Below are 57,671 nucleotides of genomic sequence, written 5' to 3'. Positions count from 1 at the left end.
CCTGCTCGACGGCGAGCGGCAGGTCACCGACCGCGGTGGCCACCTGGGCGGCGTCGTCGTCGCTGAGTCCCGGGGCGCGGCGCTGGAGGTGCTCGATGGACTCCTCGCGGAGGAAGACGTCGACGGGCAGCGCGTCGCCGTGCTGGGACCAGGTCTGGTTCCGGGAGGTCACCAGGATGTGGCCGGAGCCGCCCTGCGGGAAGTAGCGGCGGAGCTGTTCGGGGTCGTCGGCGTTGTCGAAGACCAGCAGCCAGCGGTCCGAGGGCACTCCGCGCCGCAGCAGGTCGACGGCCTCCTGCGAGGCCGCGGCCATGTCCTCGCCGCCCTGGGCACCGAGCCGGACGGCGAGTTCGGCCAGTGAGGCGACCACGTCGTCGGGCTGCTCGGACGATATCCACCAGACCAGGTCGTAGTCGGCCATGAAGCGGTGCACATACTCCAGCGCCACCTGGGTCTTGCCGACGCCGCCGAGTCCGTACAGGGTCTGCGGCTGCGGCAGGACCACCGCCATGCCGCCGCCGAGCTGGTCGCGCATCCGTTCCAGGACGAGGGAGCGGCCGGTGAATCCGGGGTTGCGCGGCGGGGCGTTCCAGATCCTCGGTACGGTGCCGGGGAAGCGGGGCCCCGGTGACGTCCCGTCGACCAGCTGCACCGGCCGGTCCAGTGCGCGCATCAGGGCCGTGGTCGCGTGCACCTCGTCGAGCCGGAAGAGGTCGACGGGGTTGCGGTCGATGTAGGGGGCGCTGAGGCGTACGTCCCCGACCCTGAACGGCAGCAGCTGGCGCCGGCCGCCGCCGGGGTCCTCGGAGACCGCGCGGTCCCACAGGCCCACCGCGCGCTGCGACTTGAGGTAGGCGCTGGAGAGCAGGACGACGGTCCTGGCCGCGTTCTCGGCGGTGACGTCCGCCGGTTCGGGGCGCTCGCTCCGTTCGGCTGAGACATCGCGCGGGACGACCCGGAAGCCGGCCCGGGTGAGGACGGACTCGATCCAGTCGGCCCACATCCGGTTCTCCGCCACATAGCTGAGGAAGAGGTCGGCGGGCAGCGCGGGCCTGCGGCGGGTGAAGGCGTCCCGGATGCGCAGGCGCACCTCTTCGCCCACCGGCGGCATGGCGGTGATCTGCCGGTCGGTGAGGACCGCGGTGAGCCGTTCGAAGGCGGAGAGCAGCGAGTTGGTGAGCCCGGCCTCGTCCCCGAAGGTGGCGAGCGTCTCCTCGTACGCGTAGTAGGGGCGGTACGGAATCTCCACCGCGCCCCAGTAGGCGGTCAGTTCGTCGCCCGAGAGATCGCGCGGCAGCCGGTCGAACTTGAGCCGGGCCAGCGCCCGTCCGGCGTCGGCCTTCTCCTTCTCGCCCTCGTCGATACGCATCGGGACGGGGAAGATCGCGATGGGACGGCCGGTGTAGCGCTCGGCGATCTGCCGGGCGACGGAGGCGGCGCCGTCGATGGACTGGTCGCTGAGGGTGAAGCAGTCGACGAGCACGTCGGGGAGGTGGACGGTGCAGATGTCGGCGATGTCGCTGAGGCCGGTACGGCTGTCGATGAGGACGTAGTCGTAGTTGGCCTTCATGTCCTCGCGCAGGGCGTCGAAGAAGTGGCCGCCGCCGAGCCGGTCGTAGAAGTTGTCCCAGTCGAAGGTGGAGACGGTCGCGGAGTATTCGCGGTTCTGCCGGCCGGCCGAGACGAAGTCGAGGGTGCCGCCCTGCGGGAACTCCCAGCCGAGCGCCTCGGGGGTGAGGGAGACCGCGTGCGGCTGGATACGGGCGTACTCGCGGTGCCAGTCGTCCGCGCGCTGGGCGGGGCTGGTGGCTGCCCAGGCGTACTCGGTGATCAGGTCGATCACGCCGGTGGTGGCACCGAGGGTGGAGGGGTCGAGGAAGGGATGGAAGAACCGGTGCAGACCGGGTGCCTCCAGGTCCCAGTCGACGGCCAGGACCCGCTTGCCGTTGGCGGCGAGGATCCAGGCCGTGTTGGCCAGGGCCATCGTGCGGCCCGTACCGCCCTTGTACGAGTAGAAAGTGACGATGCGCCCGTCACGACCGGCTGTCATACGTCCTCCGCTTGCGTCGCAGGGTCGTTCGGGTCGGGTAGGAAGCTGGTGTTGCCCATGGGTCCCATCAGCCGCGTCCGTTCGCTGTGTCCTCCGCCGGTGGCCGGTGGGTACGCCGTCGCGTGGCGCAGATACTGCTGGGCGGCCACCTCGACCACCTGGGGCAGGATCTGCCCGAAGGCGTCCATGGTCGGCACTCCTTTGGCCGCCGCGCGGCAGAAGGCCCGCCCCTGCCGCATCTTGGCCGGCATGGTCTGTTCGAGTTTCTCGGTGAGTTCGGCCTCGGCCGCCCGGCTCTGGTGGTCGTCGCGGTTCCACGGCACGACCATGGTCACCCAGGGGCGGTTCTCGGCGTCGAAGGCGGCGAGCCGGCGCCGCCGCTCCTCGTCCTGGAGGGCCCAGCGGTCGACGAGGAGTATCTCGGGGGTGCTGGGCGACTGTTTGCCCTCGGGCTGCCCGGACTCCTCGTCGAACGAGGATATGACGGCCTGGTAGTTGAGCGAGCGCACCAGTTCCTCGGCCACATAGGCCAGCGGTCTCGCGGCGGCCGGATGATAGGGGTTCCAGTCCTGCGGGTTGTCGCCGTAGTAGTCGCTGTTGCGCCCCTCGGGCAGGTCGTGGCGGGTGGGCGCGCAGATGGTGATCCGCATCGGCCGGGGGGCGCCCACGCCGCTGCTGCGCGAGCCGAAGGCGCTGGGCGCGAGCCGGTAGTCGACCGGCCGGCCGGTGTCGATCCGCACCGTGTCGGCGACACTGACGATCCGCTTGGCCAGTTCGTAGACGGCCCGTTCGTAGTCCTGGGCGAACAGCCTGAGCTTGATCAGCCCATAGAGTCCGTCGCTGACGTACCGGTCCCCGAAGTCCCGGTGGTTGAACTGCAACCGCTCCGCCGAACCCGGCAGTTGGCTGGGAGGTACCGGGACCCAGAGCGCGGGGACGATCGCTTCGGCCGGCTGGTTCGAGCGCGCCCGGTGGTGGATGGCGCGCTGTTCGAACGCGTACCACTCCTTGCCGCACATCTCGCTGGCGAAGTAGCGCGGTGAGAACAGCGGGACGAAGACCCGGCAGGTGGCGAGCACTCCGCCGAGCCGTTCCGACCAGCCCTCACCGGAGCGTATCTCCCGGTCCATGAACCCCGCGGGTGCGCCCGCGGGCAGATCGGTCATGGCCATCACATGGCCGCACAGATCTTGGAATAACCGTTCGACCCACATATCGGGGTCCGTTCCACCGCCGTACCCCGGTGTATGCGCGTAACTCAGAAAGAAGTACGGCCGATGGTCCGCCGCTCGCTGCTGCGTCGATGCGTGCACACGACCCCCGTCCTGTGTGAGCACTCGCATCCGAGGAGTAGGAAAAGAATGCGAGCGAATTCATCATTCCGGAGCAGACTGCGCTCCACCCCCCTGGCGTTCGGTCATTGAACGCCGCTTTTCGGTCAACCGTTCCCGGTTTCGGTCCCGGGTGTTATTGATCAAGAACAGCGTCGCGGCCCTTTCCCCCAGTTGTCCCGTGTGTACCGCTGATCTCTTTCCGTACTACGGCCAGAAGACGCTTTCCGTCGACGGTCGGTTCTGCCGCCTTTTCGATCATGTCGAGCGCTTCCGGTACGCCCTTGAGGAACCGTGGCGCGAAGAGACCGAGTCCTGCCCGTTCATAGGTCTCCGTCAGCAGCCGGGAGAACGATACGGATTCTTCCCGCCAGGGCAACCGATGATCCCAGGATCCGTCCGACGCGTACAGATCCGTGACTTCGGCAAGCGCCCGCAGTTTCGCCCGCCGGAAACCGCCCAGCAGTGCGAGCGCCAGCTCCCGGGCGTCCCCGCCCGCGCCGATCGCGAGCGCGCCGTAGCCGTGCCGCCCCACGACGGCCCCGCCGCCGGCCGACGGGGCCAGCGGGGTCAGGGTGGTGAGCGTCCCGGCCGCCTCGGCCGCCAGTTCCGGTACGGCGTCCTCCAGCAGCGCCCAGGCCGCCGCGAGGCGTGCGCCCCAGGCCTCGGCCCCCTCCCGGCCGAGCCGCGGCGCCACGGGGGTGCCGAAGCAGTCGCGGTAGGGATCGAGGTCGTCGAGGAGGAACCCGGGTGCCCCGGGCGCCGCCACCCGGCGCACCGGCCGCCAGTGGGGGCCGTCCGTGTCGCTGAGCGCGATGTGCCGCTCCGGGTCGCCGCCGTCGCCTTCGCGGCGGACCGTGAACCCCTCGCCGGTGCCGCGGACCAGGGCCGCGCCCCGGTCCCCCGGTCCGCCGATCCGCACCGTGCCCAGGGTGGGCAGGTGGAACCGCCCGTCCCGGCAGGTCACCCGGACGGGCAGATCGAGTCCGGCACGCACGGCGGCGGCGGCCACGGACGCGGCCAGCCGCTCCGCCGCCCGGCCGTCGTCGGGCCGCCCGGCACGCACCCCCTCCAGCGCGCCGAGCAGCCAGCCCCGGGTGAACGGGTGGCCCAGCACGGCGTCCAGTCCGGCGGCACCGGCCGCCGTACCCTCGGCCCGCACCGCCAGCCGCCACGCCCGGTCCCAGCTCTCCCCGCCCCGCCCGTCGAGCTCTTCGTTGAGCGCGGCGAGCAGGGTGCGCGTCAGGTCCTGCTGCTCCGCGGCCAGTTCGTACGGCTCCGTGAGCGCGGGCGATCCGAGGGACGCCCCGGCGCGTTCCTCGATGCCTTGGACGAGCGCCTTCAGATCGGCGCAGTACACCGAGGGATTGTCGAACCCACCGGGCGAGCGGTAGCGGTGGGTGTAGAGACCACCGCCGCAGGAACGTACGACCGGGCAGCTGCGACAGGTCTCGCTGACCCCGGCGAGGCCGAGCTGCCGCGCCCGGACACCGGGGTGGGCGGCGACCTCGTCGAAGGAGTTCGTGAACACGTCGAAGCCGGTGGCCGCCGCGCCCTCGTAGGCGCTCTTGAGGGAATCCACCTGTTCCAGTTGCCCGTCGGTCTCGACGACGACCAGATCGGTGGGGGCGAGCCCGAGGGACTCGGTGAGGCTGGGGCCGCCGCTCAGGCTGGAGAGGACCGAGGCGAAGAGCCGTACCGGGACCGGCCTGCCCTGCTCCGTCCAGCGGTCGAAGACCGCGAGGAGCCAGTCGGCGTAGGCGGTGGGGGAACCGTCCGGGCGCGGCGGGGGCTCGTCCCAGGTGGCGTGCGGGAGGAGGAAGTCGACGAGCGGCGGTTCGAGCTCGGCGAGTGCCTCGTACACCGCGATCGGATCGTTGCGGATGTCGACGGTGCACAGCAGGCCGAGGTCGAGGTGGCGGTAGCGCTCCTGCCGGAGCAGGTCGACGGCGTCCAGGACCAGCGGGTGGCTGGTGCGTCCGTTCGCGAAGCGGCGGTGCCGGTCGTTCGCCGTACGGTCGCCGTCGAGCGAGATCCCGACCCTGACGCCGAACTCGTCGAAGAGGTCGAGGTATCGGGGGCTGAGCTGGACACCGTTGGTGTGGATCCTGAGGTCCAGCTCAGCGATACCGTGCAGTGCCGAGCCGAGCTCCTCGCAGACGCGGCGCAGCCGCGCGGGCCCTGCCAGGAGCGGCTCTCCCCCGTGCAGGATCACTGAAAGGGAAGAGAGCCCATGTGTCGCCGCGTGTTCGGCCAGGCGTCGGGCGGTCCAGGAAATAGCGTCGTCAGAGATTGTTTTGGGGCGGGTACGCCAACTCTGATCCGCATGTTCATAGACATAGCAATGGTCGCAGGCGAGATCGCACCGGCTGTGCACCTTGAGCACGATTTCGCGAAAGGGGACCAGGGGTCCTGTCATTCCCCCAGTCTAGCCATCCGACGGACCGGTTCAGAGCGCCGAACTGAAGGTCGAAGTCCGCGTGGGACGGCCGGCGGTGGCGCCGAAAACCCTGCTGAGCTTCCGGGTGGCATCGGCACTGCGGGCGTCGATCTCGACGAGCGGCGCACGACTCTTCGCGTTGGCGAAGGCGGGGGAGGATTCGTTGGTCTTCACGGCCGTCCTTGAGGGGTTGTTTCCGGACACTTGAATGTCACCGGTATCTGCATAATTGCAGCGTCCGGCGGCATGACTTTACTCCCATCCGAGCCCTCGCACACGTTGACCGGCATGCCCTTGACGCCCCGTTTCCCCGGGGGAAACACCGTGCGCGCCCGGCCGGTCGGGTGAGCGGAGAAACCCCAGGCTGCGGGGGTGGGGGCCGGCGGAACCGGCGGCTCACGCGGCATTCCCCGGCGAGGGCGCCCCCGGAGCGGCACGGGACCCACGCACAGGCGGCGGGGGCACGCAACTTCCGGATTGCCGGGTGACCTGATTTCACGGGCCGCGGGACACCTCCGCGCACCGCGGTTCCGGGTGTGTCCCGCCGGCCCGGCAGACACTCCGTCATGGGGGTTCCACCCGCGAACACACACGCGAACGCGCACGCGAGCACGGCCGTGAACGTGGCCGTGAGCCCGACCGCGAACGCGCCCCCGCGGGGCGGCCGTCAGTCGAGCGGGGCGTTGTAGCCCACCCGCGAGCCCCTCATGCAGTCCAGGACCCGCTCATGGCTGTCGCCCACGACGTCGGTCACCCTGACGCGCACATACAGCGCGTCGACCTGCTCGACGAATCTCCGAGAGAAGGCGCCGACCAGGACCGATTCATATCCTCCGGTGCCCACCAGGGGGAATCCCGGGCCGAAGGCGATCAGCTGGAAGTCCTCCTTGACGAGCAGTCCGGCCGCCGTCAGGTCGTCCAGGACGTCGGAGACATCGGCCCACGGCGCGTCGGCGGCATCGGGTTCACCCCGGCGGACCAGCCGGCAGTCCCAGCTCTCGATGACGGCGATGTGCTGCCCGCCGTTGAGTATGCCCACGCGCCAGGCGTCCGCGTCCCCCTTCAGGAGCCCCTTGGCCCAGGCGCCCCGCCAGCCGAGGTACGGCCGCACCGTACGGGCGTACTGCGCCCTGGCCAGGACCGCCCCGGCGGCCACGGCCAGCAGGCTGCCCAGCGCCTCCATGTCGAGCAGTTGCAGGCGCCAGGGCCACTCGGTCCGCGCCTCGCCCGTCATATTGGCGCGGACGGCCTCCCAGATCAGTACGAGGGTCAGCAGCACCAGCAGCGCCAGGGGCGCGGTGAACAGAAGAGGGCTGCGGCGCACCCTGCGCTGGGTGTCGGACAGCGGCACGCCGCCGTCCTCGTCGCTCCGGTCCGGCTCGATCACGCACTCCCCCCCCGCCGAGAGCCGATCGCCAAGTGGCCGATCTGCAACTCACCTTTGTGCACCGCACGTTGAAATACTTTCTCATAGCACGCCGGTTCGCACGAGAGTGGCCGCAGCCTCGCCGGGGAATACGGTCCGCACCGACGGCGCCGTTGCCGTCCCCGGCGGCCACCCCTACTCTCGTGGACCCGGCAGGGACGTGGACCCGTCGCACGGCGGACCCGTCGCGGCATGGCCCCGGGCCGGCGGCGCGACCGGTTCAGGCATGCCCATAACTGCAGACGGGGTGAACATGACGGCGCTTCCCGGACCCCTCCGGTCCATGGTCTTCAGGAACGAGGACCTCCCGGCGCTCTTCCACCACACGGACGCCATCGCCATCGCACGTCAGCGCGAGGCGGTGAACACCACGCGCGGGCAGCTGGTCCTGCTGGTCCTCGGAACGGTGCCCGCGGCGCTCCCCTGGCACGTCAGGACCGGCCCCGTCGAACTGCTCGACGCCATAGGCGTGCTGGCCTACACGGGGGTCCTGGTCACGACCTTCCTCGCCTCGCGCCGCAAAGCGAAGTCGCATTGGCAGCTCAACCGCTCCGCGGCCGAGTTCATCAAGTCCATCTGCTGGCGGTACGCCGTCCACGGCTCCCCCTTCGACACCGCCGTACCGCATCCGGAGGCGGTGTTCGCCAGTCGGCTCGAAGAGGGCCTCCAGGAGCTCCGGAAGGTCGGCTGGGCCGACCCCCGCGACGAACTGGACGGTTCCGGGGACGGCCTCATCACCGAGTCCATGCGCGAGTTACGGGACAAGGCGTTCACCGTACGCAAGGAGACGTACATCCGGGACCGGCTGATCGAGCAGCGGCGCTGGTACCGCAGGCGTCTGCAGGTGTCGCGGCGGGGTGCGTTCGTCTGGTCGAGCACCATCGCCGCGCTCACCGCGCCCGCCCTGGTGCTGGGCGTGTTCCAGACGTTCGGGGCCGGGCGGTCCTTCGCGCTGACCGGGACGCTCTCCGCCGCCGCGGCCGCCTGTCTCGCCTGGAACGAGATGCGCCGTCATCATCCGCTGATCTCCGCGCACTCGCTGGTGGAGACGGACCTGGAGTCGATGCAGGCCGCGATGGAGACCACGCTGACCGAGCGTCAGTGGCCCGTCGCGGTCTTCGAGACCGAGCGGATCGTCTCCCCCGAGCACACCGACTGGCTCGCCAGGCACCGCATGTGACGATCCATCGGCATCCAAGGAGGGCCGGGGCGGCGTCAGGCGCGCTCCACGCCGTCGCGCCAGATGACGGTGACCGGACGGCCCAGGGTCCGGGCGTACGTCACGATGTCGCCCGTACCGCCCAGGCCCCTCGCCGGGCGGCCGTCCCAGACGGCCAGCAGCCGGTCGCAGTGGTCGGCGATATAGGTGCCCGCCGCGTAGTACGCCTCGTCGGTGGAGTGCGGGAAGTCCAGCCGGACCTCGCGCGTCGCACGGGACTTGAGCAGCCGGTAGTGGGCGAGTTCGGCGTCGCCGTCGAAACAGTCCTCGTAGTCGCCGCTGGGGATCACCGCCGTCAGCCTCGCCCCGCAGGAGAGCGCGAGTTCGGCGAAGATCTGGTCGGCGCCGACCGCCAGACTGGACAGCGCCTCCAGACAACCGCCCGCCTCGCACAGTGCCGCCTTCAGTCCCGCCAGCACATCCGCCCGTGCCTCCACGGGGATCGAACGGTGACCGGTCACTCCGATGCGATTCACGGACCTGGAACCCCCTGCGTGTCTGCACCCGACCGTCCTGACATCCTCTCAAAAGCCGCGGGGCGAGCGGGAGCCCCCGTCCGGATTTCCGGACGAGGGCTCCCAATTCCGGACAGGTCCGGGCTTGGGTCAGTAGACGCTGACGCTGTACGCGCTGAGCGCCTCGGTGACCGGCTGGAAGAACGTCGTCCCGCCCGAGCTGCAGTTGCCGCTGCCGCCGGAGGTGAGACCGATCGCCTTGGTGCCGGAGTAGAGCGGGCCGCCCGAGTCGCCGGGCTCGGCGCACACATTGGTGCGGATCATGCCGTAGACGATGTCCCCGCCGCCGTAGTTGACGGTGGCGTTGAGTCCGGTGACCGATCCGCCGTGGGTGCCGGTGGTGGAACCGCGGCGGGTGACGGACATCCCGACCGTGGCCTCGGCCGCGCTGGTGATGTCCTGACTGCCTACGGTGCCGTCCTTGGCGATGGTGGTGTTGGTGTACCGCACGATGCCGTAGTCGTTGGTCGGGAAGCTGGATCCCTCGGTGGTGCCGAGCACGGTGGTGTGCGAGGAGTCCGCCCACCAGGTGCCCGCACCGTCGGTGCAGTGGCCGGCGGTCAGGAAGTAGTAGGTGTTGCCGCTGCGGACGTTGAACCCGAGGGAACAGCGCCAGCTGTCGGCGTAGATCGCGTCTCCGCCGGAGATCAGCTTGCTGAACCGGCCGGGCGTGCGTTCGATGCGCAGGGCGCCCGCGTCGGCTCCCGCGGACTCCTTGATCTTCTTGATCTCCGCCTGCGAGACCGTGCTGTCCACGGTCACCAGGAGTCGGTCGGTCTTCGGGTCGATGTTCCAGGCGGTGCCCGCGACATCGGCGCCGAGTACGGCGTCGGCCGCCGCGGCCAGCCGGCTCGCGCTGTAGGTTTCGGTGGAGTCGGCGCTGGCGGTGGGGGCGGCGAGGGCGGCTACGGCGACGAGGCCCGCGAAGACGGCGGTGGCCCTGTTGCGTCTCGCGGTGCCCTTACGGGGGGTGTTGCGCTTGATCCTCACTTGTCGTTCCTCCCGAGGGGAATCGGGGGTCCTGCCTGTGGGGTGGCCGGACCCGTGAGGCGCAGTCGAGGAGTACGTCCGGATTCCGAGCGCCGTGCTCCTGACAAGCGCTGCTCGGGAGTATCAGGGGGCGTCAACCGGCCGCGCAAGGGCACCTTTTCGGCCGAACCCGCGCCGCACACGGGTCGGCCCCGGCAGCTCCGCGGCTGCCGGGGCGATTTCCGGGATCAGGGATTCCGGGTGGACCGGATCCGGGGACCGGTCAGGCGTCGATACGGTTCCGCTCCCCGGCCGGTACGGCGATCGTGAGGGTGTTGCCGGGCGGCGGGAACGGGCAGATGAAGTGATCGGCGAAGGCGCAGGGCGGCAGCAGCGCACGGTTGAAGTCGACGCTCACGCTGCCGTCCTCGGCCGGTGGGGCGGGCCGCAGGAAGCGGAAGCGGTAGCTGCTGTTCCCGCTGGTGGCGTCGGCGAATACGGCCCACAGCGAACCGTCGGGCTCGACCGCGACCTGAAGGGTGTGCGCGGTGCCGTCCACCTCGAAGGCGATCTCACCGGCCAGCCCGAGACCCCGCTCGACCCCGTCGGCGTTCTCCACCCGGACGGTGCGGTCGGCGGCGTAGGGCCGGAAGGTGCCGGGCAGCGTCCAGCTCCCGTCGTAGCCGGTCGCCTCGATGGTCCGGAAGGCGTGCCGGGCCGGGGAGTGCGGATCGAAGTCCCGTACCGCCCAGAGCCCTTCGCGGCGCAGGACGAACAGCCGCCGTTCGCCCCGCCCCACCCGGGCCGCGTCGATCGGTCCGCGGTCGGGTCCCAGCCGGACCTCGCCGATCAGCGGCTTGCCGTCGACATCGAGACCGTCCTCGGCCGTGGCGGTGAGCACCAGCTCGTCACCGTCCTCGCGCCAGTGCCCCGGGACGGCCGGAATTCGCCCTTCCGGGTAGTCGGAGAGCCAGTGCGTACCGGTCAGGGAGAGTGGACCGTACGGTGCCGCGACCGCGACGATCCGCTCCTCGTGCCACCTCTGCCAGTCCTGCTCGTTGTGCTGTGCGTCCGTGCTCATGCGGTCAACCCTTCCATACCGGATCCGCCAGGCCGAGGTGCGACCGCAGTGTGGAGCCGGTGTATTCGGAGCGGAACGCTCCGCTCTCCTGGAGCAGCGGGACGACCCGGTCGACGAAGTCGTCGAGGCCGCCCGGGGTGAGATGGGGTACGAGGATGAACCCGTCGGCCGCGTCCGCCTCGGTGAACGCGGTCAGCTGCGCGGCGACGGTCCGGGGGGAGCCGATGAACGACTGGCGCCCGGTCGTCTCGATGACCGTCTGCCGGATGGACAGCCCCTTGGCCTCGGACACGGCACGCCAGCGGGCGGCCACGGCGAGGGGGTCGCCGTGCCGGACACGGCCCTGGACCAGGTCGGAGTCCGGGACGGGGTCGCTCGCGGGGAGCGGTCCGTCGGGGTCGTACCCGGAGAGGTCACGGCCCCAGACCTGTTCCAGGGCCAGGAGGGCGTTCTGCGGGGAGATCTGCTGGTGCCGGATCTCCGCGGCGTTCTCCTGCGCCTCCTCGTCCGTGTCCCCCAGGACGAAGGTGACCCCGGGCATGATCTTGAGGTCCGCGGGCCGCCTGCCGTACTTGGCCAGCCGTGCCTTGACGTCGGCGTAGAACTCCCGGCCCGCCTCCAGGGTGCCGTGCCGGGTGAAGATGATGTCGGCGGATCCGGCGGCGAACTCCCGGCCCTCGTCGGAGTCCCCGGCCTGGATGACGACCGGGTGCCCCTGCGGGGAGCGCGGGACGGTGAACTCCCCGGAGACGGCGAAGTGCCGCCCGTGGTGCGCGAAGGGCCGGGACTCCCCCTCGGGGGTCCAGGAGTCCCAGAGTTCCCGGGCCGTGGCGACGAACTCCGCGGCCCGGGTGTAGCGGTCGGCGCGGTCGAGGTAGCCGCCGCGCCGGAAGTTCTCCCCGGTGAACGCGTCGGAGGAGGTCACCACGTTCCAGGCGGCGCGGCCGTCGCTGAGGTGGTCGAGCGTGGCGAGGCGGCGGGCCAGTTCGTACGGTTCGTTGAACGTGGCGTTGACGGTCGCGGCGAGCCCGAGCCGGTCGGTGACGGCGGCCAGCGCGTTCAGCACGGTCAGGGACTCGGGCCGGCCGACCACGTCCAGGTCGTGGATGCGGCCGTTGTGCTCGCGCAGCCGCAGCCCCTCCGCGAGGAAGAAGAAGTCGAACTTCCCGCGCTCCGCCGTTCTGGCCAGGTGCTCGAAGGAGGAGAAGTCGATCTGGCTCTCCGACCGGGCATCGGCCCACACCGTGGTGTTGTTGACGCCCGGGAAGTGGGCGGCGAGGTGCATCGGGCGCGGCGTGCTCATGCTCCCTCCCCGGCGGTCCGGGCGAGGGCGTACCGGGAGGCGGGGCGGGTGAGGCCCAGATGTTCGCGCAGGGTGCCGCCGGGATAGAAGGTGCGGAAGAGGCTGCGGTGCTGGAGGAGTGCCACGGTGCCGTTGACGATCCTTTCGAGGTCGCGTGCCGGGGTGATGGGGGTGAGGTGGAAGCCGTCCACGGCCCCGGAGCGGTGCCACCGGGTGATGAGTTCGGCGAGGTCGACCGGGCCGCCCCGGAAGTAGGAGTCCCGCCCGGCGAACCGCGGTCCGCTCTCCAGGCCGGGTTCCGGCGTCGTCTCGGCGTCCCCCAGGTCGACGGTGAGCGCGGCCAGGAACCGCAGGGCCGCGGGGTCACGGCCGTGCGCGGCGGCCCGGCGGCGTACGTCGTCGCGCACGGCGGCGGCCTGCTCGGGGGTGGTGGCCCGGATGTGGACGACATCGGCGTGCCGGGCGGCCGGTTCACGGGCCGGGGCCCCGGTGCCGTCGATGACGGTGACGGGCCTGCCCTGCGGCGGGCGCGGCACGATGGCGGGTCCCCGGACCGAGAAGGTGCTGCCCTCGAAGTCGACGTAGTGCAGCCGGTCCCGGTCGATGAACCGTCCGGTGGCGGTGTCCCTGATCTCGGCGTCGTCCTCCCAGCTGTCCCAGAGCCGGGCCGCCACGTCGGCGGTCTCCCCCGCCTCCTGCCAGAGGGCGGCGGCCGGTGCGGCGGAGCGTCTGCCGAACAGCCGGGCCTCGGCCTCGGTGGTGGAGACCTCCGCGCTCCAGCCTGCCCGGCCGCGGCTCACCCAGTCGAGGGTGGCGACGGCGGACGAGACGTGGAAGGGCTCGGTGTGGGTGGTGGTGACGGTCGGTACGAGGCCGACGCGGTCGGTGGCGGGGGCGATGCGGGAGAGCACGGCGAGGGCGTCGGGTCCCGGGCGGGCGAAGGAGTCGCCGAGGGTGACGAAGTCGAGGGTGCCGCGCTCGGCGAGCCGGGCGAGGGACAGGTAGTGCCCGGCGTCGTAGTGGGGCGGGCCGCCGATCTCGGCGGCCAGGTGAAGGGGCCTGTTGGCAGTCATGAGGGACCTCTCGGGGTCAGTTCTCGGTCCTGGGGAGTCCGGGCGGGTTGATCTCCGACTTCTCGACGGCCTCGTCGGTCAGTCCCCAGCGCTTCAGCACCTCGCCGTACGAGCCGTTCCGCACGATGTGGTCGATCGCGGCGGCGTAGGCCTCGACCAGGCCGCTGTCCTTCTTCGTGGTGGCGGCGATCTTCCCCTGGAGCCCGTCCCCGGCGCCGGACAGGGTGCCGATGATCTCGGACTGTCCGGCCGAGGCGACGTGGTAGCTGACGGAGGGGCTCGGGCCCAGATAGGCGTCGATCCGGCCGGACTGGAGGGCGAGGTAGTAGTCGGTGTCCTTCTGGAAGTACTTGATCTCCACCGGTTCGCGGCCGGCCTCGGCGTTCTCCGCGCTCCAGTCGACGAGGATCTTCTCCTGGTTGGTGCCGGAGGCGACCGCGATCGTCTTCCCGGCGATGTCGGGGGCCGCCCGCACCTTCCAGCCGGAGCCCTTCTTGGCCTCGAAGGCGATGTTGTCGAGCCGGTAGGTCGCGAAGTCGTACTTCTCCTTGCGCTCCTCGGTGACGGTGACGTTGGACAGGACGGCGTCGAACTTGGAGCTGTCGAGGCCGACGAAGAGGTTCTCCCAGGACACCTCGTCGAACCGGGGCTCCAGTCCGAGGGTGTCGGCGATCAGGGTCGCGAGGTCGATCTCGGAGCCGATGCGGGTCCGGTCGTCGGTCGCGTAGAAGCCGAGGGGCGGCGAGGCGTCGGCGCCCGAGCCGATCCGGAGGGTGCCGCGCTCGCGGACGGCCCGCGGTACCCGGGCGGCGATGGCGGCCACCTTCTCGCCCCTGATCCGCTTCTGGTCCGGGCCGATGTTGACCCCGGTGTCCTTCTGCCCCTTCGCCCCGATCACCTCGGTGGTGGCGTCGCTGGTACCGCAGGCGGTGAGCAGCCCCGCGGCCGTGAGGGCGGTGAGGGCGACGGCGAGGGTGCGGCGGACTGGCACGTGAGGGCTCCTCGGTGAGAACACGGGCGGGATCACAGGACTTTGGAGAGGAAGGCGCGGGTGCGTTCCTGGGCGGGGCGGTCGAGCACGTCGGCGGGCGGGCCCTGCTCGACGATGCGGCCCTCGTCCATGAAGACGACGGTGTCGGCGACCTCGCGGGCGAAGCCGATCTCATGGGTGACGATGATCATCGTGGTGCCCCGGTGGGCCAGGTCCTTGATGACGTCGAGGACCTCACCGACCAGTTCCGGGTCGAGCGCGGAGGTCGGTTCGTCGAAGAGCAGCAGTTTCGGTTCGAGGGCGAGCGCCCGTGCGATGGCGACGCGCTGCTGCTGGCCGCCGGAGAGCTGCCGGGGGTAGGCCTGCGCCTTGTCGGCGAGCCCGACCCGGGCCAGGAGTTCCCCGGCCGCTTCGACGGCGTCCTTGCGGGGGCGGCGCAGGGCGGACACGGGCGCCTCGATGATGTTCTCCAGGACGGTGAGGTGTCCGAAGAGGTTGAAGTTCTGGAAGACGAAGCCGATTTTGGTGCGCTGGCGCAGGACCTCGCGTTCGCGCAGCTCGTACAGCTTGTCGCCCTCCCTGCGGTAGCCGACCAGGGAGCCGTCGACGCTGATCCAGCCCGCCTGGACCTTCTCCAGGTGGTTGATGGTGCGCAGCAGGGTGGACTTGCCGGAGCCGGAGGGGCCGAGGATGACGGTGACCTCTCCGGTGCGGACGGTCAGGTCGATGCCGCGCAGCACATCGAGGGAGCCGAAGCTCTTGTGCACGGAGCGGATCTCGACCATGGCATCGCTGGGTGCGCTCATCGCACGGCCCCCTTGGCGTAGTGACGTTCGACGTAGTACTGGAGGACGGAGAGCACGGTGGTCAGCAGGATGTACCAGACGGTGGCGACCATCAGCAGGGGGACGACCCTGCCGTTGCGGCCGTAGACGACCTGGACCTGGTAGAAGAGTTCACCGATCGCCATGACGGAGACGATCGAGGTGCCCTTGAAGAGGGAGATGATCTCGTTGGCCGCGTTCGGCAGGATGGAGCGCATCGCCTGCGGCAGCACGATCCGGCGCAGCTGTCGCAGCCGCGGGATGCCGAGGGCGGCCGCGGCCTCCAGCTGCCCCGCTTCCACGGCCAGTACGCCGCCCCGGACGATCTCCGCCGCATAGGCCGCCTGGTGCAGCGCGAGCCCGAGCACCGCCGCGCTCATCGCGCCGACGAGGTTCATCGTGTCGAAGGTGAAGAAGCCCGGCCCGAACGGGATGCCGAACTGCAGCTCCTTGTAGAGGTAGGCGAGGTTGAACCAGAACAGCAGCTGCACGATGAGCGGGATCGAGCGGAACGCCCAGATGTACGCGTACGCCACCGCCCTGAGGAAGGGGCTGGACGACAGGCGCATGAAGGCGAGGACGATGCCGAGCGCGAAGCCCAGCACCGTGCCGTAGAGGGTCAGCTGGAGGGTGACCCAGACGGCCCCGAGGATGGCCTCGGTGGTGAAGAACCGCGCGAAGACGTCCCATTCCCAGCCGGGGTTGGTGACCAGCCCGTGCAGGAACTGGGCGAGCAGCACGGCGGTCGCGGCGACGGCCACCCACCGCCAGGGATGGCGCACCGGGACGACGGTCAGCCGGTCGTGGTCGGTGACGGGATCCTGCACGGTCTCTTTGTCGATGGGTGGATCGCTGGTGAGCGACATGAGGGTTCCTTAAGCGACATGTATATGTACGGACGGAGGGGCCGCGGTCAGGCGCTGAGGCGGCCGTGACAGGAGAGGTCGCGCAGGAACATCAGCGCGGTGCGTGCGGTGGCGTCGTTCTGGCGGAAGGCCGGACCGCCGGTGCGGGGCCGGGTGAAGGCACCGCTGCTGCGGGCGGTGGTGTACGGGCCGAGCGCGAAGCGCCGCGGGTGCGCGAGGCCGTCGCGGTCCAGGATCCGGCCGTCGGCCGGGTCGACGGAGAGCAGGCCCGTGCCGGTGGTGGCGGCGCCGTCCTCGTACAGGCCGCGGAGCAGCGGGCTGCTGGTGTGCCGGAGCGAGGGGTCCGGGAGGCGGGCCTCGACCAGCGCCCGCGCCGCGACCCGTTCGCCGGGGACGGTGGCGCTGCCGGCCCGGAAGAGCCCCGCCTCCTCGTCGGCCTCCACGGTGACACCCGCGCCGAGGAAGCGGACGACTCCGGCCCGGGAGAGGGCCAGGAGCTGCTCCAGCCGGGGGCCGGGCGGGCCGGAGGCCAGGTAGCTGAAGAAGCCGTGCCACCAGTCGCCGATGTCGCCGAGCCTGATCAGCTGCCCGTACGCGGAGAGCAGCCCGAGGAAGACCGCGAGATCGGGGCTGTGGGCCGGGTCGTGACGGCGTGCCAGGTCCGCGGTGATGTAGCCGCGCAGGCCGGCCTGGAGCGCGTCGTAGGAGGGGTGGCGCACCCCGTCCAGCGGGTGGTCGAGCGCCGCCAGGTCGAGCCGGTCGGCGGGGTCGGGCACGGCTGCGGCGACGAGGTCGTCCAGTTCGGGGCTGCCCGGCCCGGCGGCGGCGTACTTGTCCTCGAAGACGTCCCGGTCGACGGTGGTGCGCTCGGGGTGGGCGGTGAACAGCCGGTGGTAATGGGCGTGGCCGAGCTCCTTGGCGACATGCGGCCACACATCGCGCCGGAAGTCGAGCGGTCCGGGTCCGTCCAGCAGTTCCGCGGTGAGACCGGGGCCGAGGAAGCGCGGCAGCGGCGGCCGTTCGCCCTCCCAGCCGTAACCGATCTTGGAGTGGTACGGGACTCCTCGCCGCGATCCGACGTGCAGCACGGGCTCCCGGCCCGAGGGCAGGTACTCCCCGTTCTCGTACCGGCCGCCGCGGCCCTCGGTGAGCAGGACCATCAGGTCGATGAAGGCGAGCCCGAAGCCGCGGACGATGACGGGTTCGCCCGCGCGCAGCGCGCTCAGGTCGCTGTCGGCGGTGAAGTCGGGCGGCAGGTGGGTGAGCCCGTGCCGTGCGGCGAACGCGCTCAGCTCCCGCTGTCCGGCGTCGGGTTCGGCATCGAGGTGGCCGACGGTGAGGACGACGAGGTCGGCGAGGAGGGGTTCGCCGCGGCCCTGGAGCCGGACGCGCTGCCGGCCGCCGCGCGGTCCGCCGATCCGCAGGGCCCGGGTCCGGTGCTCGTGCACGGTGATGCCGGGCGGGAGCGCGGCCAGCGCCTGTTCGTACACCCACCGCAGGTAGGCGCTCTGGAGCCGGCGGCTGGGGAAGTCCTGCCCCGTGAGCTGCTGTATCTCCGCCAGTACGGCGGGCGCGGCGTCGACGGTGATCCGCCCGGCGCGGACGTCGTCCGCCCAGGCGTCCAGGGCGGGGCCGGGCACCACGGGGCCGTCCTGCTGCACCGTGTCGTCGGTGAACATCGTGACGTCCTCGGCCATGGAGTTCATCCAGAGCAGGGGCGACTGGTCCTGTCGCCATATCCGGCCGCCGCCCGGCGGGTGCGGGTCGACGAGGTGGATGTCCAGCCGGAGGCCGGGCGCCAGGCCGGCCGCGTTGGCGGCGATGCGCTCGATGACACCGGTGCCGCGCGGTCCGGCGCCGATGACGACGAGGGCGGGGGTGGTTCCGGGAGCGGGAGCGCCGGTCATCGGGTGCCCGCCGTGCCGCGTGCGTAGTGCCGTTCGACGTAGTGCTGTCCGATGCTGAGGAGCGAGGTGACGGCCACGTACCAGAGGGTGGCGACGAGCAGCAGCGGGATGACCTGGTAGGTGCGGTGGTAGACGAGCTGCACGGAGTAGAGCAGGTCCTGCACGGCGATGATGCTGACGATCGAGGTGCCCTTGAGCGTGCCGATCAGCATGTTCCCGGCGGGCGGCACGATGGAGCGCATGGCCTGCGGGAGCACGATCCGGCGGAGCCTGCGCCAGGGGCCCAGCCCCAGCGACTGGGCGGCCTCCACCTGGCCGCGCTCGACGGAGAGGATGCCGCCGCGCACGACCTCGGCGGCGTACGCGGCCTCGTGCAGGGTGAGTCCGATGACGGCGACGGTGACGGGTCCGAGGAGGTTGACCGTGCTGACGCCGAGGATCTGCGGGTACAGGGCGCCGATGTTGAACCAGAACAGCAGCTGGACCAGGATCGGGGTGGACCGGAACAGCCAGACGTACCCCCAGCTGACCGCCTGGAGCACGCGGTTGCCGGAGAGCCTGAGGATGGCGAGCAGGGTGCCGAGCGCGAAGCCGAGCACCATGACGAGCGCCGTGAGCCAGAGGGTGAGGCCGAGGCCGCGCAGGACGGAGGCGGTGGTGAGGTAGTCGCCGACGACGTCCCACTGGAAGGCGTCGTTGCGGATGACGGACCCCAGCGCCAGCGCGAGAAGCACCAGAACGGCAACGGCCGCCGCCCACTGGCCTGTTCGGCGGACCGGGACGATGCGCGGCACGGCGGCGGCGTCGGTCCTGGCGGGCGGTACGGGAAGAGGGGAGGGAGGCAGGACATCTGTCTGCGCGGACATGCGAAGGCTCCGTGGATGCAGAGATCGAACACGGGGCGTGCCTTCACACCAAACACAACGTGGACCGGGCCCCTCAGCGCCGGTCCGCTTCCGAGATAAGCGGTGCGCGAGGCCTGTTGTCAAGGCTGTCCACACTATGAGCCGTACGTCTCATGTCAGTTGACGCGCAACGGGATGACTGTTCCACTTGGGCCATGCATTCGCAGCAGTGGCTGGTCACCCGCTCCCACATCGACTTCGGTCGCGTGTGGTCCTCTTCCTGTTGAGCTGACTCCCTGCGTCTCGTTCTCATCCGCTCGCGCCCCTGTCCGCGTTCGAGCACCCCTTCCCGCGTGCCCTCACGTACACAACGCCGCGTCACCCTCCCCTCGCACCGCTGATCTCCCGCCCCGACCCCGTGCTGTTTCCGGCACCGGGGTCCGGCCGGCGTACCCGCACCCGGTCCGCCGTACCCGTCGCATCCGATGAATCCGGAGAAGCCCCGCCATGCCCCGAACCCGCCATACCGCCGCCTTCGCCCTGATCACCGTCGCCGCGCTCACGCTCACCGCGTGCGGATCGGACGGTCCGGCGGCCACGCCGGGCGGTGGTGCGGGGGCGGCGGGCTCCGGCCGGGGGAAGATCCCGACGACCGACGTGGTGTCGGCGGTGCGGAAGAACGAGGCCGCGGCGGCACTGCTGCCCGCGGACGTCCGCTCCTCCGGCACGCTCAGGATCGCCTCCAGCATCGGCGCTCCGCCCGGGGCCTTCTACCTGGAGGACGGCAGGACCGCCGCCGGGGCGGACATCGACTTCGCGGACGCCGCGGCCAGGGCGCTCGGGCTGAGGCTGAAGCGCGAGGTCGCCTCCTTCGAGGCGATCCTGCCGGCGCTGGGCAGCGGGAAGTACGACCTGGGCACGGGGAACTTCGGGGTCACCGACGAGCGGCGCAGGACCATCGACTTCGTGACGTACATCAATGACGGCCAGGGCTTCGCGGTCCGCGACGACAGCGAGCTGAAGAAGGTCACCGACCTCACCCAGCTCTGCGGCCTGACCGTGGGCACCGGGGCGGGCACCACGTTCGAGGTGACGCTGGAGGAGAACAGGCACCTGTGCGAGAAGGCGGGCAGGAAGCCCTACGAGGTGAAGACGTACAACGACCAGGCCGCCATCTGGATCTCCCTCCAGCAGGGCCGCAGCGATGTGGTGATGTCCACCATCAACGGGCTCCGCTACGCGGTGACCCAGCAGGAGGGGCTGCGCTTCCTCAACGAGTACAAGCGGCTGGACGTCGGCTTCGCCTTCAGGAAGGGCACCCCGCTGGCACCGGCCTTCCAGGCCGCCGTCAACAGCCTCCGGGCGGACGGCACGTACGACCGCATCCTGAAGAAGTGGGGCACCACCGAGTCGGCGATCACCACCTCGCGGATCTCCCCGCCCGAGCTGAGGTGACCCGGTGCCGCACGGCCTCGGTCACCGGCCGTCCCGGCCTCCGCGCCCCCTCACCGGTTTCAGCAGTCGCACCCGCAGTCGCAGTCGCAGCAGCAGCCGTCGCCGCAGGAACTGCAGCAGTTGCAGGCGTCGCAGCAGCCTCCGCAGTCGCACTGGCGACAGAGTCCTTCGCGTTCCTGCCGGGACCAGGGGTCCGAGAAGGACCCGCAGCACATCTGGCAGGTGCAGGCGAGCCCGGCCCACACCAGGCACCCCGCGATCAGCCCGCGCCGGTCGCGCGGCGGCTCGGGCGGAGGCTGCGGCGGGGAGGCCGGGCCTCCGGGCGCCGGTGCGTACGGATGCCCCGGCGGCGGTCCGAACGCGCCCTGGTGCGAGCAGGACGAGGAGCCGAACGCCCGGTCCACCGAGCGCCGCAGCTCGTGCGCGAGCAGCACATGGACGAGCCTGCCGTCGGTGAACTCCGCGTCGCGCAGCGCCAGCCGTACGCCGTGCAGCGCGTCGTCGCAGAGCCGGCGGGCCTCGCCGAGCGGAGTGCCGGTGGCGGTGAGCGGGTTCCAGGCTCCCGACGCCGCGTCAGCTTCCCGGTCCTCCACGGCATCCAGCAGATGCGCGAGCCGTCCGAAGAGCCGGCCGGCCTCCGCGAGCGGTGCGGCGTTCCGGGGCTTTCCCGCGAGTACGGCGGTGTGCGCGAAGGCCGCGGCGGTGGCCGTCTCGGTGGGTTCGGTGATGGTCAGCAGCGGGGTGCCCGGCCCGGCGAGCGCCTCGATCCCGGTCTGCCGGTCCACCGCGTCGACCAGCAGCGAGGTGTCGAACCCGAGTGCGGCGCCGGTGCGCGCCCCGGCCCGGTCCCAGCTCGCGGCGACCCGGCGGGCGGCGGCGGCGACCGGCCGCCGGGCCAACAGGCCGTCCCGGTCGGCGACGTGGTCGCGGACCTTCGCCGAGGCCAGGACGAGCGAGACGGCCGCGGCGAGCCTGGCTCCCTCGCCCCGGGCGACCGGGGCGGTCCGCAGGGAACGCAGCGGACAGGGGCCCGCGGTGCGCCGTCCCGCCGGAGTGCGCACGGACTGAGCCTCCGTCAGGACCGAGACGATCAGGCCGTCATAGTTCGTAACGATACGGGCGAACTGTCCGTGGTCGGCGCGCAGAGCGAGGCAGAGCCCGCACAGATGCGCCATCCACTCCACCCTGAGTACCTCGGAGAGCCGATGGGTACAGGGCCTGACGATTCCGAACACGACGATCCCCCGAGAGCCGTTCAGCGGGCGCGCGCCACTCGTGCACCCGCGCGTCGTGCATCGTATCGAGTGCTCCGTTCACCCGTACGTCCCCCATGTCACCCGTACGGACCGGTGCATCATATTTTCCTTCCGCAACCGTCCGTATGCAGGAGGAACCTTGACGAACCGCCACATGTTCTGCACCAGTACCGTCACGAATCCCCTGCGCGCCGACTATCCACTTGGCGCGGTATCCGCATCATGGACGACCATAGGGATACGAAAGAGATGCGGAACGCCAAGGAACCGCGGTGAGAGGAGGCGTCCATGGGATCGGTGCGCAAGGCGAGTGCCTGGCTGGGCCTCGTAGAGGACAACGACGATCGGTACTACGACGACGAGTACGCCGGGGGTGCGGAGACCGGGACGAACGGCCAGGCCTGGGTGACCGACCCGCGGGTGCAGGTGGCCGCCGAGACGGCCGAGGAGCAGGACCGCCGGATCGCGACCGTGACCCCGGACAGCTTCCGGGACGCGCGGGCCATCGGCGAGCTGTTCCGGGACGGCGTCCCGGTGATCGTGAACCTCACGGCCATGGACCCCGCCGACGCCAAGCGCGTCGTGGACTTCGCCGCGGGACTGATCTTCGGTCTGCGCGGCTCGATCGACCGGGTGGCCACCCGGGTCTTCCTGCTGACCCCGGCCGACACCCAGGTACTCAACGGCGAAGCCGCCGGCCGGAAGGCCGACGGCTTCTTCAACCAGAGCTGAGCAGGGCGCTCGCCGGACAGGTCCGGCGGCGTCCCGTTTACCGGAACGCGTCCAGACCGGTGAGCGCCTTGCCCAGCACCAGCTGGTGCATCTCCACGGTGCCCTCGTAGGTGAGCACCGACTCCAGATTCGTCGCATGACGCATCACCGGGTACTCCAGAGAGATCCCGTTGGCGCCGAGAATCGTGCGCGAGGTGCGGCAGATCCCGATCGCCTCCCGCACATTGTTGAGCTTTCCGAAACTGACCTGTTCCGGGCGGAGCCTGCCCGCGTCCATCCTGCGGCCCAGATGGTGGGCGAGCAGAATGCCCTTGTGCAGTTCGACGGCCATGTCCGCGAGCTTGGCCTGAGTGAGCTGGAAGCCACCGATCGGCCTGCCGAACTGTTCCCGTGTCCTCGCGTAGTCCAGGGCCGCCTCGAAGCTGGCGCGCGCCGCGCCCATCGCCCCCCAGACGATTCCGTAACGGGCGTGGCTGAGGCAGCTGAGCGGGCCGCGCAGACCCGCGGCCCCCGGGAGCACCGCGTCGGCGGGCAGCCGTACGCCGTCCAGGACCAGCTCGCTGGTGACCGAGGCGCGCAGCGACCACTTGTGCCGGATCTCCGGCGCGGTGAATCCGGGGCTGCCGGCCGGTACGACGAAACCGCGGATGCCGCTGCCACCGTCGTCGTCGCCCGTCTGCGCCCAGACGATCGCGACCCCGGCGACCGAGCCGTTGGTGATCCACATCTTGCGTCCGGTGAGGATCCAGTCGTCACCGTCGCGCTTGGCGTACGTACGCATCCCGGCGGGGTCGGAACCGTGGTCCGGCTCGGTCAGGCCGAAGCAGCCGATGATCTCACCGGCCGCCATACCGGGCAGCCAGCGCCGCTTCTGCTCCTCGGATCCGAAGCGGTGGATCGCGTACATGGCGAGGGATCCCTGGACGGAGACCAGGGACCGGATCCCGGAGTCCGCCGCTTCCAGCTCCAGACAGGCCAGCCCGTACTGGACGGCGGTGGCGCCCGCGCAGCCGTATCCGTCCAGGGACATGCCCAGCGCGCCGAGCGAGCCCAGCTCGCGGGCCAGCTCGCGGATGGTGGGCAGCTCGCCGTTCTCGTACCACTCGGCGATGTGCGGAAGGACCCGGTCGGTGGCCCAGGCGCGGACGGCGTCCCGGATCGCGAGGTCCTCGGGGTCCAGGAGATCGTCGATGCCGAGGGGATCGCCCGCGTCGAAGGGCGGAAGCTTCGACGGCTTCTCCCGCTTCGGCGGGTTCGCTGACTCGGTGGTGGACATCAGGATGCCTCCGGCGGCTCGCACGGTGCTCGAAGGGCCCTCGGGACGCCCGCGGACCCTCCGGAAACTAGCAGTGATAGTCAGGGCGTCGTGCGCTGACGTTACGTCTCAGTGTGCCGCGCGTCCAGAGCCGGTGGCCTCGGCCGGTTCGCGCCGCGCGGGCAGCGCGATCCGGCGTCCCGGACGGTCCTGGGCGCTCGCCGCGGCGGGCGCGGGAACCCGGGGCTCCTCCGTGGGGCAGGCCTCCCGCACGGTGCAGTCCATCACCCTGGGCAGCCGCAGCGCGGCCAGCGCCCCGAGGAGCAGCAGCCCCGCGCTGACGAACAGCGTGATGTGCAGCCCGTCGATGAAGGCGTGCCGGGCGGTGGACCGCAGCAGGTCGCCGAGCGGGCCGCCCAGCTGCGCCGACACCTGGTAGGCCTCCCCCAGGGAGTTCGCCGCCGCCGCGCCCGCCTTCTCGGGTACGCCCTTGTCGTGCAGCGTGGCCAGGCCGGGGGCGTACGCGGCGTTCATGACGCTGCCGAGCAGGGCGATCCCCATGCCCGCGCCCAGCTGGTAGGACGTCTCGCCGATGGCCGCCGCGCCTCCCGCCCGGTCGGCGGGCGCCTCGCTGAGCATCGATTCGTACGCCCCGAAGAGCGTGGACTGGAGCCCGAAGCCGAGCAGGACGAACCCGGCCGTCAGCAGGGCGGGCCGGTCGTGCTGCCCCATCAGGGTCAGCAGCGAAACGGCGGCCGCGGTGAGGACGAAGCCCCAGCCCACCATCCGGCGGGGCCCGACGCGGCGCAGGGTGTACGAGCCGGTGACGCCCGCGGCCATCGCGGCGAAGGTCAGCGGCAGCAGCCGCAGTCCGGTCTCCAGGGGGCTGAGGTCCAGTACCAGCTGGAGGTACTGGACGGCTATCAGCTCCAGGCCGACCAGGGCCAGCATGGCGAGCACGATGCAGCCGACGGCCGTGCTGAAGGCGGGCCGGGCGAACATCCCGACATCGATCAGCGGATGCGTACGGCGCTTCTGCCGGCGCACGAACACGGCCAGGAGCGCGGCGCCGGCCGTGAGCGGGACGAGGGTGGCCGGGCCGAGGAGGCCCTCGCCGCCGCCGACGCGCTTGACCCCGAGGACCACGCCGAGCACACCGGCCGCCGCCATCAGCGCGCCGAGCACGTCCCACGGGCCGTCGTCGCCGCCGCGGGACTCCGGAAGCAGCCAGCGGCCGATCGGCAGGATCAGCGCCATCAGCGGGATGTTGATCAGGAAGACCGAGCCCCACCAGAAGTGCTCGACGAGGAAACCGCCGATGACCGGTCCGGTGGCGGCCCCCACGGCGGCCACCGCGGTCCAGACCCCGATGGCCGTGGCGCGCTCCCGGCGGTCGGGGAAGACCTGGCGGAGTATCGACAGCGTCGCGGGCATGATCATCGCGCCGCCGACACCGAGCAGGGCGCGCGCCGCTATCAGCACGGCGGGGGTGTCGGCCATCGCGGCCATCGCGGAGGCGACGCCGAAGAGCGCGTACCCGAAGAGCAGGACCCGCCGTCTGCCGATCCGGTCACCGAGAGTGCCGAAGAGGATCAGCAGCGAGGCACAGACCAGCGGATAGGCGTCCACGATCCACAGCAGGCCGACGGCGCTGGGCCGCAGGTCCTCGGTGACCGCCGGGACCGCGACATGGAGCACCGTCGCGTCCAGCGCGACCAGCAGCAGACTGAGACAGAGAACGACGAGGACGACCCAGCGGTTGGCGCCGTCGGCAGCTGCACGCGGCCGGACCCCGGCCGTGGTCGTCGCGGACATCTACGTACCTCCCAGAGAGTCCCTCGCGCTCGGCAGACCAACCGGGGACCCGGTGCACGGTGTCCCGCAGGCCCGGCATCGACGGGCGAGTGAGCCGTCAGCGTACGCGAGTTCGCCGTGGTCACACGTGGTCCACCTCATACGCAGGTGCGCCACCGAGTGTGGCGTACGCCACCCCCGCGCCCTGCGGCGCCCCCTCCGCGAGCCCGCCCCCGGCCCCTTCCGGGGCGGTGCGCGACGGCCGCGGCCGGGCGGCCGGCGGACGAACCGCGCTTCCCGCGGCCGGCCGGCGCAATTCCCGGAAAACCTCCGAAGCGGAATTGCCCGGCCGTTCAAACACCCTGGCGAAGCGGGCGCGCGGGCAATTGATCACAAGATCACGGATATTCTCCGCCGCACCGCGATTATCCGCCGCGCCGAGACATGGTCCACATCACATCGTCATCACAAAGCGGCCGGATCGGCCTGGTCACCTACTCACTCGCTGTAACGTCGATTGGGTGCGTACCGACATCTTTGCCCGGCTGGACCGGGAGCCGGAACCGCCGAAGATAGAGGCACCGCGGATGAGCCGTCACCGCATCGCCCTCTTCGGCGGGACGTTGGCGTTCTATGTCGCCATCGTCGTCGCGGTGCTGGTCTCGTCCTGGCTGGTGGCCCTCGACTGGAAGGTCATGCTGTTCCGGCCCTATCAGCAGTGGCCCGAACTCCACGCCTTCCTCGACTACTACGTCGTGCTGGGCCAGCGCGGCCCCACGGCCGTGATGATCGCCAGCTGGCTGGGCTGGCGCTCCTGGCGGCAGCACACGATCCGGCCGCTGCTCACCCTCGGCTGTTCGCTGCTGCTGCTCAATGTGACGGTGGGCGCGGTCAAGCTGGGCCTCGGGCGGCTCGGACCGCACTACGCCACCCAGATCGGCTCCGCGGAGATGTTCGCGGGCGGCGATATATTTCCTTCCGGACACACCGCCAACGCCGTGGTGACCTGGGGAATCCTCGCCTATCTGGCCACCACGCCGCGGGCCAGGCGCTATCTGTCCGCCCTGTCGGCGACGGTCTCCCTGGGCGTCGGCCTCACCACGGTCTACATCGGCACGCACTGGCTCAGCGACGTCCTGCTGGGCTGGGCGGCGGGACTGCTGATCCTGCTGGCCCTGCCATGGTTCGAGCCGCTGATCACCCGTGCCGAGGCCTGGATCTTCTCGGTGCGCGAGCAGTGGCGGCAGCGCCGTGCCGCCGCGCCGGCACCCGCGCCCGTCGCGGCCGGCGCCCCGCAGACGGTGCCGCTCCCCCAGCCGATCGGCTCCGAGAGCGTCGCCGCGGGGAGCGGGAGCGCCGCGGCGGCCTCGGCGGCCGGAGCTGTTCCCGCGGCCGGGCAGAGCGACGCACAGGGCGCCGGGCAGAACCCTGCGCACCCCGGGGCGGGGACACGGGCGCGGGCGCACGCCGCGCACCCGGCGCATCCGGCCCGTTCGGAGCGCACCCCGATCACCCCGGCGGGCCCCCGTCGCCCGCCGCACGCCGACCGCACGCCGCGCGGCAGCACGAGCCCGGCCCGCCCGATGACGGGCGGCTGAGCCGCCCCCGGACCGCGGGGACGGTACGCACAAGCCTCTCCCCGCACGAGCGAGGGCCCCGACACCTGTGTCGGGGCCCTCGCTCGTGTCCGCCCCGGCCCGCTCCCCCCGGCTCCCGGGAGGCGCCTGCTCCGGGGCGCGCACCGGCCCTCAGCCCACCCAGCAACGCGTCACGGTCGAGTCCTCGACCTGGAAGTTGATGCGTCCGCCACGGAACTCCATGGTGAGGAACGTGCCCGGCGGCACGGCCCTGACCGAGGTCCAGCCACGGGATCTGGCCCGCCGCTCGGCGGCCTCGGCACCGAGGCCGACATACGACTCGGGGACGTCGTCCGGCTGTACGGGAGGGGTCGGTATGGATGCCATGCCTCTCACCGTAGGCGGCCTCGGACCGTGACGGAAGGCGGGGTCGCGACGGCGCGTATCCCATCCCCGCGTGCCGCGCCGGTCACGCTTGTGTCACAGGATCCCCACACTCGTTTACTTCGAACTATTCATCCGAACGGGCAGCCTGAACGGGTGATCGTTCCTTTCCGTACACCGGGGAAAAGGGTCCGGGAACCGGGAGCGCGGAAATCCCTAGCGGGATCATGAACATGATCCGCCTTTCCGCTCGGCACCCGAAACAATTCACCCGAATGCCCATAACCCCAGGAATTCATACGCCCTTATGCAGGTCTTATATTCCCCACACGCTTCCCACACTCCGCCCCACCGGTGTGCACTATCGGAATCTCGCCATCCGAGAAGCGGCGGCGGCGGACCACGACACGGTCGGCCGGCGGCCCGGCGGACGGGCGGCCCGGCCGGGGAGCGCGGCGGTGCCGCTCAGGCGGACCGCCCCCTGCGAATCGTGTCCGCGGCCTTGTAGCGCAGGGCGTACGCCCCGTCCAGCACGGTGCCCCTGGTGCGGTGCGCCGCGGTACGCAGGACGCTCTGTGTGCGCCCCCGGCTCCCGTGCGCGGCGAGCTCGGTGTACAGGCTCTCGTGGCGTTCGGCGATCCGGGCCGGGTCGAATCGCTCCGACGCGGCCAGCGCCGCGGCGCCCATCCGGTGCCGCAGCCCGTCGTCCTCGATCAGTTCCAGCAGCGCGGCGGTGACCGCCGCGCGGTCGCCCACCGGCACCAGGCGTCCGTCGGCCCCGTCCTCGATGATCTCGGCCGGACCGTGCGGGCAGTCGGTGGCCACGACCGGCAGACCGCAGCGCATCGCCTCGACGATCGTCATGCCGAACGACTCCCGGTCCGAGGTGACGGCGGCGATGGACCCCTTGGGCCACTCGGCCTCCATCGGGTGGACGGAGCCCATCAGGACGGCCCGGTCGCCCAGACCGAGTTCGCCGATGAGGGTGCGCAGCGTCTGCTGTTCATTGCCGGTGGCGTCACCGCCGCCGTAGATCCGCAGCCGCCAGTCGGGGCGCACCGCGCTCACCTCGGCGAAGGCCCGTAACAGCAGGTCGTACCGCTTGACCTTGTGCAGCCGGCCCGCCGCGACAACCCACTTCAGGTCGCCCCGCGCGGGCGCGCGCACCGGAGCGGGCACACTGTTGGGGATCGCCTCGATCCGTACGCCGTCCAGCCGGAGCCGGCTGCGGTAGTCCGCGGCGTCGGCCCGGGTGACGGTGGTGACCGCGTCGAGCAGCTCGTAGCGGTGGGCGATCTCGCGGCGCAGCCGGTAGCTGTGGCTGTCCAGCGTGAGGTGCTCCTGGGCGACGCGCACCGGACCCCGGCGGGCCTGCCTGCTGATGTGCACGTTGAGGCCGGGCCGGGTGCCGACGACCACGTCCGCCGCCAGGGAGCGCAGATGGGCCGCGATCCTGGTGTCGGTGAGCCTGCTGTACTGCTTGTGCCTGGTGTCGCCGCGCGGGAACACCGCCGCGGGCCTGGCGCATTCGGCCGCGTCGCCGTCGTAGGCCGCGCTCTTCTTCCGCAGGTCGACGAGGTGACGCACGGTCACCCCCGCGGGCGCGCCCAGCGCGGGTGCGTCGCGGTGCCGGAAGACCGACACGATCTCGATGTCGTGCTGCTCGGCGAGCGCCCCCGCGAGATTGAAGGTCGTACGGATCGTTCCCCCGATGCCGTACGCGTTGTGAAGCAGGAATGAAATGTGCATGTCGTCGTCGTATCCCCCTGATCGACTCGGTCTGCTGGGGACTGTACTGTCCGCCCACCGCTCGCACAGAATCCGAACAGCGCCCCCGGGCGGGTCGGGCGGGCCGAGGTCGGGCCGCCCCAAATCCCTTACATGGCCTGCGTGTTCACGGAATGGCCCGGTCCGGATAGCCCCCCGCCCGGCCGCCGGCGAACTGCTCCGGCCGGTCGGCGCGCCGTCGCGGCGGCCGGTCTCCCGTATCCGCGCGCCCTGGCGCGTGACCCCGGCCGCAGATCCCGCGTTGTCTCTTTCATGAGCCGGGAACCGCCCGGCTCACGCACCGAGTCCGAGGAGCCACCCGTGCCGCGCATGCTCGACGTCAGCGAGGACGTACGCGCCGAGATCGGCGACGCCGAAGCCGACCGGCTGCTCGTCGGCGACAACGCCCCAGGCAGTTACGACTGCACCTCCTGCCGCACCCCCGGCGACTCCGACCAGGAACGCACCAGCACGGTGCTGTTCATCGGCGACGAGACCGCCGTGCTCGCGTTCGCCCACGCGACCTGCATTCCTTCACAGGTCGTCCAGGTCGCGGAGGACCAGCTCCAGGGAGCGGTGCGAAGCATCACCGGAAGCGAACCACAGAACCCGGAGGGTCTCATGCCCGAACAGGCCGTCCTCGGCATCACCAGCGGCCTCGTCCTGATCGAGGACGATCTCCGCCCCGCCCTGGTCGTGGAACCGACCGGCCCGGTCGCCCGGCCGGGCACCGACGGCAGCGGGGGCGACGCCTTCCTCCAGCTGCTGCTGGAGCAGGGCTTCCGCTCGGCCCCCGACATGAACCGGCTGCCGGAGATCCTGCCCGGCTGGTCGGTCCTGCTCGCCATGGGCCAGCTGCACGCCGTGCTGCAGCCGGGCTCCGGCAGCGGCGCCCCGGTCGCCTGGTGGCAGGCCCATCAGCCGCTCCAGGTCACCGAGGGGTGGCGGGCCGCGGTCAACAAGTCGCAGACCGTCCTCGTCTTCGCCGCGCCGGCGGGTTCGATCGGCCAGCAGCCGCGCGAGGACCTGCTCCGCGACGCCCTGGAGAAGGCCGCGGTCAATGGCCTCCTGGTGGCCGCGGCCATGCCGCTGGCCGGGACCTGATCATGTCCGTCCCTCCCGGGCACCCCCGCCGAACAGCGTTTTCTCCGCCGGGACCGCATCCGACGGGCGGTGAGGTCGTTGGCACCTACGTGCACTCATACGACTCCTCCCGCCAGCACCAGCGTCAGATCCCTGCCATGCGCCCCGCGCAGGATCCATCGGAGGGCAAGTCCCCCACCCCGATCTACGACGCGCTGTACTCCGAGTACCGGCGCTCGTTCCGGGCGCTGCCGGGCGATCGGAGCGGTGAGGAGAATCTCGGCTTCGCCGCCTTCGGCGCCGGTCTCTTCGGCAGCCGTTCCCCCCTCGGCGGCCATTCCGCCGCAGGCGGGCACAGCAGCCACAGTGGTCAGAGCGCGCACGGCGGCAGCGGCCAGGGCGGGCACGGCGGCACGCCCGGCGGGAGCCTCGGCTCCTGGCAGCGGGTCGGACGGCACGCCGGACGGGCCCAGCCCGCGGCGCTGCCACCGGGCTCGGGGTCCCGGGAGTACTGACCGGCGTACCGCGTACGACGGACGAAGCCCCGGACCGCTCGCTCGGGCGAGCGGTCCGGGGCTTCTCCCTGCCCGTGGCGGCCCGCTGCCGCCATGGCCGGCTACTTGTTGCGGCCGCGCTTCTCGCGGACCCGGACCGAGATGTGGATCGGGGTGCCCTCGAAGCCGAACTCCTCGCGCAGCCGGCGCTCGACGAAGCGGCGGTAGCCGTGCTCCAGGAAGCCGGAGGCGAACAGGACGAAGCGCGGCGGCTTGGTGCCCGCCTGCGTGCCGAACAGGATCCGGGGCTGCTTGCCGCCGCGGATCGGGTGCGGGTGGGAGGCGACGATCTCGCCGAGGAAGGCGTTCAGCCTGCCGGTGGGAACACGGGTCTCCCAGCCCTCGATCGCGGTCTCGATCGCCGGGACGAGCTTCTCCATGTGGCGGCCCGTGACGGCCGAGACATTGACCCTCGGGGCCCAGGCGACCTGCGCCAGCTCCGTCTCGATCTCGCGCTCCAGGTAGTACCGGCGCTCCTCGTCGAGGGTGTCCCACTTGTTGAACGCGACGACCAGGGCGCGCCCGGCCTCCACCGCCATGGTGATGATGCGCTGGTCCTGGACGCTGATGGACTCGCTGGAGTCGATCAGGACGACGGCGACCTCGGCCTTCTCGACGGCGGCGGCGGTACGCAGGGAGGCGTAGTAGTCCGCGCCTTCCTGGAGGTGCACGCGGCGGCGGATACCGGCGGTGTCGATGAACTTCCAGGTGGTGCCGCCGAGCTGGATCAGCTCGTCGACCGGGTCGCGGGTGGTGCCCGCCAGCTCGTTGACGACGACCCGGTCCTCGCCCGCCACCTTGTTCAGGAGGGAGGACTTGCCGACGTTCGGGCGGCCGATCAGGGCGATCCGGCGAGGACCGCCGAGGGTGCCGTCGCCGAAGCGCTGGGCCGGGGCCTCGGGCAGGGCTTCGAGGACGGCGTCCAGCATGTCGCCGGTGCCGCGGCCGTGCAGGGAGGAGACCGGGTAGGGCTCGCCGAGGCCCAGCGACCACAGGGCGGTGGCGTCCGCCTCGCCGCTCTGGCCGTCGACCTTGTTGGCGCAGAGCACGACGGGCTTGCCGGCCCGGCGCAGCAGCTTGACCACGGCCTCGTCGGTGTCGGTCGCGCCGACGGTCGAGTCGACGACGAAGACGACCGCGTCGGCCGTCTCGATGGCGTACTCGGCCTGGGCGGCGACGGAGGCGTCGAGGCCCAGCACGTCCTGCTCCCAGCCGCCGGTGTCGACGACCTTGAAGCGGCGTCCGGCCCATTCGGCCTCGTAGCTGACGCGGTCGCGGGTGACGCCGGGCTTGTCCTGGACCACTGCCTCACGGCGGCCGATGATCCGGTTCACCAGGGTCGACTTGCCGACATTGGGGCGGCCGACGACGGCGAGCACGGGAAGCGGGCCGTGACCGGCCTCACCGAGGGCGCCCTCGACCTCTTCGAGGTCGAAGCCCTCCTGCGCGGCGAGCTCCATGAACTCCGCGAACTCGGCATCGCCAAGTGCTCCGTGCTCGTGGTCCGAGCCGTCGGAGTGAATCTGGTCGTTCATGAAGTCCGTTCCTCTTTGCATCATCATCGATGGACCGCGGTCAGCGCGGTCCACTACTCAAGTCTCGCCTAACGCCCGGTGAGGCGCCTGGCACTTTCCAGGTGGGCGGTCAGCTTCCCCTGGATCCGCAGGGTCGCCTCGTCCAGCGCCTTGCGCGTCCGCCGCCCGCTGCCGTCGCTCGCGTCGAAGGCGTCGCCGAAGACGACATCGACCCGGCTGCGCAGCGGCGGCAGCCCCCGTATCAACCGTCCGCGGCGCTCTGTGCTTCCCAGGACGGCCACCGGGACGATGGGAGCCCCGCCGCGTACCGCGAAGTACGCGAGTCCGGCACGCAGCGAGGCGAAGTCTCCTTCGCCCCGGGTGCCCTCGGGGAAGATCCCCAGGGCCCCGCCGTTCTCCAGCACGCCCAGGGCGTGGGTGATGGCGGTACGGTCGACGGTCGTACGGTCCACCTTCAGCTGACCGATTCCGCGCAGGAACGGGTCGAGGGGGCCGACGAACGCCTCTTTCTTGATCAGGAAGTGCACCGGCCGGGGCGCGGTGCCCATCAGCATCGGTCCGTCGATGTTGTGGGAGTGGTTCACCGCGAGTATGACGGGTCCGGCGGCGGGCACCCGCCATGCGCCGAGGACCCGGGGCTTGAAGAGCCCGTACATCAGGCCGATCCCGATGCCCCGCCCGACGGCCGCTCCGCGCAGCGTGGGCGCCCCCGTGGCGTCGGTCACCCCTCGGCCCGCTTCTCCCCGACGAGGGTGACGACGCACTCGATGACCTGCTGAAGGGTCAGCTCGGTGGTGTCCACCTCGACGGCGTCGTCCGCCTTGGCCAGCGGCGAGGTCTTGCGGCCGGAGTCGGCGGCGTCCCGCTTGATCAGCGCCTCCTTGGTGGCGGCGAGATCGGAGCCCTTGACCTCGCCGCTGCGGCGGGCGGCGCGCGCCTCCGGCGAGGCGGTCAGGAAGATCTTGAGGTCGGCGTCCGGGAGCACCGTGGTGCCGATGTCGCGGCCCTCGACCACGATGCCGTGCTCGGCGGCGGCGGCGATGGAGCGCTGGAGCTCGGTGATCCGGGTGCGCACCTCGGGGACCGCGCTGACGGCGCTGACCTTGGAGGTGACCTCCTGGGTGCGGATCGGGCCCGAGGCGTCCTCGCCGTCGACGGTGATCGTCGGGGCGGCCGGGTCCGTTCCGGAGACGATGACCGGTTTGGCGGCGGCGGTCGCCACCTCCGCCGCGTTCCGCACGTCGACGCCGTTGTTCAGCATCCACCACGTGATCGCCCGGTACTGGGCGCCGGTGTCCAGGTAGCTCAGGCCGAGCTGGGCGGCGACGGCCTTGGACGTGCTCGACTTGCCGGTGCCGGAGGGCCCGTCAATGGCGACGATCACTGAGGCGCTTACGGTTTCCACGGTGGTGGACACCTTCCTGGTACACGGGTGAGGGCGAACGGGCCGCACGGAGGGCCACGCACCAGGTTACCGAGTGCCGGGCGGAGCCTTGTACCCCGTGCGGCCGGGGCCGCTCACGGGCGCAGGGACCAGCCCCGCTCCTGGAGCGACGCCGCGAGCACCGTCGCCGCGTTCGGCTCGACCATCAGCTGGACCAGACCCGCCTGCTGGCCGGTGGCGTGCTCGATACGGACGTCCTCGACGTTGACCCCGGCGCGTTCCGCGTCGGCGAAGATCCGGGCCAGCTCGCCCGGCCGGTCGCCGATGAGCACGGCCACGGTCTCGTACGACGCGGGGGCCGCGCCGTGCTTGCCGGGCACCCGGACCCGGCCCGCGTTGCCGCGGCGCAGGACGTCCTCGATGCCGTCGGTGCCCGCGCGGCGTTCGTCCTCGTCGGCGGACTGGAGGCCGCGCAGCGCCCGTACCGTCTCCTCCAGGTCGGCGGCGAGACCGGTCAGCACATCGGCGACCGGGCCGGGGTTGGCGGAGAGGATCTCCACCCACATCCGGGGGTCGGAGGCGGCGATGCGGGTGACGTCCCTGATGCCCTGGCCGCACAGGCGTACGGCGCTCTCGTCGGCCTCCTCCAGCCGGGCGGCGACCATGGAGGAGATCAGCTGCGGGGTGTGGGAGACGAGGGCGACGGCGCGGTCATGGGCGTCGGCGTCCATGACGACGGGGACGGCGCGGCAGAGCGCGACCAGTTCCAGGGCGAGGTTGAGGACCTCGGTGTCGGTGTCCCGGGTCGGGGTGAGGACCCAGGGGCGGCCCTCGAAGAGGTCGGCGGTGCCGGCGAGGGGGCCCGAGCGCTCCTTGCCGGACATCGGATGCGTACCGATGTAGGGCGTGAGGTCGATGCCGAGGGCCTCCAGCTCGCGGCGCGGGCCGCCCTTGACGCTGGCGACGTCCAGGTAGCCGCGGGCCACCCGCTCGCGCATGGCGGTGGCCAGCACGGAGGCGGTGTGGGCGGGCGGTACGGCGACGATGGCGAGGTCGACGCGGCCCTCGGGCGCCTCGTCCGAACCGGCGCCCAGCGCCGCGGCCGTCCGGGCCGACTCGGGGTCGTGGTCGACGAGGTGGACATGGATACCGCGGCCGGCGAGGGCGAGGGCGGCGGAGGTGCCGACCAGTCCCGTTCCGATGACGAGGGCGGTTCTCACTGGGCGATGTCCTTGCGCAGGGTGGCGGTGGCGCCGAGGTAGACGTGCTGGATCCCGGCCCGGGAGAGCGGGGTCTCCACATGGGCGAGTATCCGCACGACACGGGGCATGGCCCCGTCGATGTCCAGCTCCTGGGCGCAGATCAGCGGGACGTCGACGATGCCCAGGCCCCTGGCCGCGGCGGCCGGGAAGTCGCTGTGCAGGTCCGGGGTGGCGGTGAACCAGATGCTGATCAGGTCGTCGGCGTCCAGGTTGTTGCGCTCCAGGACGGCGGTGAGCAGGGCACCGACCTGCTCGTCCATGTGTCCGGCCTCGTCCTGCTCCAGCTGGACGGCTCCGCGGACCGCTCGTACCGCCACGTCGTACTCCTCGCCTCTTCGTGTTCAGCGTCTTCGTGTTCCGGCGTCTTCACGCACGGTGTGTTTCAGCCTAGAGGTGCGGCGGGGCCCCGGGACACCGTGCCCTGTCCGTGAGACGGGCGGTGGCGTGGACTGCGTGAGGCATCCGCCGGACGGGTGTCGTGGCGCACGGCACCGCCGGGTCGCTTCGCGTGCGCGGTGCGCGGCGCCACGATGGCCCTCCCCCGGCCGGCCGGCGACTCACGGCCGCCGGAACGGCCCATGGACGGATGGCGGAGAGCGATGAACGCAGCACGGCGAAGGACGGTCCTGACCGCGGGCGCGGCGGGCGCCGCCGCACTGGCGGCCGGCTGCGGGTCGTCGGGCGGTGACGGCGGCGGGGAGAGCCCCGCGCCGAGCGCCCCGGACCGTACGGGCACCTCGCCCGGTGCCGGTGAGGAGCTCGCCAGGACCTCCGACATCCCGGTCGGCGGCGGCACGGTCTTCAAGGACCGAAAGATCGTGGTGACCCAGCCCGTGGCCGGTGACTTCAAGGCGTTCTCGGCCATCTGCACCCATGCGGGCTGCACGGTCTCGTCCGTCAGTGACGGCACCATCGACTGCCCCTGCCACGGGAGCAGGTTCGCCATCACCGACGCCGCGGTGGAAGCCGGTCCCGCGCCGCGCCCGCTGCCCGCCGAGAAGATCACCGTCTCCGGCGGGATCATCCGGACGGCCTGACCGTCCCGCCCCTGTCTCTCCCCGCCGGTAGGGCCGTCGCGGCGGGGAGAGACGCACCCGTCAGGCGGCCGGGCGCCCGAGGTCCGCCAGCAGCGCGGCCTCCGCGACCTCCGGATGCCCGCTCGCGCGCAGCGCGTCCAGCCGGTCCGTCCACGGCCGCGCCCAGGAGGCGGCCTCGCCCGCCCGGACGACCAGCTGTACGGCGGCGAGTCCGGCCGTGACCGAGCCGTTGCGGCACAGCGTCCCCACCACCGCCGCGATGGTTTCCACGGGCTGGGCGTTCCGCGGCATCCGCCGGTGGCTGACCACCGGGTCGAGACAGCCGGGCCGCTCCCCCGCCAGACCGAGCCAGCGCTCCCATCGCTCCGGGGAGGCGTCCGAGGACGCCAGGGCCGTCAGTGCCGCCAGCAGGGCCGCCCGGGACGCGGAGTGTCTCAGTCCGGCCTGCTCCAGCGCGTCGGCGACCGCGTCCAGCGCACCGGCCGGGCGGTCGCCGTACGGGGTGTTCTGCCCGTCCAGGACCCACAGCGCGCCGCGCCGCACGTCGGGGGCGGTGCCCCGGGCCTGCGCCACCAGGATGCCGAGCACGGTGACCAGTTCCCGGTGACGCGGGCCGGGACCGGCCCCTTCGCACAGCAGGTCCGCCGCGGCGCCCCGGACCTCGCGCGGGCGCTCCGGGTCGGTGACCACGGCGGCGATCGTCGCGCGCACCGCCCGGTCGGCGCCGGCCGGCCCCCGCAGCGCGCGGACTGCCGGAAGGGCGGTGTCCCGCTCGGCGGTGGCCGCCGTGCGGGCCAGGAACCGGTAGAGGGCACCGGCGGCCGGGGCCCTGCCGGGGCGGGCCGCGAGGACGCGTTCGCGTACCGCCCGATGGTGCAGTTGCGCGGCGAGCCGCTCCCCGACGCCCGGACCGTCCATCCGCTCCGTCAGCGGGCCGGCCATCGCGGCGTGGACGTCACGGTGCTGCTCCGGTGCGTCCCAGCCCGCGAGCAGGGCGGCGAACGCGGCAGGGGAGGCCAGCGCGGACAGCCCCCGGACGGCCGCCTTCCGGCTGCCGACGGACCGGCCGGTGTCCAGCACCATCCGGGCGAACCGGGCCGCGGCCTCCTCGTCGGAGACCGTGTCGAGCAGCAGCGAGGCCCCGGCCATCGCCGCCCGGCCCCGGACCCCGCCGCTTCCGGCGCGGTCGAGCAGGAAGTCCAGCGTCTCCGGGTGTGCGGCGGCCCCGCCGCGCTCGGCGGCCCGTGCCCCCAGCGCCGTGCAGGCGGCCGCCGCGACGGGCTGCGGCGCCCCGGCGGCCAGTGCGCGCAGAGTCTCGGTGTCGCCCAGCAGGGCCGCCGCGTCGGTCCGGGCCCGCAGGGGTACGCCGTCGTCGGCCGCCACCCGGGCCAGCCGGGCATCCAGCAGGGCGCGCTGGTGCGGCAGCCACCGTCCCAGCCCGGTGCGCGTCTGGCGGGGTACCCAGCGAGGCGGCTGTCCCGGTCCGACGACGGTGTCGAGGAGATCGGTGCGGCGCCGGGCCAGGGTCTGCCAGACCTCCGGCACGGCCGCGAAGGACACGTCGGCGGCGAGCAGTTCGGCGCACCGCCGCTCGCGGGTGGCCGGGTCGGCGAGCCACAGCGCGGCGGCCCGCCGTCCCCGTTCGCCGCGGGGATCGTCCAGGGCCGCGCGCCCCACCGCCGCGTCGAGCCCGGGGAGCCGTGCGAGGTGGCGTGCGAACAGGCCCGCGTACAGCAGCAGCCGGCCGGGCGCGGGCCCGCCGCAGTGCTCCTGGACCGCGAGCACCCCGTCGCCCGCCATGTCCAGCGGGCGCACCTCCCCGCTCCCGCGCGGATCGGCCAGTACCTCGACGAGCAGCCCGATGACGGCCGCCGCCCGCCCGGGGTCACCGGCGCGTACGGCGGACAGGGCGGTGCGCCGCAGCCACCGTCCGGCGGTCCGGAGCGTCGCGGCCGTCGAGTCGCGGGACTGCGCGGTGGTCATCGCGGCGTCGCGCAGGGCGGCGAAGGGTGCCGCGTCCAGCAGCGGGCCGGGGGCCTCGCCCGCCGCGAGAAGGGTGCTGCGGCGCACCTCCTCCTGGTCGTGCCAGGCCCGCTCGCAGGAGCGGAGGACGCGTGCGTACGCCTGCGGATCCGCGGAATCGTTGACGCAGCGCAGCAGGGCGGCCCAGGCCATGGCCCGCTCCGTCGGGCGGTGGGCGGCGCTCAGCTCCCGCAGGACCGGTTCCGCCTCGGTCAGCGGCAGCAGGGAGGCGAACCGGGTGCGCGGAAAGGCGCGGCGTCCGGTCCGCCCCGTCAGCAGGCGGCCGGCGATGTCCGCCCGGTCCTCGGGGGCCAGGGCGGAGACGGGGCCGATGTGGCCGGTCCAGTTGCCCTCGGCCATCCGTGCCTCGACCGTGCGGCGGCGTACGTCCGGTGGCAGCAGGGCGAGCAGGGGCTCCTGCGAGGTCCATCGTTCGAACGGGCCGCCGGTCCGGTGCTCCACCCGCAGGACATCCGCGAGCAGGGCGGCGTCGTCCGGCCCGCACGCCTCCAGCGCACGGCGCGCACGCCGGGACAGGCCGTCGGGGGCGAGCGGGATCCGTTCGGTTCCGGTGCGCCGCAGGGAGGCCGCCACGGCGGCCGGTTCCCTGAGCAGCAGCGCCGCGGCCGGACCGGTGACCAGGTGCGGGGCGCGCTCCAGGAGGAGCGCGCCGGCGGCCGGATCACGTGCGGTGAGGCGGCCGGCCAGATACCGGCTCCCCTCGCGGAGCCGGTCCGCCTCCCAGCGGTCCGGGCCGTCGGCACGGGCGTGTTCGGCGAGGTGGGCGGCGAGCGCGAGGGGCGCGGTGCGGGCCAGCGCGTGCAGGACCGGCCGCGGCACCGCGGACAGCCGGGGCAGCCATCGGGCGACGGCCCCGGAGGTGCAGGCGGGCAGCAGCCGGGCGGTGTCGTCGTCGCCATGGGCCGCGTGGACCCGTGCCAGCAGCAGATCGGCGAGCGCGCGGCGGCGGGACATCCTCAGCACGCGGTACGTGTCGTGGCGTACGGCTCTCAGCGGGCTCAGGGCGAGGGCTTCCAGGGCCTGTCCGGGCACCGGCAGCCGGATCGCGGCGGCCAGTGCGCGCGGGCGCAGCACCGGGTCGGCGAGGGCGTGGGCGACGGCTTCGAGATCGCGGCGGACGACGGCCAGGAACAGCGCCAGCCGGCGGTCGTCGGGGTCCGCGGTGTCCAGGGCCGCGCGGGCGGCGCGATAGCCGGCGTCGTCCAGGGAGCGGGTGTGTACGGCGATGGCCCGCATACGGGCCGGGTACGGGAGGTGGTCGAACCGGGCGTACAGAACGGCGGCTTCTTCTCTGCGGGACGTGGGTGGGTTCACGGCGCTCACCGGGTGGGGGCGGGCCGGACCTCTCGGATCTTGGTCATGGCGGCGATGGTGGCACCGGGGACCGTCGGCGCGCAATGATTTTCGGGCGCGGAACGGCCGTCCCTCACGTACTGTCGCGCAGATGACCAGCACCGGGGCCGAGAACCTCGTACGCGATCACACGATCTACTCGTGCGTGATGGGGTCGCGCGCGTTCGGGCTCGCCACGGAGGGGAGCGACACGGACCGGCGCGGGATCTTCCTCGCCCCCACCCCGTTGTTCTGGCGCTTCGAGAAGCCGCCGACGCATGTCGAGGGGCCGGCCGACGAGCAGTTCTCCTGGGAGCTGGAACGCTTCTGCGAGCTGGCGCTGCGGGCCAACCCGAATGTGCTGGAGTGCCTGCACTCCCCGCTGGTGGAGCGGATCGACGACACGGGCCGCGAACTGCTCGCGCTGCGCGGGGCCTTCCTGTCCCGGGCCGCCCACCGGACGTTCGTCCGCTACGCCCGGGGCCAGCGCGGGAAGCTGGAGGCGGACGTCAGGCAGTACGGCGCGCCGCGCTGGAAGCACGCGATGCATCTGCTGCGGCTGCTGGCGAGCTGCCGGGACCTGCTCCGTACGGGCGAGCTGACGGTCGAGGTCGGTGACGCCCGCGGGGAACTGCTGGCGGTGAAGCGCGGGGAGGTCCCGTGGGCGGAGGTGGAGCGCCGGATGAACCGGCTGGCCGAGGAGAGCGACGAGGCGGCCGTCCGCTCCCCGCTGCCGGCCGGGCCGGACCGGGCCCGGGTGGAGGACTTCCTCGTCCGGACCCGGCGGGCGTCGGCGGGAAGGGCCCTTTGAAGGACTCCGGCCCGGACCGTCCGCCCGGACGGGGTCACTCCCCCAGCCGGGCGCGCACGACCAGCTCGTTCAACGCGTCGAACTCCGTCACCGCGTCCGCCAGCAGCGACCTGGTCCGCGCCTCGTCCAGGACCCGGTGCAGCCCTTCGACGTCCCGCTCCACCGCCTCCGTGTCCAGCTCCTCCGCCGCCCCGTGCTCGGCCCCGGCCTTCGCCGCGATCAGGTCGGGCAGATATGCCGGGGCGGCCACCTGGTCGAGCAGCGTCGGCAGATGGGCCAGTACCCGGCCGCTGCGCATCAGATGGATGCCGGTGAGCAGCGCGCGGAAGGTGTAGAGCAGCGGTTTCAGCTCACCGGTCTTCTCGAAGAGCCGCCACTGGGTGCCGGCGAACCCCCGGTAGTGGTGCGCGTGGTTACGGGTCAGCACCCCCGGGGCCAGGGCGCACAGCTCCGCGTGGAGCGGGCTCGTGTGCACGACGAGCGGGGACAGCAGCTGTTCCAGCACATATCCGTTGGGCCGCAGCATGAGGCGGGCGAACTTGCGGAGGTCGTGGGTGACGAGATCCATCTCGACCCCGTCGCGGTCCCACATCCGGGTGCGTGTCTCCTCCGGTTCCCGCAGCCCGACCAGGTCGTGCGGGGGCAGGATGTGGACCCCCCGAAGGTCCACATCCGAGTCCTTGGAGGGGAAGCCGTACAGATGGGCCCCGGAGACCGTGGCGAAGAGCAGGGGTGCCGGCTCGTCGGCGAGGACCGGGCCGAGGTCGGTGACCGGCAGCCCGGCCCGCCGCAGGAGGGTGGTCGTGGCAGCCATGGCTCACGAGTCCCAGAGCGCCGCCAGCGACAACAGGTCGCTGCGGTACTCGACGCGTTCGGACCATTCCTTGGGCCAGGCGCCCGCGCCCAGGTGCGCCCCGGCCAGCGCACCCGTCAGACAGGCCAGCGAGTCGGAGTCGCCCCGGGTGCAGGCCGCCCTGCGCAGGGCGGTGACGGGCTCCTCGGGGAAGAGCAGGAAGCAGTGGAGGGCGGTGGCGAGGGCCTCCTCCGCCACCCAGCCGTCTCCCGTGCCGAGGCAGGGGTCGGTCTCGGGCGACGGGGAACGCAGGGCGTCCTGGACCCTGCCCAGCGCGGTCAGGCACTCGTCCCAGCCGCGCCGGATGTACGCCTCGGGCGAGGAGTCGCCCGCGTAGCGCCAGAGGTCTCCGAGCCACCGCTGCGGGTATCGCCCGCTGTTCTCGTACGCGTACGAGCGCAGCTGCCCCACGAGTCCCAGTGGTTCCGCGCCCTGGGCCAGCAGGAACACCGCGCGCGCCATCAGGTCGGAGGCGGCCAGTGCCGTCGGGTGGCCATGGGTGAGGGCGGCCTGGAGCTGGGCGGCACCGGCGCGCTGCTCCTCGCTGAGGCCGGGTACGAGTCCGATGGGCGCGACCCGCATGCTGGCGCCGCAGCCCTTGGAGCCGGTCTGACTGGCCTCCTGCCAGATCCGGTCGCCGTCGAGCAGGTGGCAGGCCTTCATGCAGGTGCGCCCCGGGGCCCGGTTGTTGTCCGGTGAGTGGTACCAGTCCACGAACTCCTCGCGGACCGGGCGGAGCAGCCGCAGCGGGGTGAGCGGTCCGCGGTCCATCGCCGTGCGTATGCCGCGTCCCAGCGCGATGGTCATCTGGGTGTCGTCGCTGACGACGGCGGGCTCCGGCAGCTTCATCCGCCGCCAGGGGCCGCACATGGCGAGGATGGCGGGCACGTCCTTGAACTCGGTGGGGAAGCCCAGCGCGTCGCCGAGCGCGAGCCCGGTCAGCGCACCCGTGGCCGCCTGTTTGGTGAGGGTCCTGGTCGCGTTCATCGCGTTGTCCGTCCTTCCGGTCGCAGGAGTGGAGGGTGCAGGGCGGTAGCGGCACCCGCCCGGTACAGAGCGGCCGGTTTCCCCCGTCCGCCGGTGCGGCGCGGCGGCCCTTCGACGGCCTGGACGAAGCCGGGCACATTGAGGACCTTGCGCCGGAAGTTGGGGCGGTCGAGCTCTACGCCCCACACGGTCTCGTACACCTGCTGGAGCTCGCCGAGGGTGAACTCGGCGGGGCAGAACGCCGTGGCCAGACAGGTGTATTCGAGTTTGGCGCCGATCCGCTCGTAGGCGTCGGCGAGGATCCGCCGGTGGTCGAAGGCGAGGCCGCCGTCGGGACCGCCCGCCTCCCACCAGCGCGCGTGGGCCGCGTCCCCGCCGCCGCGCGGCTCGGGCAGGTCGGGCAGGAGCGCGGCGTACGCGACGGAGACGACCCGCATCCTCGGGTCGCGGTCCGGTTCGGAGTAGGTGCGCAGCTGTTCGAGGTGGAGTCCGCGGACGGTGTCCTCGCCGAGGCCGGTCTCCTCGGCGAGTTCACGGCGGGCGGCCGTCTCGGCCGACTCACGGGGCAGGACGAAGCCGCCGGGCAGCGCCCATTGGCCCCGGTACGGCTCCTCGCCGCGCTCGACGAGCAGGACGTGCAGCCCGCCCGCCCGGACCGTGAAGACCGCGAGGTCCACGGTGACCGCGAAGGGGGTGAAGGCGTGCGGGTCGTAGCCCTCCGGAGCGGCGGGAGCGGGCTCGCGGCGGCCCCGCGCCGCGGAGTCGTCGTCCGCGACGCTGTTCACCGCCGCTCCGGAAGGGGCGCGGCGAAGTTCCACCCGGCGGCGAGCACCGCGTCCACAGCGGCGACCGCCGTCTCCAGCCGCGTCTCGCGCGGACCGGTGACCTCGATGAACTCCCTTCCCGTACGGGTGAGTTCGGAGCGGAACCGGTCCGTCATCCAGGGCCGCAGCTCCTCGCCGTCACGGAGCCCGTCGTCCTCGAACGCGACGCCCTCATGGTCGGTGAGCAGCCACAGATGGTGCCGGACCCGGTCCGCGATCTCCTCGACGAGCGGGTTGCGGCCACCGACGTACCGCTCGTGCCACACGGTGGTGGCGAAGGAGTCGGTGTCGCAGAACAGCACCGGGGAGCCGGTGCGCGCGCCCGCCTCCTCCGCGGCGTTCTGGGCCTTCGCGATGAGCGGGAAGTCGTCCGTGGTGAAGGCGACGTCCTCCCACTGCGCGCCCGGCCACCGGTCGCGCAGCGCGGCCAGTTTCCGTTCGCTGTACTCGCGCCCGTACTCGGCGACGTACCCGGTCCGCGCCCAGATCCCGCCCCGTGCCCGGTAGTGCTCGGCGAGCGCCCGCGCCAGGGTGGTCGTGCCGGTGGACTCGGCGCCGACGACGACGATCCGGCGGGCGAGGGCGGCCTTGACGGGGGGTTCGAGGAAGTCCCAGCAGCCCGCCGGGTCCTGGCGCACGGCGGTTCCGGAGACCGGGAAGAGGGTGCGGCCGGGGTCGACGAGGACGGACGCGGCGCCGAAGCGCCGGGCCAGCTCCGCGCCGTAGGACTCCGAGGTGAACACGGCGTCGACCGGCTCCGGGACCGCACCGGTGAACACCGCCATGTGCGCGTCCCAGATCGCCGGGTCCGTGAGGTCCATGCGGATGTCGTCGACGGCGCCCACCACCCGGACGCCCGGGTGGACCTCGCGCATCCAGGCGACCCGGTCGGCGAGCGGGACGGATTCCACGGAGGCGGCGCAGACCAGGACCGTCAGCCGCTCGCAGCGGTCGCGGGCGGTGCGGACGAGGTGGTGGTGACCGGCGTGCGGCGGGTAGAACTTGCCGAGGACCAGGCCGTGCGCGAAGCGCTTCACGCCGCGGCCACCTCCATCGGGCGGTTCCGGCCCGCGGCGAGGTCACGGCTCCAGCCGCGCAGCCCCAGGACGCAGAGCGTGAGGAAGCCGACGTACAGCAGGGAGGTCAGATAGAGCTCCTTGTACGCGTACAGCGGGATGTACACCACGTCGGCGGCGATCCACAGCCACCAGGACTCGACCCGCTTGCGGCACTGTCCGTACGTCGCCATCAGCGACAGCGAGGTCGTCAGCGCGTCCCAGAAGGGCACCGTCGAGTCGGTGGCCCGGGACAGCAGAAGCGTGAGCGCGAGGGTCCCCACCGCCCCCGCCGTGAGCAGCCAGGCCCATTCGGTGCGGGTCGTGGTGCGCACCGGCAGGACGGACGTCCCTGGTCCACCCCCGTGGGTCCAGGTCCACCAGCCGTACACGGCGAGGGTGATGAAGACGAGCTGGAGGCCGGCGTCGGCGTACAGGCCGGACTGGGCGAACAGCAGGATGAAGAAGAGGTTGTTGGCCATGCCGATGGGCCAGTTGGCGATGTGCTGGCGGGCCACGAGCCAGACGCACAGCGCCCCACTGCCGAAGCCGAGCACCTCGGTCCAGCTGACCGGGGTGTCCAGGACCGTCACCAGGGGTTGCTGAAGGGGTTCGAGGAAATCCGCGAGACTCACGCCCGCCTCCTTAATAGTCATACTGACTATAAAGGGGGAACGCCCATGGCGAAAGGCCCGCGGCCGGTTCCTGTCCGGGATTCGGGAACAGGGACCGGCCGCGGGCCTGGGAGACGGGCGGGGTGGCTACAGACCGACCTCGCGCATCAGCATGCCGACCTCGGTGTTGGTGAGACGGCGCAGCCAGCCGGACTTCTGGTCGCCCAGCGGGATCGGCCCGAAGGACGTCCGCACCAGCCGCTCGACCGGGAAGCCGGCCTCGGCCAGCATGCGGCGCACGATGTGCTTGCGGCCCTCGTGGAGGGTCACCTCGACCAGGTAGTTCTTCCCGGTGTTCTCCACGACCCGGAAGTGGTCGGCGCGGGCGTACCCGTCCTCCAGCTGGATGCCGTCCTTGAGCCGCTTGCCCAGATCGCGCGGCAGCGGGCCCTGGATGGCGGCCAGGTAGGTCTTCTTCACGCCGTACTTGGGGTGGGTGAGACGGTGGGCCAGCTCGCCGTGGTTGGTGAGCATGATGATGCCCTCGGTCTCGGTGTCCAGCCGGCCGACGTGGAAGAGCCGCGTCTCCCGGTTGTTGACGTAGTCGCCGAGGCACTGGCGGCCGTCCGGGTCCTCCATGGAGGAGACGACACCGGCGGGCTTGTTCAGCGCGAAGAAGAGGTACGACTGGGTGGCGACCGTCAGGCCGTCCACCTTGATCTCGTCCTTGTGCACATCGACGCGCATGCCCTGCTCGACGACGATCTCGCCGTTGACCTCGACACGGGCCTGGTCGATCAGCTCCTCGCAGGCACGCCGCGAGCCCATGCCCGCCCTGGCGAGCACCTTCTGGAGGCGCTCGCCCTCCTCCTCGGCACCCGGGTGGGTCTTGGGCAGCTTGATGTCGGGCTTGTTCGCGTACCTGTCCCGGTTGCGCTGCTCGATCTTGGCTTCGAGCTCGCGCGGCCGGGCCGGGGCGCCGTACGGGGCACGCCGGCCGCGGCCCGCGCTCTGCGAGGACTTCGGGCCGCCCTTGGCACCGCCGCGGGCCGCCGCGCCGCGGCCCTTGCGGAGGCCGCCGTCGCCGCCGGGCTTGTCGGCGCCCACGTCGTAGCGGCGCTCCTCGGGGCGGGGGCGGCGGGGGCGCTGCTCCTGCTTGTCCTCGCGCCCGCCCTGACCGCCACCGCCACCGGCACCGCCGCCCTGGCCCTTGGGCCGGAAGGAGCCGCCGGAGGAGCCGCTGCCGCCCCGGGGGTTCCGGCCGCCGCCGCTGCCACCGCTCCTGCCGCCGGCGCCGCCGCTCCTGCCGCCGCCGTTGCCGCCGCCGCTTCCGCTGTTCCTGCCACTGCTTCGCATCAAAAATCCGTCTTGTCGTCTGCGTGAGTATCCGGGGTGTCCGGTGCGTCCGGATCGAACGACGGCACACCCTCTAGCGTCTCAGCCTCGATCGCGTCCGCCTCCGGGAGGAAGGGCGCGAGCTCCGGGAGCTCGTCCAGGCCTCGCAGGCCCATACGCTCCAGAAAGTAGTTCGTCGTCCTGTACAGGATCGCACCTGTTTCGGGTTCCGCGCCCGCCTCCTCGACCAGACCCCTCTGCAGGAGGGTCCGCATCACGCCGTCGCAGTTCACTCCGCGCACCGCCGAGACCCGCGAACGGCTCACCGGCTGGCGGTACGCGACCACCGCGAGCGTCTCCAGGGCCGCCTGGGTGAGGCGGGCGTGCTGGCCGTCCAGGACGAAGCCCTCGACGGCGTCCGCGTACTCGGGCCGGGTGTAGAAGCGCCAGCCGCCCGCCACGAGCCGCAGGTCGAAGCCCCGGCGCTGGGCGGTGTACTCGTCGGCCAGCTCCCGCAGCGCGTCCGCCACGGCCCTGCGCGGCCGCTGGAGGACCTTGGCGAGGTGCTCCTCGGTGGCGGGCTCGTCGACGACCATCAGGACCGCCTCCAGGGCGGGCTTCAGATCGAGGGCCGCGACCGTACCGGCTTCCGGGCCCCCGTCGCCGTCCCGGTGCTGCGTGCTCATGTCTCCGCGCCCTCCTCGGCCGCCGCGTGGATCTCCTGGTCGAACTCGTCCGTCACCGCGGGCTCCGTCCCCTCCCCGCCGCACCAGCGCACGAGCAGCTCGCCGAGCGCCTCTTGCTGGTCGAGGGCGACGGCCTTCTCCCGGTACAGCTCCAGCAGCGCCAGGAACCGGGCGACGACCGTGAGGGTGTCCGGCGCGTCCTCGGCGAGCACCCGGAAGCTCACCTCGCCCGCCCCGCGCAGCCGCGCCACCACGATCCCGGCCTGTTCGCGCACGCTGACCAGCGGTGCGTGGATGTGGTCGACGTACACCTGGGGCTTGGGCCTCGGCTGCATCGCCTTCACCGCGAGCCGGGCGAAACCCTCGGCGCCGATGCTGATGACGACCTCGGGCAGCAGCTCGGCGTGCTGGGGTTCGAGACCGACGGTACGGGGGTAGCGGCGGGCCTCGGACTCCAGCCGGGTGTGGAAGATCTCGGCGATCCGCTTGTACGCGCGGTACTGGAGCAGCCGCGCGAAGAGCAGGTCCCGGGCCTCCAGGAGGGCCAGGTCCGCCTCGTCCTCCACCTCGGCGGTCGGCAGCAGCCGGGCGGCCTTCAGATCCAGCAGGGTGGCGGCGACGACCAGGAACTCGGTGGTCTGGTCGAGGTCCCAGTCCGCTCCCATGGCGCGGATGTGCGCCATGAACTCGTCGGTGACCCTGGACAGGGCGACCTCGGTCACATCGAGCTTGTGCCGGGAGATCAGCTGGAGGAGAAGGTCGAAGGGGCCTTCGAAGTTCGCGAGCCGCACCGTGAAGCGCCTGTCGTCGCCACCGGGACCGTCCCCGCCACCGTCCCCGGACGGGGACGCGGGGTCGGGCGCAGGCTCCGGCTCGGACGCGGGCTCGGGCGCAGGCTCTGGCTCGGGCGCAGGCTCTGGCGCAGTCCCGGCCGTTGTCACGGGCTCGGGCCCGGCCACGGGCACGGGCGGCTCGGGCCCGGTCTCCGGCCCGGGTGCGGTTCCCGCCGCCGGCTCGGGCCCGGTCCGCGAGTGCCGGGCCGCGACGGCACCGGGCCCGCGGCCGAGCGTACGGCGGCGCGGGCTCGCGGGGTCGTCGGTGGGGGGCATCGCGGTCCAGGGGTGCGGCGGAAACACGGGCGGGCGGTGGCGGCCCCGGCGCGGGCGGCGGGGACGGGGGCCCGGAAGGGACGCCCCCGGCCCCGTACGGGCGTGGAGCCGGGCCCGGCTGTCGGCCGGCCCCTCCCAGGCAGGCTACCGGCGCCGCACCGCTCAGCGGCCGCGCAGCCGCCGTACGAGAATGCTCGCGTCGCCCCGGGACTCCAGATCGGCCAGCACCACCGCGACGGCCTCACGCACTATGCGCCCGCGGTCGACGGCGAGCCCGTGCTCGCCGCGCAGGACGAGGCGGGCGTGTTCGAGGTCCATCAGTTCCTCGGCCGACACATAGACGGTGATCTTCTCGTCGTGGCGCTCCCGGCCGCTGGGCCGGCGATTGGCGCCACGTCCTCCGCCGCGCCTGCGCTGCTGCTGGCCGGCGGAAGCCGGATCCTGGGAGGCGGAGGGGGCCTGAGCGGCGGAACGTGTCGCGGGGACGGTCTTGGCGCCCGGCGCGGACCGGTCGCCCTCGGCGCCGCGACTGCGTGACTCGCCCCCGTCGGCGCCCGCCGCCGAGTGCTCCTCACGGGTCCGGGCCGCCGGACGGCCGGAGGGGCCGCTGCCGGCCCCTTCCTGGCCCGGTGCGTCCGCCGGGGCGTCGCCCTCGCCCGCCGGGGCGGGCACCCGTCCCTCGCTGTTCGCCTTGCGTCGCCGGTCCGCGGGGGAGGACGCCTGGAGCCCCATCCCACCGGTGGTACGGAACAGTTCGTCGGCCCCCGGCAGACTCACTCGGCGTGACACCGGGCGAGCACCTCCCTGGCGAGCTGTCGATAGGCGGCGGCGCCGACCGAGTTGGAGGCGTACGTGGTGATGGGCTCACCGGCGACCGTGGTCTCCGGGAAGCGCACCGTACGGCCGATGACCGTGTGGTAGACGTGGTCGTCGAAGGCCTCGACGACCCGTGCGAGGACCTCGCGGCTGTGCACCGTACGGGAGTCGTACATGGTGGCGAGGATGCCGTCGAGCTCCAGCTCCGGGTTGAGCCGCTCCTGGACCTTCTCGATGGTCTCGGTGAGCAGTGCCACTCCGCGGAGCGCGAAGAACTCGCACTCCAGCGGCACTATGACCTTGTGAGCCGCCGTCAGCGCGTTCACCGTCAGCAGGCCCAGCGAGGGCTGACAGTCGATCACGATGTAGTCGTAGTCGGCCATCAGCGGCTTCAGCGCGCGCTGGAGCGTCGATTCCCGGGCCACCTCGCTGACCAGCTGCACCTCGGCGGCGGAGAGGTCGATGTTGCTCGGCAGCAGATCCATGTTGGGCACGGCGGTCTTCAGCAGGACCTCGTCGGCCGACATGCCCCGCTCCATGAGCAGGTTGTAGACCGTGAGGTCGAGCTCCATCGGGTTGACCCCGAGACCGACCGACAGGGCACCCTGCGGGTCGAAGTCGACGAGCAGGACACGGCGTCCGTACTCCGCGAGTGCCGCGCCCAGGTTGATGGTCGACGTGGTCTTGCCGACGCCGCCCTTCTGGTTGCACATCGCGATGATCTTCGCGGGGCCGTGATCGGTCAGCGGACCCGGGATCGGGAAGTACGGCAGGGGCCGCCCGGTCGGGCCGATCCGCTCGCGGCGCTGGCGCGCGGCGTCGGGCGCGAGGGTGGCCGCGTACTCCGGATCGGGCTCGTACTCGGCGTCGGGGTCGTAGAAGTGCCCCTCGGGCACCTCGGCGAAGTCGGCGAAGTGGGCGGAGTCCCGGCCACTCTCGTTGCCGGCCATGGCGTTCACGTGTAGGCCGTCCATCATCTGGGGGGCTGTCGTCATGTGCTGTTGGGTGGCGAAGGTGCGGACAGCGACGGAGCCGACAGCTTCGAGCCCGATCGGGCCCTGACCCCGTGCGGGCATCCCTGGTTGACCACCCCCGGGAGTAAATGTCGACTCATTCACAAGTCGTCTTACCTCCTTGGACGTGACCAGGAAACTTATCGATAGGTCAGCGTGGCACCATGCCGACGATTGGCGACTCTATGGCGTGTCACCGGTCCGCAGCAACACAATCCGCCGGACCCGGCCCGTTGTGTCGGCAATCGAACACCCCTCTGTCAAGGGTGCACAGCGAGCAAGGCTCACATTTCGCCGCTGCACGAAACGGGTAAAGAGTTACGTTCGAGACGAGTTGCACGAGGGCGCCACAGGGCCCGATACACCTCCGGCCGGACCTTGCTCGGCAAGGTCCGGCCGGACGCAGGAGGTTGACGGAAGGTGTTGACCCGTCAGCCGAGAAGGGTGCTCAGCTCGACGTGCGGGAGCTCGTGGGCCTCGGCCACCTCACGGTAAACGACCTGCCCGTCATGGGTGTTGAGGCCCTTGGCGAGAGCGGCGTCACGGCGCAGCGCCTCGGCCCAGCCCCGGTTCGCCAGCTCCACGATGTAGGGCAGCGTGGCGTTGGTCAGGGCGTAGGTGGAGGTGTTCGGAACCGCGCCGGGCATGTTGGCGACACAGTAGAAGACCGAGTTGTGGACCATGAAGGTCGGCTCGGCGTGCGTCGTCGGGTGCGAGTCCTCGAAGCAACCACCCTGATCAATTGCAATGTCGACAAGTACACTTCCGGGCTTCATCTTGGCGACAAGCTCGTTGGTGACAAGCTTCGGCGCCTTCGCGCCGGGGATCAGCACGGCGCCGACGACGAGGTCGGCCTCGACGACGGCCTTCTCCAGCTCGAAGGCGTTGGAGACGACCGTCTGCACCTTGGTGCCGAAGATCCTGTCGGCCTCGCGCAGCTTGTTGATGTCCTTGTCGAGCAGCGTGACGTGGAAGCCGAGACCGACGGCGATCTGGGTGGCGTTCCAGCCGGAGACGCCGCCACCGATGACGACGGCCCTGCCCGCCGCCGTACCCGGGACACCGCCCGGCAGTACACCGCGGCCACCGGCCGAGCGCATCAGGTGGTAGGCGCCGACCTGCGGGGCCAGCCGGCCGGCGACCTCGGACATCGGGGCGAGCAGCGGGAGCGCGCGGTTGGCGGTCTCCACGGTCTCGTACGCGATGGCGGTGGTGCCGGACTCCAGCAGCGCGTCCGTGCACTCGCGGGAGGCGGCGAGGTGGAGGTACGTGAAGAGGGTCTGGCCCTTGCGGAGGCGGTGGTACTCCTCGGCGACCGGCTCCTTGACCTTCAGCAACAGGTCGGCGGCGGCCCACACCTCGTCGGCGGTGGGCAGGATCCGCGCCCCCGCGGCGACGTACTCCTCGTCCGTGATGGAGGAGCCCGCACCGGCGTTCCGCTCGACGAGGACCTGGTGGCCGTGACGGACGAGCTCATGCACTCCGGCGGGGGTGATCGCCACCCGGAACTCGTTGTTCTTGACTTCGCGGGGGATGCCGACCTTCACGTCGATCACGGTCCTTGGCTCGGGGGGTTATCGGGGCATAAACAGACATACCCGGATATACGCAGAGTAAATGGAGACGCCACGAAGGAACGCGGCAGAGCCAGTTTAATGAAGGACTTCGCGCTGTCTAGCCTTACAAAGCACTAATTTTCAGTCGCAGCACTACGGATTTCGTAGGCAGATCCCTCCTCGCCCAGCAATCTGTCGGCCACACCCCGGTGCAGCCCGGCCGCCGCCGGGTCCCCGAGCCGGTCCAGCGTGTCGGCCAGCCTGAGCTGGAGCGCCGCCTGAAGCCGCACGTCCCCGGCCCGCCGGGCCAGCTCGACGGCCTCCCGGCAGGTGTGCAGCGACTCCTGCGGCCGGCCCGCGTACTCCTGCACCCGCGCGGCCTCGCTCAGCGCCCGCGCCTGGGCGGGCAGGTCGCCGAGACGGCGGTAGCCGGACGCCGCGGCCCGCCAGTTCCGCAGCGCCTCCCCGTACCGCCCGGCGTACGTGTGCACGGCACCCAGCCGCCCGTACAGCCGCGCCTCGTCCGCCCGCTCCCCCTGGGTGAGGCGCTGGGCGAGCGCCCTGCCGTACCAGTCGGAGGCCCGGTGGAAGTCCCCGAGCTCCGCATAGGCGCCGCCTACGGATTCCATCGCGCGTCCGGTCGCGTACAGGTCCTTCGCCTCCCGTCCCGCGTCCAGCGCGGCCCGGTAGCGGGCCAGCGCCTCCTCGGTCCGGCCGGTCCTGGCATCCAGATCGGCGAGATTGAGCAGCGCGGCGGCCCGCTCCCGGGGCAGATCGCGGCGCTCGGCCACGTCCAGGACCAGGCCGTGCAGCCCGTACAGCTCGGGCGCGGCGGCCTCGGTGCCCCGGTGCGCGGCCAGCGCGCGCACCAGCGCGGCCACCAACCTGCGGGCCAGGGTGTCGAGTTCACCATCCTCGACGGCGATCCTGGCCGAGGCCAGCAGGGCCGGCTGGCGGATCCGCAGCCACTCGGCGGCATCCTCCGTGCTGGGGAAGCGCAGCGAGCGGGGCAGTCCGGCGAGCTTGCGGCGGGCGGCGGAGCCCTCCGGTTCGGTGATCGCCCGGCAGGACTGGAGCCGGCGCACCGTCCGCTCCAGCATCCTGGCCCTGGCCAGCTGGATCTCGGCCGGGCGGTCGGACTCCTCCAGCAGGGCCCGCAGCAGCGGGGCCAGGCAGCCGGGCACCTCGTACTGGGGCTGGCGCGCACCGTTGCTCCGCAGCAGTCCCAGCCGTACGAAGTCGTCCAGCGTCGTCTGGGCGGCGGGCACCGAGCAGCCGGCCAGCGCGGATGCGGTGTGGGCGTCGGCGAGCCCGGCGGGCGCCAGCGCGAGGAATCGCAGTATCCGGGCGGCGGCCTGCGGGAGGGACTCGTGGACGAGGCGGAAGGCGCGGGCCAGCGGACGTGCCCCGGCCGGCCACTGCTCCCCGGTGTCCGGCAGCAGGTGCAGCCGCTTGGCGACATCGGCGACCGAGGCCCCCGGACGGGCCGCGAGCCAGCCGCCGATCAGGACCAGGGCCGCGGGCTGTCCCCCGCACTCCTCGCTGAGGGCCTCCGCGGTCAGCGGGTCGACGGTGATGCGGACCTGGCCGATGAGGCGGCCGAGCAGCCGCACGGCGGAGCCCGCGTCGAGCCCGCCGATGGTGCAGGGACGCACATCGGGGATGCCGGTCAGCGGCCCCGTCGCGGTGGCGACGACCAGAGCGTCCGGGCTGTCCGGGAGCAGCGGGTCCACCTGTTCGGCGTCCACGGCGTCGTCCAGCACCAGCAGGATCCGGCGTACGGCCAGGGCCTCGCGCACCATCTCGGAGAGTTCGTCCTCGTCGGCACCGGGCGGGGCCGTCAGGTCGAGCAGGCCGAGGATGTCGCGGGCGGTGCGCTCGGTGGGCACGCGTTCGCCGTCGGGGTCGGTGAGCCCGGCCCGGAGCACCCCGTCGGGATAGGCACCGGTGGCCAGGAGCCGCCGCGCCAGTTCCGCGGCGAGTGCGCTGCGTCCGGAACCCGGGCGCCCGGCGATCAGCAGGACCCGGGAACGCGGTGTCTTGCGGCCTGCCAGCGTGTCCAGACCGGCCCGCTCGATGTCGGCCCGGAGGGCCTTCAACTCGCGTTCCCGGCCGAAGAATTGGGGTGAGGCGGCGCCGGACGGCTCCTCGGTCCCCGCAGGCCGGGCCGGGCCGCTGGTGTCCACCGCCTGATCCGTCACGAGCCACGCTCCACTTCGCTGCACGCGGTGCCCGCCGGGACTCCGGGCGGGACCGTCCGAGCGTAGTTCAGGCGTGCGGACGATCATGGCGGAGCGTGGCTGGAAGGTCCCCCGATCGGATCAGCGTTCTTTACGATCGTCCGACCGGAAGCCCCGCCCTTCGGGCGGACAGCGCCACTTCCGGCACATGTCCCGGGCCCGGGAAGGCAGGGAGCCGATGGCCGTTCCCGGACCCCGGACGGCCGGAACGTCCGGACCCCGGACGGCGGGACCGTCCGGACCTCGGACGGCCGGACGGCCGGGCGGCTCAGGCCTCGAACGGCCGGGCGGGCCAGGGCGCCCCGGCCGGACGGAGTGCGTCCACGCCCTCGCCCGCGAGCACCGCGGTGAGCGCGAGCACGCCCACCACCAGGCAGTTGTTGTGCAGGTCCCCGGCGAGCACCCCGCGCACCAGCTCCGCCAGCGGCACCCTGGCCTGCTCCATGTCGGCCTCCTCCTCGGAGACCGCGTACCGCTCCCCCTCGGCCTCGGAGAGGTTCCGGGCGAGAAAGACGCGTACGGCCTCGTCGCAGCCGCCGGGAGTGGTGTAGACGTCGGTCAGCACCCGCCAGTCCTCGGCCTTGACGTGCGCCTCCTCGTACAGCTCGCGCTGGGCCGCGTGCAGCGGATTCTCCCCGGGGATGTCCAGCAGTCCGGCCGGGATCTCCCAGAGCTTCTGGCGCACCGGGTGCCGGTACTGCCGCAGCACGAGCACCCGGTCCTCCCCGTCGATGGCGAGGACGGCCACGGAACCGGGGTGGACCTGGTAGTCACGGCGCACGACGCTGCCGTCGGGCATGACCACCTCGTCGGTGCGGACGCTGGTCTTGTTGCCGGTGAAGGGGGTCGCGGTCGCGGTGACCTGCCACTCCTCGGGCGTGTCCTGGAAACCCATGTACGTCCTCCCACGAACAAAACGGAAACCGGGGTACCCGTCCCTCAAGGACGCGTACCCCGGTCAACCGTAGTGCCTCGGCGCTACTCGCCCGTCTCGCGGGCGGCCAGCCGGCGCTCGACGGCCGCCTTCACCAGACCCGCGAAGAGCGGGTGCGGGCGGGTCGGGCGGGAGCGCAGCTCCGGGTGCGCCTGGGTGGCGACCAGGTAGGGGTGCACCTCGCGGGGGTACTCGACGTACTCGACGAGCTTGTTGTCCGGGGAGGTGCCGGAGAAGACCAGTCCGGCCTTCTTCTCCAGCTCGGCGCGGTAGGCGTTGTTGACCTCGTAGCGGTGGCGGTGACGCTCCTCCACGTACGGCTGGCCGTCGTACGCCTCGCGCACCAGCGAGCCCTCGGCGAGCTTGGCCGGGTAGAGGCCGAGCCGCATGGTGCCGCCCAGGTCGCCCGCGCCCTCGACGTAGGCGAGCTGCTCCTCCATCGTGGAGATGACGGGGTGGGAGGTGGCCGCGTCGAACTCGGTGGAGTTGGCGTCGGGGATCTCGGCCAGGTTGCGCGCCGCCTCGATCACGATGCACTGGAGGCCCAGGCAGAGGCCGAGCAGCGGCACCTTGTTCTCACGGGCGTACTGGATGGCGCCGATCTTGCCGTTGACACCGCGGTCGCCGAAGCCGCCGGGTACGCAGATCGCGTCGACGTCGGCGAGCTGCTTCGCGGCACCCGCCGGGGTCTTGCAGTCGTCGGAGGCGACCCACTTGACCTTGACCCGGGCCTTGTTGGCGAAGCCGCCGGCCCGGATGGCCTCGGTGACCGAGAGGTAGGCGTCCGGCAGGTCGATGTACTTGCCGACGAGCGCGACGGTGACCTCGTGGTCGGGGTTGTGGACCCGGTCCAGCAGGTCGTCCCAGGTGGTCCACTCGACATCGCGGAAGGGCAGGTCGAGCTTGCGCACGACGTAGGCGTCCAGGCCCTCGGTGTGCAGCACCTTCGGGATGTCGTAGATCGACTTGGCGTCCACGCAGGCCACCACGGCGGCCTCGTCCACGTCGCACATCAGCGAGATCTTGCGCTTGATGGCGGTGGGGACGTCACGGTCGGCGCGCAGCACGATGGCATCCGGCTGAATACCGATGTTGCGCAGCGCCGCGACGGAGTGCTGGGTGGGCTTGGTCTTCAGCTCGCCGGAGGGGCCGATGTAGGGCAGCAGCGAGATGTGCACGACGAAGACGTTGTCGCGGCCGACCTCGTGGCGGACCTGGCGGACGGTCTCCAGGAAGGGCAGCGACTCGATGTCGCCGACCGTGCCGCCGACCTCCGTGATGACGACATCGACGTCGTCGGTGGCCATGCGGCGGATGCGGTGCTTGATCTCGTTGGTGATGTGCGGAATGACCTGGACGGTGTCGCCGAGGTACTCGCCGCGCCGCTCCTTGGCGATGACCTGGGAGTAGACCTGGCCGGTGGTGACGTTGGCCGAGCCGTCGAGGTCGACGTCGAGGAAGCGCTCGTAGTGGCCGATGTCCAGGTCGGTCTCGGCGCCGTCGTTGGTGACGAACACCTCACCGTGCTGGAAGGGGTTCATCGTGCCGGGGTCGACGTTGAGGTAGGGGTCGAGCTTCTGCATGGTGACCCGCAGGCCACGCGCCTTGAGCAGGGCACCCAGGCTGGAGGCAGTCAGACCCTTGCCGAGGGAGGAGGCGACACCCCCGGTGACGAAGATGTGCTTGGTCGTCGTGGATGTGGGCTGCATAGCCAAAGGGGGCTCCCGTGGTCGCGATGATGAGGTGCGTACCGGCCGCCGAACCGGAGAATCCGGGGGTGCCGTCGCTGCGGTTCGGGGGCCTCGTCCGCTGTCGCGAACGACCACCGGTCCACGGGCTACCAGGGTAACAGCGACGGCGGGAGGCTGCTTCCGGCCACAGCCCTCACACTGGCATCACAGGTTCATCGCACTGGTTTCACGTCCCACCCGTTCAGCTCAGTTGTCTTGCGAAGACCGTCGCGCGGATCTTGCCGGTGCGTCGTATCCTGCTCAAACACTCGCTGCCGAGCCGGCCTGCCAGCGGCACCACCCCAGCCCGCACACCGGTTGCAAGAGCTCGTCGGTTTTCTCTACGACCCCCCCTTGACCAGCAGTAAGAGCCCCTCAGGGGCGACATGGCCGTTCGACTGGAGATGCACGTGGCCGGGCGCATCGAGGATTACGCACTCATCGGAGACATGCAGACCGCCGCCCTGGTCTGCCGGGACGGCACAGCGGACTGGCTGTGCCTACCCCGCTTCGATTCGCACGCCGTCTTCGCAGGACTGCTGGGCACCGAGGAGCACGGCTTCTGGCGTCTGGGACCTGCGCGGGCGGAGGGAGCCGAGCCGCCGTCCGCGGACCGGCGCCGCTACCGCGGCGAATCCCTCATCCTGGAATCGGAGTGGGACACCCCGCGCGGCACCGTACGCGTGACCGATTTCATGCCGCCGCGTGACGGCGCACCGCAGCTCATCCGGATCGTGGAGGGCGTCAGCGGCCGGGTGCCGATGCGCTCGGAGCTGCGCATGCGGTTCAGCTACGGCCGGGTGACCCCCTGGGTCCACAAGGTCGACTCCCGTACCGTCGCGGTTGCGGGCCCGGATTCGGTCTGGCTGGACACCGAGGCCGACACGTACGGCAAGAACCTGACGACGTACTCCGACTTCACCGTGGCACCCGGGGACCGGATCACGTTCACGATCAGCTGGCAGCCCTCGCACCACCAGCCGCCCGCGCTTCCGGACCCCGAGGGGTCCCTGGAGGCGACCGAGCTGTTCTGGCGCGACTGGGTCGAACAGTGCACGTACCACGGGCCCTACCGCGAAGCCGTGGTCCGCTCACTGATCACTCTCAAGGCCCTCACCTACGCCCCGACCGGCGGGATCGTGGCGGCCCCGACCACCTCACTGCCCGAGGACATCGGGGGCTCGCGCAACTGGGACTACCGCTACACCTGGCTCCGCGACGCCGCCATCACCCTCTCCTCGCTGCTGCGCACCGGCTACCGCGAGGAGGCCCGCGCCTGGCGGGAGTGGCTGCTGCGCGCGGTGGCGGGCGACCCGGAGAACCTGCAGATCATGTACGGGATCGCGGGCGAGCGGGAGCTGGGCGAGGCCGAGCTGGACTGGCTGCCCGGCTACGAGAACTCCGGCCCGGTCCGGGTCGGCAACGGCGCGGCCAACCAGCTCCAGCTCGATGTCTACGGGGAGGTCACCGAGGCGCTGCACCTGGCCCATATGACGGGCCTGACCCGCAACGACTACGCGATGGGGCTCCAGCTCAAGCTGATCGAGTATCTGGAGAAGCACTGGTTCGAGCCCGACGAGGGCATCTGGGAGGTGCGCGGGCCGCGCCGGCACTTCGTGCACTCCAAGGTGATGGCGTGGGTCGCGGTCGACCGCACGATCAAGCTGATCGAGTCCGGGGACGCCGAGGGGCCGCTGGAGCGGTGGCGCGAGCTGCGCGACGACATCCACCGCGATGTCTGCGAGCGGGGCTACGACAAGGACCGCAACACCTTCACCCAGTCCTACGGGTCGAAGGAGCTGGACGCGTCCCTGCTGC

49 protein-coding genes (1 of these 49 running past the window's edge) are annotated in these 57,671 nt (G+C 72.0%); 9 read left to right on the top strand and 40 right to left on the bottom strand.

Annotation, left to right across the window (positions count from 1 at the left end):
* From fxsT to ABT170_RS12175, 5 genes are all read right to left on the bottom strand, one after another.
* A protein-coding gene (gene fxsT / locus ABT170_RS12195; RefSeq protein WP_329945555.1) for an FxSxx-COOH system tetratricopeptide repeat protein crosses the window boundary here: on the bottom strand, positions 1–2,050 show its 5' portion. It extends 1,889 nt beyond the left edge of the window; 2,050 of the gene's 3,939 nt are visible here — the first part of the coding sequence; the start codon lies at positions 2,048–2,050; its stop codon lies off the left edge, out of view.
* Entirely contained in the window at positions 2,047–3,393 is a 1,347-nt protein-coding gene (gene fsxC / locus ABT170_RS12190) for an FxsC protein (protein WP_329945556.1), read from the bottom strand. Before fsxC ends, fxsT begins: the two co-directional genes overlap by 4 nt.
* 124 nt (positions 3,394–3,517) lie before the next feature.
* Positions 3,518–5,800 (bottom strand): radical SAM/SPASM protein FxsBH, inactivated beta-hydroxylase extension form, encoded by a 2,283-nt coding sequence (fxsBH, locus tag ABT170_RS12185; RefSeq protein ID WP_329945557.1) that lies wholly within the window; start codon positions 5,798–5,800, stop codon positions 3,518–3,520.
* Positions 5,801–5,830: 30 nt separating this feature from the next.
* The gene (gene fxsA, locus ABT170_RS12180; protein WP_266929439.1) at positions 5,831–5,995 is read right to left on the bottom strand and encodes an FxSxx-COOH cyclophane-containing RiPP peptide; all 165 of its coding nucleotides are present in this window, start codon (positions 5,993–5,995) and stop codon (positions 5,831–5,833) included.
* A 493-nt stretch (positions 5,996–6,488) separates the two neighbouring features.
* Entirely contained in the window at positions 6,489–7,208 is a 720-nt protein-coding gene (locus ABT170_RS12175) for a hypothetical protein (RefSeq protein WP_329945559.1), read from the bottom strand.
* 292 nt (positions 7,209–7,500) lie between these two features.
* On the opposite strand from ABT170_RS12175, the gene ABT170_RS12170 reads away from it, so the two are divergent.
* The gene (locus ABT170_RS12170; protein ID WP_351866629.1) at positions 7,501–8,427 is read left to right on the top strand and encodes a DUF4231 domain-containing protein; all 927 of its coding nucleotides are present in this window, start codon (positions 7,501–7,503) and stop codon (positions 8,425–8,427) included.
* A 35-nt stretch (positions 8,428–8,462) separates the two neighbouring features.
* Here the strand turns inward: ABT170_RS12170 and ABT170_RS12165 are convergent, their stop codons facing one another.
* The 10 genes from ABT170_RS12165 to ABT170_RS12120 form a co-directional block, all read right to left on the bottom strand.
* Positions 8,463–8,942, bottom strand: coding sequence for a hypothetical protein (locus tag ABT170_RS12165; RefSeq protein WP_329945560.1), 480 nt, complete (start codon positions 8,940–8,942; stop codon positions 8,463–8,465).
* A gap of 129 nt (positions 8,943–9,071) precedes the next feature.
* The gene (locus tag ABT170_RS12160; RefSeq protein WP_329945561.1) at positions 9,072–9,971 is read right to left on the bottom strand and encodes a S1 family peptidase; all 900 of its coding nucleotides are present in this window, start codon (positions 9,969–9,971) and stop codon (positions 9,072–9,074) included.
* Between the two features lie 262 nt (positions 9,972–10,233).
* Positions 10,234–11,031, bottom strand: a complete 798-nt coding sequence (locus tag ABT170_RS12155; RefSeq protein WP_351866335.1) for a DUF1684 domain-containing protein — start codon at positions 11,029–11,031, stop codon at positions 10,234–10,236.
* A 4-nt stretch (positions 11,032–11,035) separates the two neighbouring features.
* Positions 11,036–12,334 carry an NtaA/DmoA family FMN-dependent monooxygenase gene (locus ABT170_RS12150; protein WP_351866332.1) on the bottom strand — a complete coding sequence of 433 codons (1,299 nt, stop codon included), beginning with the start codon at positions 12,332–12,334 and terminating at the stop codon, positions 11,036–11,038.
* Entirely contained in the window at positions 12,331–13,407 is a 1,077-nt protein-coding gene (locus ABT170_RS12145) for an LLM class flavin-dependent oxidoreductase (protein WP_351866329.1), read from the bottom strand. The genes ABT170_RS12150 and ABT170_RS12145 overlap by 4 nt, the downstream gene beginning before the upstream one ends.
* A 16-nt stretch (positions 13,408–13,423) precedes the next feature.
* Positions 13,424–14,398, bottom strand: coding sequence for an ABC transporter substrate-binding protein (locus ABT170_RS12140; RefSeq protein ID WP_329945565.1), 975 nt, complete (start codon positions 14,396–14,398; stop codon positions 13,424–13,426).
* A gap of 32 nt (positions 14,399–14,430) precedes the next feature.
* Complete coding sequence (locus ABT170_RS12135) at positions 14,431–15,183, bottom strand: amino acid ABC transporter ATP-binding protein (protein WP_351866626.1); 753 nt, start codon at positions 15,181–15,183, stop codon at positions 14,431–14,433.
* Between the two features lie 17 nt (positions 15,184–15,200).
* A complete protein-coding gene (locus ABT170_RS12130) occupies positions 15,201–16,088 on the bottom strand; it encodes an amino acid ABC transporter permease (RefSeq protein ID WP_329945566.1) in 888 nt (295 codons plus the stop codon).
* Between the two features lie 47 nt (positions 16,089–16,135).
* Positions 16,136–17,995, bottom strand: a complete 1,860-nt coding sequence (locus ABT170_RS12125; protein WP_329945567.1) for an FAD/NAD(P)-binding protein — start codon at positions 17,993–17,995, stop codon at positions 16,136–16,138.
* The gene (locus ABT170_RS12120; RefSeq protein WP_329945568.1) at positions 17,992–18,861 is read right to left on the bottom strand and encodes an amino acid ABC transporter permease; all 870 of its coding nucleotides are present in this window, start codon (positions 18,859–18,861) and stop codon (positions 17,992–17,994) included. The genes ABT170_RS12125 and ABT170_RS12120 overlap by 4 nt, the downstream gene beginning before the upstream one ends.
* A 486-nt stretch (positions 18,862–19,347) precedes the next feature.
* Between ABT170_RS12120 and ABT170_RS12115 the strand changes: the two genes are divergently transcribed.
* Complete coding sequence (locus ABT170_RS12115; protein ID WP_329945569.1) at positions 19,348–20,295, top strand: ABC transporter substrate-binding protein; 948 nt, start codon at positions 19,348–19,350, stop codon at positions 20,293–20,295.
* A gap of 59 nt (positions 20,296–20,354) precedes the next feature.
* On the opposite strand, the gene ABT170_RS12110 is transcribed toward ABT170_RS12115, so the two are convergent.
* Positions 20,355–21,530 (bottom strand): DUF5685 family protein, encoded by a 1,176-nt coding sequence (locus ABT170_RS12110; RefSeq protein ID WP_329945570.1) that lies wholly within the window; start codon positions 21,528–21,530, stop codon positions 20,355–20,357.
* Between the two features lie 309 nt (positions 21,531–21,839).
* Here ABT170_RS12110 and ABT170_RS12105 point away from each other — a divergent pair, with 309 nt between their 5' ends.
* Positions 21,840–22,283: a cell division protein SepF gene (locus ABT170_RS12105; protein ID WP_266929453.1), complete on the top strand. Its 444-nt coding sequence runs from the start codon at positions 21,840–21,842 to the stop codon at positions 22,281–22,283.
* Positions 22,284–22,320: 37 nt separating this feature from the next.
* Here the strand turns inward: ABT170_RS12105 and ABT170_RS12100 are convergent, their stop codons facing one another.
* Together ABT170_RS12100 and ABT170_RS12095 are read right to left on the bottom strand one after the other, a co-directional pair.
* Positions 22,321–23,559, bottom strand: coding sequence for an acyl-CoA dehydrogenase family protein (locus tag ABT170_RS12100; RefSeq protein ID WP_329945571.1), 1,239 nt, complete (start codon positions 23,557–23,559; stop codon positions 22,321–22,323).
* Positions 23,560–23,667: 108 nt separating this feature from the next.
* Complete coding sequence (locus ABT170_RS12095) at positions 23,668–25,353, bottom strand: MFS transporter (RefSeq protein WP_351866315.1); 1,686 nt, start codon at positions 25,351–25,353, stop codon at positions 23,668–23,670.
* Between the two features lie 500 nt (positions 25,354–25,853).
* On the opposite strand from ABT170_RS12095, the gene ABT170_RS12090 reads away from it, so the two are divergent.
* Positions 25,854–26,930, top strand: coding sequence for a phosphatase PAP2 family protein (locus tag ABT170_RS12090; protein ID WP_351866312.1), 1,077 nt, complete (start codon positions 25,854–25,856; stop codon positions 26,928–26,930).
* A gap of 150 nt (positions 26,931–27,080) precedes the next feature.
* Here ABT170_RS12090 and ABT170_RS12085 read toward each other — a convergent pair whose 3' ends face one another.
* Both ABT170_RS12085 and ABT170_RS12080 read right to left on the bottom strand, forming a co-directional pair.
* Entirely contained in the window at positions 27,081–27,296 is a 216-nt protein-coding gene (locus ABT170_RS12085) for an I78 family peptidase inhibitor (protein ID WP_329945574.1), read from the bottom strand.
* Between the two features lie 462 nt (positions 27,297–27,758).
* Positions 27,759–29,042, bottom strand: coding sequence for a glycosyltransferase family 4 protein (locus ABT170_RS12080; RefSeq protein ID WP_351866309.1), 1,284 nt, complete (start codon positions 29,040–29,042; stop codon positions 27,759–27,761).
* 339 nt (positions 29,043–29,381) lie between these two features.
* Between ABT170_RS12080 and ABT170_RS12075 the strand changes: the two genes are divergently transcribed.
* On the top strand, positions 29,382–30,164 hold the full coding sequence (locus tag ABT170_RS12075) for a DUF8842 C-terminal domain-containing protein (protein WP_329945576.1): 783 nt from the start codon (positions 29,382–29,384) through the stop codon (positions 30,162–30,164).
* A gap of 137 nt (positions 30,165–30,301) precedes the next feature.
* The gene (locus tag ABT170_RS12070) at positions 30,302–30,658 is read left to right on the top strand and encodes a hypothetical protein (protein ID WP_351866306.1); all 357 of its coding nucleotides are present in this window, start codon (positions 30,302–30,304) and stop codon (positions 30,656–30,658) included.
* A gap of 101 nt (positions 30,659–30,759) precedes the next feature.
* Here the strand turns inward: ABT170_RS12070 and der are convergent, their stop codons facing one another.
* The 5 genes from der to aroH form a co-directional block, all read right to left on the bottom strand.
* On the bottom strand, positions 30,760–32,232 hold the full coding sequence (gene der, locus ABT170_RS12065) for a ribosome biogenesis GTPase Der (protein ID WP_329945578.1): 1,473 nt from the start codon (positions 32,230–32,232) through the stop codon (positions 30,760–30,762).
* Positions 32,233–32,300: 68 nt separating this feature from the next.
* Positions 32,301–32,957 (bottom strand): lysophospholipid acyltransferase family protein, encoded by a 657-nt coding sequence (locus ABT170_RS12060; protein ID WP_329945579.1) that lies wholly within the window; start codon positions 32,955–32,957, stop codon positions 32,301–32,303.
* Positions 32,954–33,649 (bottom strand): (d)CMP kinase, encoded by a 696-nt coding sequence (gene cmk, locus ABT170_RS12055; RefSeq protein WP_329945580.1) that lies wholly within the window; start codon positions 33,647–33,649, stop codon positions 32,954–32,956. The genes ABT170_RS12060 and cmk overlap by 4 nt, the downstream gene beginning before the upstream one ends.
* 101 nt (positions 33,650–33,750) lie before the next feature.
* Positions 33,751–34,836 (bottom strand): prephenate dehydrogenase, encoded by a 1,086-nt coding sequence (locus ABT170_RS12050; RefSeq protein WP_351866301.1) that lies wholly within the window; start codon positions 34,834–34,836, stop codon positions 33,751–33,753.
* The gene (gene aroH / locus ABT170_RS12045; RefSeq protein ID WP_329945582.1) at positions 34,833–35,195 is read right to left on the bottom strand and encodes a chorismate mutase; all 363 of its coding nucleotides are present in this window, start codon (positions 35,193–35,195) and stop codon (positions 34,833–34,835) included. The genes ABT170_RS12050 and aroH overlap by 4 nt, the downstream gene beginning before the upstream one ends.
* 282 nt (positions 35,196–35,477) lie before the next feature.
* On the opposite strand from aroH, the gene ABT170_RS12040 reads away from it, so the two are divergent.
* Positions 35,478–35,915 carry a Rieske (2Fe-2S) protein gene (locus ABT170_RS12040; protein ID WP_351866298.1) on the top strand — a complete coding sequence of 146 codons (438 nt, stop codon included), beginning with the start codon at positions 35,478–35,480 and terminating at the stop codon, positions 35,913–35,915.
* Between the two features lie 60 nt (positions 35,916–35,975).
* On the opposite strand, the gene ABT170_RS12035 is transcribed toward ABT170_RS12040, so the two are convergent.
* Positions 35,976–39,272 (bottom strand): hypothetical protein, encoded by a 3,297-nt coding sequence (locus ABT170_RS12035; protein ID WP_351866295.1) that lies wholly within the window; start codon positions 39,270–39,272, stop codon positions 35,976–35,978.
* Between the two features lie 130 nt (positions 39,273–39,402).
* Between ABT170_RS12035 and ABT170_RS12030 the strand changes: the two genes are divergently transcribed.
* The gene (locus ABT170_RS12030) at positions 39,403–40,101 is read left to right on the top strand and encodes a nucleotidyltransferase domain-containing protein (protein ID WP_351866292.1); all 699 of its coding nucleotides are present in this window, start codon (positions 39,403–39,405) and stop codon (positions 40,099–40,101) included.
* A gap of 34 nt (positions 40,102–40,135) precedes the next feature.
* Here ABT170_RS12030 and ABT170_RS12025 read toward each other — a convergent pair whose 3' ends face one another.
* The 14 genes from ABT170_RS12025 to pyrG form a co-directional block, all read right to left on the bottom strand.
* The gene (locus tag ABT170_RS12025) at positions 40,136–40,915 is read right to left on the bottom strand and encodes a nucleotidyltransferase domain-containing protein (RefSeq protein WP_329945586.1); all 780 of its coding nucleotides are present in this window, start codon (positions 40,913–40,915) and stop codon (positions 40,136–40,138) included.
* Between the two features lie 3 nt (positions 40,916–40,918).
* On the bottom strand, positions 40,919–41,941 hold the full coding sequence (locus ABT170_RS12020; RefSeq protein ID WP_351866288.1) for an ADP-ribosylglycohydrolase family protein: 1,023 nt from the start codon (positions 41,939–41,941) through the stop codon (positions 40,919–40,921).
* Positions 41,938–42,726, bottom strand: coding sequence for an NUDIX hydrolase (locus tag ABT170_RS12015; protein ID WP_329945588.1), 789 nt, complete (start codon positions 42,724–42,726; stop codon positions 41,938–41,940). Before ABT170_RS12015 ends, ABT170_RS12020 begins: the two co-directional genes overlap by 4 nt.
* Positions 42,723–43,802 carry an AAA family ATPase gene (locus ABT170_RS12010; RefSeq protein ID WP_329945589.1) on the bottom strand — a complete coding sequence of 360 codons (1,080 nt, stop codon included), beginning with the start codon at positions 43,800–43,802 and terminating at the stop codon, positions 42,723–42,725. The genes ABT170_RS12015 and ABT170_RS12010 overlap by 4 nt, the downstream gene beginning before the upstream one ends.
* Entirely contained in the window at positions 43,799–44,455 is a 657-nt protein-coding gene (pnuC, locus tag ABT170_RS12005; protein WP_329945590.1) for a nicotinamide riboside transporter PnuC, read from the bottom strand. Before pnuC ends, ABT170_RS12010 begins: the two co-directional genes overlap by 4 nt.
* Before the next feature lie 126 nt (positions 44,456–44,581).
* On the bottom strand, positions 44,582–45,790 hold the full coding sequence (locus ABT170_RS12000; protein WP_351866283.1) for a pseudouridine synthase: 1,209 nt from the start codon (positions 45,788–45,790) through the stop codon (positions 44,582–44,584).
* Positions 45,790–46,455, bottom strand: a complete 666-nt coding sequence (gene scpB, locus ABT170_RS11995) for an SMC-Scp complex subunit ScpB (RefSeq protein ID WP_329945592.1) — start codon at positions 46,453–46,455, stop codon at positions 45,790–45,792. The genes ABT170_RS12000 and scpB overlap by 1 nt, the downstream gene beginning before the upstream one ends.
* The gene (locus tag ABT170_RS11990; protein ID WP_351866279.1) at positions 46,452–47,564 is read right to left on the bottom strand and encodes a segregation and condensation protein A; all 1,113 of its coding nucleotides are present in this window, start codon (positions 47,562–47,564) and stop codon (positions 46,452–46,454) included. Before ABT170_RS11990 ends, scpB begins: the two co-directional genes overlap by 4 nt.
* A 162-nt stretch (positions 47,565–47,726) precedes the next feature.
* Positions 47,727–48,341 (bottom strand): hypothetical protein, encoded by a 615-nt coding sequence (locus ABT170_RS11985; RefSeq protein ID WP_329945612.1) that lies wholly within the window; start codon positions 48,339–48,341, stop codon positions 47,727–47,729.
* A complete protein-coding gene (locus ABT170_RS11980) occupies positions 48,338–49,456 on the bottom strand; it encodes a ParA family protein (protein WP_266929476.1) in 1,119 nt (372 codons plus the stop codon). The genes ABT170_RS11985 and ABT170_RS11980 overlap by 4 nt, the downstream gene beginning before the upstream one ends.
* A gap of 368 nt (positions 49,457–49,824) precedes the next feature.
* A complete protein-coding gene (gene ald / locus ABT170_RS11975) occupies positions 49,825–50,940 on the bottom strand; it encodes an alanine dehydrogenase (protein ID WP_351866622.1) in 1,116 nt (371 codons plus the stop codon).
* 143 nt (positions 50,941–51,083) lie between these two features.
* Entirely contained in the window at positions 51,084–53,150 is a 2,067-nt protein-coding gene (locus ABT170_RS11970) for a tetratricopeptide repeat protein (protein WP_351866276.1), read from the bottom strand.
* A gap of 307 nt (positions 53,151–53,457) precedes the next feature.
* Positions 53,458–54,084 carry an NUDIX domain-containing protein gene (locus tag ABT170_RS11965; protein WP_329945595.1) on the bottom strand — a complete coding sequence of 209 codons (627 nt, stop codon included), beginning with the start codon at positions 54,082–54,084 and terminating at the stop codon, positions 53,458–53,460.
* Between the two features lie 83 nt (positions 54,085–54,167).
* Positions 54,168–55,832 carry a CTP synthase gene (gene pyrG, locus ABT170_RS11960; RefSeq protein ID WP_266929479.1) on the bottom strand — a complete coding sequence of 555 codons (1,665 nt, stop codon included), beginning with the start codon at positions 55,830–55,832 and terminating at the stop codon, positions 54,168–54,170.
* Between the two features lie 431 nt (positions 55,833–56,263).
* On the opposite strand from pyrG, the gene ABT170_RS11955 reads away from it, so the two are divergent.
* Positions 56,264–57,671, top strand: a 1,408-nt coding sequence (locus ABT170_RS11955) for a glycoside hydrolase family 15 protein (RefSeq protein WP_351866619.1), incomplete at its 3' end; no start/stop codon positions are given.

It is taken from the genome of Streptomyces sp. NPDC001787, assembly GCF_040297465.1.
Taxonomy (GTDB): domain Bacteria; phylum Actinomycetota; class Actinomycetes; order Streptomycetales; family Streptomycetaceae; genus Streptomyces.
The sequence above is the reverse complement of the archived record's forward strand: the minus strand, read 5'-3'. Positions and strand labels throughout refer to the sequence as shown.

Excerpts from the sequence above, each read along its gene's own strand:
- ABT170_RS12155 (WP_351866335.1), bottom strand. The coding sequence starts at position 11,031 with ATGAGCACGGACGCACAGCACAACGAGCAGGACTGGCAGAGGTGGCAC.
- ABT170_RS11990 (WP_351866279.1), bottom strand. The coding sequence starts at position 47,564 with ATGCCCCCCACCGACGACCCCGCGAGCCCGCGCCGCCGTACGCTCGGC.
- ABT170_RS12020 (WP_351866288.1), bottom strand. The coding sequence starts at position 41,941 with ATGAACGCGACCAGGACCCTCACCAAACAGGCGGCCACGGGTGCGCTG.
- fxsBH (WP_329945557.1), bottom strand. The coding sequence starts at position 5,800 with ATGACAGGACCCCTGGTCCCCTTTCGCGAAATCGTGCTCAAGGTGCAC.
- ABT170_RS12100 (WP_329945571.1), bottom strand. The coding sequence starts at position 23,559 with ATGTCCACCACCGAGTCAGCGAACCCGCCGAAGCGGGAGAAGCCGTCG.
- ABT170_RS12040 (WP_351866298.1), top strand. The coding sequence starts at position 35,478 with ATGAACGCAGCACGGCGAAGGACGGTCCTGACCGCGGGCGCGGCGGGC.
- ABT170_RS12120 (WP_329945568.1), bottom strand. The coding sequence starts at position 18,861 with ATGTCCGCGCAGACAGATGTCCTGCCTCCCTCCCCTCTTCCCGTACCG.
- ABT170_RS12130 (WP_329945566.1), bottom strand. The coding sequence starts at position 16,088 with ATGTCGCTCACCAGCGATCCACCCATCGACAAAGAGACCGTGCAGGAT.
- ABT170_RS12030 (WP_351866292.1), top strand. The coding sequence starts at position 39,403 with ATGACCAGCACCGGGGCCGAGAACCTCGTACGCGATCACACGATCTAC.
- ABT170_RS12105 (WP_266929453.1), top strand. The coding sequence starts at position 21,840 with ATGGGATCGGTGCGCAAGGCGAGTGCCTGGCTGGGCCTCGTAGAGGAC.
- scpB (WP_329945592.1), bottom strand. The coding sequence starts at position 46,455 with ATGAGCACGCAGCACCGGGACGGCGACGGGGGCCCGGAAGCCGGTACG.
- ABT170_RS12135 (WP_351866626.1), bottom strand. The coding sequence starts at position 15,183 with ATGGTCGAGATCCGCTCCGTGCACAAGAGCTTCGGCTCCCTCGATGTG.
- ABT170_RS12025 (WP_329945586.1), bottom strand. The coding sequence starts at position 40,915 with ATGGCTGCCACGACCACCCTCCTGCGGCGGGCCGGGCTGCCGGTCACC.
- ABT170_RS12070 (WP_351866306.1), top strand. The coding sequence starts at position 30,302 with ATGCGCCCCGCGCAGGATCCATCGGAGGGCAAGTCCCCCACCCCGATC.
- ABT170_RS12150 (WP_351866332.1), bottom strand. The coding sequence starts at position 12,334 with ATGAGCACGCCGCGCCCGATGCACCTCGCCGCCCACTTCCCGGGCGTC.
- ABT170_RS12085 (WP_329945574.1), bottom strand. The coding sequence starts at position 27,296 with ATGGCATCCATACCGACCCCTCCCGTACAGCCGGACGACGTCCCCGAG.
- ABT170_RS12170 (WP_351866629.1), top strand. The coding sequence starts at position 7,501 with ATGACGGCGCTTCCCGGACCCCTCCGGTCCATGGTCTTCAGGAACGAG.
- fsxC (WP_329945556.1), bottom strand. The coding sequence starts at position 3,393 with ATGCGAGTGCTCACACAGGACGGGGGTCGTGTGCACGCATCGACGCAG.
- ABT170_RS12080 (WP_351866309.1), bottom strand. The coding sequence starts at position 29,042 with ATGCACATTTCATTCCTGCTTCACAACGCGTACGGCATCGGGGGAACG.
- pyrG (WP_266929479.1), bottom strand. The coding sequence starts at position 55,832 with ATGCAGCCCACATCCACGACGACCAAGCACATCTTCGTCACCGGGGGT.
- ABT170_RS11965 (WP_329945595.1), bottom strand. The coding sequence starts at position 54,084 with ATGGGTTTCCAGGACACGCCCGAGGAGTGGCAGGTCACCGCGACCGCG.
- ABT170_RS11980 (WP_266929476.1), bottom strand. The coding sequence starts at position 49,456 with ATGCCCGCACGGGGTCAGGGCCCGATCGGGCTCGAAGCTGTCGGCTCC.
- ABT170_RS12115 (WP_329945569.1), top strand. The coding sequence starts at position 19,348 with ATGCCCCGAACCCGCCATACCGCCGCCTTCGCCCTGATCACCGTCGCC.
- der (WP_329945578.1), bottom strand. The coding sequence starts at position 32,232 with ATGAACGACCAGATTCACTCCGACGGCTCGGACCACGAGCACGGAGCA.
- ABT170_RS12000 (WP_351866283.1), bottom strand. The coding sequence starts at position 45,790 with ATGCGAAGCAGTGGCAGGAACAGCGGAAGCGGCGGCGGCAACGGCGGC.
- ABT170_RS12145 (WP_351866329.1), bottom strand. The coding sequence starts at position 13,407 with ATGACTGCCAACAGGCCCCTTCACCTGGCCGCCGAGATCGGCGGCCCG.
- ABT170_RS12125 (WP_329945567.1), bottom strand. The coding sequence starts at position 17,995 with ATGACCGGCGCTCCCGCTCCCGGAACCACCCCCGCCCTCGTCGTCATC.
- ABT170_RS12095 (WP_351866315.1), bottom strand. The coding sequence starts at position 25,353 with ATGTCCGCGACGACCACGGCCGGGGTCCGGCCGCGTGCAGCTGCCGAC.